Raw genomic sequence first — 57,671 nt, forward strand, 5'->3', positions numbered from 1 at the left:
TGGTCTTAATGATTCCTGAAGATACAATGAGGCTGATACTCATCCCCATGGCCAGCATTTCGGTAAAACGCCTTCCCTCGAGGTAACTAAAAATAATGCCCCAGACCATCCCCAAAGGCAGTCCATTCAGAAACAAAAAGAAAAAGTTATAAGGATAAGGCACCAGCCCGAAGAGGAGCAAAGACACTTCGGCAAAAAGGATCAGACAAATGATGAGCTTTTTTCTTCCCGAAGCTTTAAGCTCTGAAATCACCTTTATTCCCATAAATTTAGAGACCATATATCCAAACACCTGAGCAATGATCAGTACCGCTTTATAATCCAGGCCCCACAAACTCATACCGGAATAGGTACCACTGGTAAAGGGCTTCCTAAAGGCATACATACAGAAATAAGTACCAAAAGCAGCAATCATACACCAGATCACAAAGCATACTTTGGAATGGCTAAGTAAATGTTTAAGTCGGTTCATCCTGATGATTTATCTATCCACTTACTTTTGTTGATCTTGCACGGGCGCATCTTTCCAGCCATTCGGGACTAAAGGGATCAACCGCTCCGAACCGCTGAAGGTTAAATGCAGAGAAGTCGTACGGATTTTCCTTACCCGCAGCCAGTTCTGCAAAAGCAAGCCCTACTCCACCGCTGACCGAAATTCCTGCCCCCACGCAACCTGTAGCCATCAACAGGTGATTTACACCCGGAGCGACTCCCATTGAGAGGTTATTGTCCGGAGTATATCCTGAAAAACCCGCCACATAATACTTCATTCCGATATCGTAAACTTTCGGAAAGAAGCGGGCAAGCCGGTCGATCACTTCCGAAAGATCCTGGACTCCCTTATCCGGACTAAAAGAAAAGTCTTTTACATCCGAGGGAATGACATCTGCGGAGACACTTAAAGAGTTTCGCTCTCTGATTCCAAAGAGCAAACTCCCCCCTTCCGGGCGTGCATAAGCCTGTGCATCCGGCAGCAATACGATCGGCGAATTTACCGGAAAAATCGCATCCTTCTCCGTGATCCAGTATTGGCTTCTGGTGGGTGCCATCGGCAGACTAACCCCTGCCTCACGCGCAAATTTTGGTGCCCAGGCACCGGAGGCTACAATCGTTGTTCCTGCGATGATCTCTCCCTCTTTCGTATGAACACCAAGGATATCATTACCCTCCATAATCAGATTCGTTGCTTCAAGCCCCTGGATAAATTCTGCCCCCTGCATTTTTGCGCACCTGGAGAAAAAGGTTCCCAACAGATATGGATCGCAATAGGCTTCATCAGGCATGTAGCCAATGGCCAAAGCCTCATCTGTCTTTAACCATGGCGACATTTGATGTGCTTCTTCCGCAGATATATAATGGGCCGGCTGATTAAATTCAGCCGCAATTTCCATCAATTCCTTCAGTTCAGCCAGCCTTGCTTCAGAAGCCGCCAGGTGAATCACACCACTAAACTTCATGTCCATAGATTCGCCAAGGATTTTTTCCATTTCAGTAACTACCTGATAGGTTTCAAGGGAAAGTGGGATAAAGGATTTTTTCGCCCGGATTTTGGTCACCAATGCTGCGGCATGGCTCGTAGCCGCATTACAAAGTTCGTTTCGGTCAAGAACGATAATTTTTTTGCCGGGGTTATTGCGGGTATAATAATAGGCGATGGCACAACCAAAGACACCTCCCCCAATGATGACCACGTCGGCTTTCTTATATTGTTTGTTCATACTCAAATTGGTTAGTAAAGGTCTTGTTGGTTAATGGTATATTTTTTTAATGCTGGCTTCGGCATAACCGGCAGCAGAGGTCATCCCCTTTCCACCTATAGCTGTCCGAATGTGTATCCGGTCGTCGATATCATATTCAACGATTGGTTTTGTCTTGTGCTGAGGATAAAAACCGGCCCAGGTTTCCGAAATTTTACGGACATCAAAATTGACTATCCGCTGTGCTTCGGTCATCATCAGTTCATTAACCTGATGATTGATTTTGAAGCCAAGGTCATCACTTTCGTTTACCCCCGCGTATTCATGCGAATCCCCGATAATAATGGATCCGTCTATTCCTTTTTTAAACAAGATATGAATGCCCCATTTTTTAAGTTTCTGCTGATCTTCCGGATTGGATAACTTCTTAAAAGAAAGACATTCCTGAAAAGACTCATATCTTCTGATGGACAAACCTGTCAGGATGTTTCCCTCCAGCTGCACCTCCGGCATGGGCAGCGTTTTCATCATCTGGAGTTTGCAAAGAGTAATTCCGCTTTCCTTAAACAGGGAGGCAAAGAGCAGCTTGAATTCCCCGCCATTACAGATCACCGCTTTCTCTGCATGGAACATTTCTCCTGCAGCACTGACCATATTTACCCGATCGCCGGAAACCTGGCATTCTATCATTGCAGTAGCCGGTTTATAGCTAAGATTGGAGTATTTCCCTATCGCATAACTGATCAGCTTACGGATCATCTGATCAGGCTCCACACTAACCTCCTGAGGGAAGAAAAGTCCTCCTTTACAATATTCCTTTTTCAAAGAAGGATACCTGGCTAAACAATCTGTAGCAGATAACAATACCGACTCGTATCCTGAATCGTCCATCTTTGATTTTAATTCCAGGATCAATTGCAACTCTTCTTTATCTGAAGGGATATAAAGTGTCCCGTTATTGCGGACACTGATATCGGATTCCCGCTGAATTTCTTTATACAGCTCAGTGGCACGTAAAGCATAGGGAAACCAATCGGAGGCCATCCCTGAAGGAACCACCTGACCAAAATTTCTGACCGTAGCGTTTACAGGATACTGATCTTTCTCCGTCAGCAGCACCTTCTTTCCCATGCGCGCGGCATGTATCGCATGAAAGGTTCCGAGAACTCCGGAGCCTACTACTATTAAATCGTATATCGGTGTTTTCATCATCTTATCTACCAGGGCATAGAAAATGTTTTCACGTAGGAGAAGCATTTGATTGCTTCCACCACTCCTTCTTTAATACCCAGCCCTGAATCCTTGATTCCACCAAAAGGAGAGTTTTCTATCCGATAACCCGGGACTTCATTAATATTTACCGTTCCTACTTTTAATTCTTTAACAAAGCGGATGGCATGATCCATATTGTTGGTTACGACACCGGAAGACAGGCCAAAAGCAGTGGAATTAGACAGCGCGATGGCATCATCGATATCTTTGAAGGTCATGATCGGTGCTAAAGGTCCAAAGGATTCCTGAACTACCATTTGTGCATCTCTTGGTACATTGACAATAACTGTAGGCTCCAGCAAGGCGCCCTGGCGTTTCCCGCCAAACAGGACTTTTGCACCTTGTGCAACTGCCTTGGCAACGACTTCCTCCAGGTAAATAGCCGACTGTTCGTCGATCACAGTTCCCACCCTGGTTTCCGGATCTGCCGGGTCACCGGACAAGTATTCTTTTGTTTTTTCTACAAAGCGTTCTGTAAACGCTTCAGCAATACGCTCCTGCACCAGAATTCGTTTCACCGCCGTACAGCGTTGTCCCGAATTGCGAAAAGCTCCCTCTGCAGCCAGGTTCACTGCAAGATCAAGGTCCGCATCTTCCAGGACAATCAGGGGATCATTACCGCCGAGTTCCAGGATCACCTTTTTATAACCTGCAGTAGCTGCGATTTTCTTTCCTACCGCAACACTCCCCGTAAAGGATACCAAATCCACCTCCGGAGCCTGGATCAGGACTTCCGCAACTTCCTTTGTCTCCCCAAGCAGTACACTCAGCATGTATTCCGGCAGACCTGCTTCATATAATAACTCCACAAAACGAATCGCCGTTAATGGTGTCTTTTCTGAAGGTTTCAGGATCACCGGTGTTCCCGCTGCTAAAGCCGGTGCAATTTTATGTGCCACCTGATTTAGCGGATGATTGAAGGGGGTAATCGCTACTGCAAGTTTCAGCGGCTCACGAAGCGTGAATATCTTACGTTGTTTTCCATTTGGAGAGATGTCACAGGAGTAAATCTGTCCATCATCTTTCAGACATTCTATTGCCGCGAATAACAATACATCATGCGCTCTTCCAATCTCATAATCGGCTTCCCGGATACATAAACCGGATTCTGCAGTAATCAGCCGGGCGAATGCCTCCTTTCTCTCCAGCAGCAACATCCTTGCTCCATCTAAAATGCGGTATCTTTCATAACGGCTCAATACCGTCCCTCCCTTAAGCGCTGTAGCAATCGCATTCCGGGTATCAGATTGATCAGCCATTTCTACGGTTCCCACCAATCGTCCGTCATAAGGGCTGTACACCGCTAATTGTTTTCCTGAAGAAACTGGTTTGGCCGCAACAAGCGAGGCTAGTCTAAGTATATTTTCAGTGGCAGTTAATTCTTCTTTCATATGCTTAATTTAAAAATAGATGCAGATCCCCCTGCAACCGGTATCTGCTAAAAACTAATGGGTACCATTCACAGTGAAGTCAAATACATCGAAATTACGCGGATCGCCCTGGGCTCTCATTTTGTAGGTTGCATTGAGGCGATGAGAAATCACCAGGGGGACCATCTCTTCATACCTGCCACCATGAGAACGTAATGTTCCATCCAACGCTTTCAGGTCGTGATCTGCAGCCGTTTTTCCAACCACTACATCACGTGCCGATAACACGAAAAGATCCCCGGTCCTATCGGCAGGCTGTTCCAGTAAACGGCAACCTTTTTCTTTATTATACACCTCAGTAATGCCGGGTTGTGCCGCCAGCCATTGTTCTACTTCGTCAATATTTGAATTGTTATTTACATATACCAATACATAAGAGCCCAATGCGCCATGGTGTTTCACATAAGGATCTGTAATTGGGCAAATCACCCGGAAACCAGGACCAAACTGTTCGGTCAGCATCGTCTCGATAAACAAGACATTTGGAGATCCGTCGGCTTTTACTTTTGCATTCATGCCATGATCCGCTGTTGCACCAATTATGGCTCCCATGTCCAGCATTTTCCCTAATTCCACGTCCTGCGCTTCGTAAAAAGCCAATGACTCTTCCGTATCCGGCGCATAAGTATGTTGCATATAATCGGTCAGCGACAGGTATAAAAAGTCGGCCATACCATTTTTAATCAATGCCACACCTGCACGCAGAACGAATAAACTGGCTTCAGCGCTGTAAATGGCCGGAGTTTTATGACCAATTACAGCTTCTGCATTTTCAATGCCATGCGTTTCCAGTTTAGCCTGATCGGCTTTTTCTGCCGAGAAGGCGATCCCTTTTAACCGATAAGAAAGGATGTCACGTAATTTTTCTTTTGCGGTCACTACTGCTACTTTACGACCTGCATTTGCCGCTGCCGCCAATAAGGTTTCTGCTCTGAGGTATTCCGAGGAGTTCATCATCACTTCCTGGTCCTTTTTCACATCATAAAAGAAATTACCACAAATACCGTGAACCGCAGGGCTGACACCAGTAACTATCGAAGAATTGTTTACATTGGTAAAAGAAGGTAAGGCACCACGCACCATGCCTCTGTAACCTTGAAGTACCATTTTTTTAAGGTTCGGCATCCGGTCGCAGGCCATAGTCATATCCAGATATTCATCTGCAGAACCATCCATACAAATCACCACGATTGGTTTTGCAGGAGGGGTATAATCTATGCCGTTAGCGGAAAAAGGGGTTATTGAGATATTATTCATTTCTGTTCTATTTTATACTGATGATTATGTTCTAATATACTATTGTCATTTCATTAAATAAGGGCAGGACCGCGACCAACGGCCCTAACCCTAAACGTACTAACCTAACTTATCTTCTATTTCAGAAGCCACATGATCTGGTCTCTATCGTCCACTTCAGTTCCAAACTGGGCACGCAATGCGGCTCTGTAATTCTCCGTGTTATCTGTATTTTCACTGGATGGGTAAGCCCATCTTACCGGAAGTTTCGTTACACTGTTAACCCCGGAAAACTTAAATTCCGGCACTCCGGTACGACGGTTCAGGAACCAGGCTTCTGATCCGGAGTTTTCAGCCAAAGAAAGATACATTTGTTCATGAATCCTTTTTAAACCCGCAGCACCTCCGATATACGGCGCTTTAGTGGTCAGATAATCTCCAATTGGAGCATTGTAAAAGGACATAGAAGCAGCTACGCCCTTATCATAATGCGTTTTCGCATCTTCAGTTATCCAGCCTCTGTTTGCCGCTTCAGCAATATTTAATTCCTGCTCTGAATAGCCCAATAAGATAGAGGGTTGTCCGACGAAATTCCAGAATCTTTTTTCATTGGGTTTAGAAAGTTCTCCATTATTTTTCCTTTGATTATTGGCGATGGCAGTAACCGCTGCGCTTGCTCCGGTATAAGAAGCAAAGTCTGCTCTGACCGCCGTTTCATTTGTCGGATTTGCTGCCAATGCCTTTGGTGTAGGGTCTGCAACAATCTGTAGTCTTGGGTCCTGATATTTTTTAAGCAGATCAATATAAGTGTCCACATACAAAACCCCTTCTCTTAAGATACCCGTATTCGGATTGTAGGTTCCTCTAAAACCATCTTCATCCCTATGGCTAAGCTGCATGTTGTCATTTATACTACTAAACAAAGGATACTTTGCCGGATTTTGAATCATATTCTGAAAGCGGCCTTTAACGTTAAGCTGAGCATCTCCTTCCTTTTTACTCAAAAGAATCAACATCCTGATGGTGTAAGCATTGATTGCTTTTTGCCATTTTTTAAGGTCTCCGCTATAATAAATATCACCATCCAGCGTAGCTCCGGGGTTGGCTGAAATATAAGCGGCAAGTTCGTTATTTGATTCGTCCAGCCAGTTTAAACATTGGATAAATACAGATTTTTGGGTATCGTATTTAGGTTTTGGAAATTTCGCCCCCTGCAAGGCTTCAGACAAAGGAATATCGCCCATTTGCCTCGTCATGATGCTATAGTAATAGGCTTTTAAAAATTTGGCAAGAATGACATATACCGGTGTTTTCGCGGTTTCTGCTTCCTGAATCATTTTCTCTATGTTCCTCAGGGTGCTATTTCCCGCAGAAGAACCTCCGTAGTAAAAAGTCCCTCCTCCATATTTATAGCTTAAGGGCCCCGAATCCGCAGTAGCAAAAGTATGGTATTGCGGATCCTGATAAGAATCTGAAAACGAACTGACCGGTCCTGGAGTGACCGCAGTAAACAATAAACTTGGTGGTACAGAAGCCGGATTATTCGGATTCTCCCTTAATTCATCATATTTTAAACAGCTGCTTGTCGTTACCATCAGTAACCCTATTCCAAGCATTTTATGTATGGTTTTCATTAGATTATATTAAAATTTAAGATTGATATTGAATCCGTATGTTCTTTGCGAAGGTTGTTGCAAATCCGTATCACCGGTACTCATGCTATAGGTATCCAGGTCGCCAAAAGTTTTATCTTTAGTCCAGTAATACAAATTGCGTCCAACAAAAGACAATGAAGCACCTTTCAGAAACTTGTTCTTCAAAAAGGAAGCAGGTACGTTATAGGTTAACACCACCTCCCTTAACTTGATAAAGGTTTTGTCAATCACATTGTTCTGCCAGGCAGCTTTATATTGTTTTGCCCAGGTTTGGTAATCCACTTTATAATCATTCGGTGCAAAAACCCTTGTATCTGAGAGCACATTACCATCCGGATCATATTTCGCTTCCCCACTTACAATTTTCAGTCCCGGGATGAGCATTGTTCTGGGATCAGTACCATTCGCATAGGCAATATTTGAAAGTTCCCTTTCCGGTGCAATGGCATCCGGATGAGAACCAGACCGCCAAAGGTCTCTTTCAAACCGATCATAGGTAATTCCACCAAATCTACCATCCACTAAAAAGGAAAGGGAGATGTTTTTATAGCTGAAGGTATTGTTCATACTGATGGAGAAGCTGGTTTTCTGATTTCCTATATTTACATCATAGTCTGTAATTCTGGGTAATCCATCCTCATTCATAATCAGTTGTCCGTCAGGAGATTTTTCCCAGTCCGAATACCAGTAATCATCTAAGCGTCCGCCAACGGGTGTTCTTCCTTCCTTTAACTGCGGGCTTCCATCAGCAAGCGCCGGCAGTGATTTCAGGTAATCTTTTCCACCATCTACATTAACCAGGGCCATCCAGGAGAAGTTCTCCGTCTTAACCGGAGTGGCATTGAAAGAGAAATCATATCCCCTTCTTTGTGTTGTCCTTCCATTCAATCTGATCCCTGTATAACCTGAAGTCTGCGAGAATACCTGTGTAAAAATCTGAGGTCCATAATCGTTTCTATAATAAGAGAAGTCAAATCCCAGTCTATCATTCAGGAATCTGGCTTCTAAACCATACTCATAGGTGGTATTGAATTCTGGTTTCAGGTTGGGATTATCTATAATAGACGGATAAGCTGCAATCGGAAGATTTCTATTCCGGCTACCTGTAGTATAAGAGTTCACTGCATTATAAATATCCTCGTCCTCGCCAATCCCGTCACTACCTACTTTTGCATAAGCAGCCCTTACTTTTAAGAAATTAATTGCCTTAGGCAAATGAACCATATCGCTAACCACCGCGCTTAACGATAAGGATGGATAAAAGAAGGTAGAATTGTTTACAGGTAAGGTCGAAGACTTATCTACCCTGCCGGTCATCCCCAGAAAGATTTGATTCTTATAAGCCAGATCGATTGACGAATACGCGCTATAAATTCCTTTTTTATCCTTATAACTCGTAGGTAAAACTTTATCTGTCGAATTATTCAGTTTAAAGATTCCCGGAACAATCAGTTTGGTGGTACTGGCATGTGCTTCATTATTGCTTTTATAGAGTTGATTCCCTCCTAAGGTTGCATTCACACTGAAGACCTCATTGAAAAAGCTATCATGGTATTTGACTAAGAAGTCTGTGTTTGATTCCAGCATTCCATACTCGTTATGTCTGTATCTGCCACCACGATCGGAAATATCATAATCGTAGATATCCATGGAGATCTCCTCATCTTTTGTTAAAGAATAGGTATTTAAACTGGTCCTGACATGTGCATCCAGTTTATCACTGATTTTATAATTCAGTTTTAAGAAACCCAGGACATCATTTTTAGTATACGGTCTTTTCCATTCATGGGCCAGCATGTAAGGGTTATTATATCTCCAGTTTTCAACGAAGCGTTGTTTGATGCCCTCCTTACCCGGAACCCAATAATCTTTAAGGTCTCTGATGTCAAAATGAGCTCCGCCCCAGATACTCAGGTTATATATTGGCGAATGAGGTCCATAATTATTCCTCGGTAAATTACTGGCATACTCATAGGTATGTTGTAATGAACCATCAACTGACAGCTTATCTGACAGGTTTAAATTTCCATTTATGCGGAAAGTATTGATGTTTAATTTAGCTCCCGGAACCGATGCTTTTGAATATTTATAGGTATCGGAAAGTGTTACACCACCGCTTTCCCCTTTACTCTGTACCGAGAAGTTAGTCGAAGTTACCAATCCGGTTTCCATGAAATTACCCAGGTTATCCGCTCCTCTGGAAAGCCATGGCGTAGGGATTCTTTTTCCAGTAGCAGCATCAATAGGGGAATCATACTGAGGCAACAGGCGTCCGTCAAATTTGGGTCCCCATACCGAGTAATCAAAATCATTGATACCGCCGCCTCCCGGGCCGCCGGTACCGAAAGCATATTCACCTGCATCTCCAGGCCCATATTGGGTTTGTGCTTTTGGAATCCGGATAAACCCGCCCTGAAAAGTAGTAGAAGAATTGACGGACATGGTGGTTCCTTTCGCTGCATTGCTGCTACTTTTCAGACTGATTTGCACCGCGCCATTCAAGCCTAAAGAGCCGTATAATGCAGAAGCAGCAGCCCCTTTTAATACCGAGATATTTTCGATATCATCAGAACTGATATTCCACATATCCGTAGTGGTACTTGGCACACCATCAATCACAATTAGGGGTTTTTTACCTCTTAAATACAGTTTGGGATCAGAAAAGAAATCGCTGCTATTGGTTACCGTAAGCCCTGCGACTTTCCCTGTCAGGGATTCCACCACATTGGGAGAAATTGCTTTTTGCAGGGCATCTCCTTTTACCTCCTGAACCGCATAACCAAGACGTTTTTTCTCTTTTTTTATCCCTAAGGCTGTGACCACCACCTCATTTAAATCCGCCTGGTTCGGATCAAGTTTTACATTGATTTCGGATGGTGCCCCCACTGCGACTTCCTTTGACAGGTAGCCAATAAAACTAAATACTAAAGTCGAATTGGGAGGTACAGATAAACTGAATTTTCCGTTGGTATTGGTTAAGCCACCTCCGGTCTTTCCCTTAAGCCTGATGGATACGCCAGGCATGGGTTGATTGTTTTCATCGGTAACCGTTCCGGTAACCGTACTTTGCGCGTAAGTCGCATTTAAAGCCAGCAGCCAGACCAACATCGTCAGCAGGCACGCTCTTTTTACTGTGTAGAAAGATTTCATATGTTCAAAAGTTTAATTTGGCTAGACTTATGTTTAGTATTTATACAAATATAAAATACTTATTGTAAAAACAATGTTAAGCAATGCTAAACTTTTAAAATATAATTTAGAGCAATCATTTACACAGAAACGCCTCAAACAACTGTACAATAATTAAATAGAATATTAAAAATAAAATAATTGAGATAACAAAAAAGAAACAACAATTTAATATTTAGTATTTATAAACATAAAATACATTTATAGGTTTAGAACAAAGCCCGGTCATTTAGTCTTCTCTTTAAGACTAAATGACCGGGCTTTACCTAATATCTGGAAATAAGATCTTATAATCGGGCGGCCAGTTTCATTGTCCAGGAATTGTTTACCCGTGCCACGCCTATTTCTTTTGCGCTCGCATTCATGATATTTTTACAATGTCCTTTGCTGCTTAGCCAATAGGCAACAACACCTTTTTCATCAGTACTGATAATGGCCAGGTTTTCGGCATAAAACCGGAAATTATAACCAGCCGCCTTTATCCGGTCGCCGGGCGATTGCCCATCCTTATTAACGTGGTCAAAGAAATTATTCTTTACCATATCTTCGGTATGCAGTTTTGCAGCAAGTGCCAACTGATCATTCCAGGTCAAAGCAGGAACCGGAGGCATTTTTTCGCCATCACAATTGCAGCCTGCAGCTCTAACTGTATTTACCGCCTGTAACATCAGTGCATTGTTCAGATTGGTCCCAACCTTATCCTTTCCAGGATTAGAATGATCTATTTCCTCAGATAAGTCATTAGATTTTTTGCAGTCTGACAGGAAGCAAACCAAGATTAACAGCGGAATAAACAATAATTTTTTCATGGCATCCATAGTCCCACAAAAACGCTGCCTCTTATTTTTAATTGTATGGATCAGTTAAAAAGTTCCTGTTCCTCCGTATAATAGGTCTTCCGCGCTCCTGATTTTTGAATAATGATCTCCCCTCCTGTCGGGCTTTTAGGATATTTCTGGGTATGCACTTTCAGAAAGTCACGGAATTCACCGGTAATACTGCCAGGGTGTGCCTTTCTGATTTGCACGATCGCATCCTTCAGTACCTCATTTATCGCCCGATGTAAGTCTTTCAGTTTTTCTTCCGGAATCTTCCCGGCGATTGAATAGGGAGAAATCCCGGCTTTCCACAAAATCTCATCCGCATAGGCATTTCCAATTCCGCGGATCTTATTCTGATCCAGCAGAATCGCCTTTATCGCCGCCTTTTTACCTTTGAATTCCTTGATCAGAAAATCAACATTCACGCTTTTATCCAGCGCATCAGGAGCTTCGGCAGCCGGAGGATTTAAAGTTGGCGTTGCCATCTTTTGAAAATCAGACATCACCAGTCCTGTTCCACCTTCGAAAAAGAGCTCTATAACGGGAGATTTTATCACATGGCTTTCTTCAAAAAAATGAAGCTGCCCCCTTAACATCAGGTGCAAAGCAAGTACATCTCCTTTTTCAAAATTGAGATGCAATTCCTTGCCCGACCGGCTCAGGGACTTGAGTTCCTGTCCGGAGAGCACGGCCCTTAACTGATCGCCACTGACATTTAATTTCTTATCGTAAGGTACTTGTACTGTAGTCAGTTTTTTTCCTGCAAGGCGTTCATTCAGGTTTTCCCTGAAAACTTCTAAATCTGGTAATTCCGGCATAATTAATAGTTATAGGGGTAAGTCCTGAATTTTAACAATCGGCACTTTTAAAAGTTTTATTTCATATAAATCATTTCTGTTTTTCCGGAGCTACTCCGGTTATTCCAAAATGATCGGTAAGTCTTTTAAACTGATTCATTGCTTTTCCTCCTACAGTTCTCGACAATCCCAGACTTCTGTTCCAAAACCCATCCGGACTATACGGCAACGGTGTTTGTTCTCTTCCATAACCACTATAATAAGTATCATGTACACTTCGCAATTCACCGTGCGTGCTACCTGATATCGAGCCAACTTCCGCTTCAATGGAAATCAAGCTCATATCATAACCTGCCTGATTTGCACCATCTCTTAGGGCCACCAGCCTTCCTACCCCTTCCAACGTAACCATCTGACCATCATCCTGATTTCTACCTACCTGTATCGGATCTTTGGATTGCATAATGACGTCCTGTATTCCTTTTGTAATGGTTACAGGCTTGTCTACTCTTCCGCGCATTCTTCCAATCATCGTCATCGTAAAGAGGGCAGTTACGAGCACCATCGGGCCACTTTTTGGCCTCAAATACTTCAACATACCCGCAGCCGTGGCACCTGCAAGACCTCCATACATCATCCCTTGCTGTTCAGAAGCCTGCCGCTGTTGAATCAGCCATTCTTTCGTCTGAATTGTTCGTGAATTTGTTTTTGATCCCGGCGACTTATCCACATCATGCAACAGATCAATCTTCTCTAAAGGGACTGTTTCTGTTGAATAAGGGCCCACCAATGCCTTGGCGCGTTCACTTGTATTCTGCATATGAACTCTTCTCGGATCAGTAAGTGCATCCAATAACTCGGCCCTTTTACTCCCTGAAACATACTCCATTGTCCTTTCATAAATGGTAGGTGGCTTTTTTGCATTTCCGTTATGATCCACCATATTTACGGGGTTACCTCCAACAAAAGCGAACAGGTTCATACCATCTATCGTACCTGCCGGATCGGGGTTGAGCCATCTGCCCAGCCAGGATACATAATACCGGGCGCCGTAATAATAAAGGCCGGTACTGTCATCGCATTCCTTCCCTGAATACCTGTAGGTCTTGAGCGATACTTCAACCTGGTTCGGCCCGGCTATAAAAGAAGTCCCGCCATAAGGAAAATATTCCTCGTAGCTCAGCAAGAGCCCCTGCTCATCCAGTTCAACAGAAACAGAGCCCAGGTTATTTGTCATCTGATACCTCAGCTGATCTGGAGCCGGTTTTCCCGCAGTGCTGTCAGGGCCGCCTGTGATCCAGTGATAAATTACTGCCACACATGTCGACCCATCCATGATACGCAAGGTCTGCCGGTCTGTCGTGATTGTACGCGTACCATCGTTTGCCTGAACACCCTTACGCAATACTTCATAATTGCCATAATAGATCGTATCACTGTAATTTAAAGAACTGACATTCACATATTGCTCCGTTACTTTTCTGGTTCTTTGCTCCCCGGCATCATATACATAATAATCGGAATCGCTGGCTTCATCAGGCCGCTCTATACCAATTGCTGAAACTAAATTTTCACAGCAATTATAATTCAGCGCAACCATATTATTAATGGCCAGTTGCCGCTGGTTACCGGATTCATCATATTCCAGTCCCTGCAGACGGTTACAGTTTTCCAGTACCGGTGTTTCTACAGTCCATGAAGATGAAACAGCCAGGTGTTGTTTTTTTATAAGATTTCCAGAATCATCATAAAAATAGTTTTCCTTATAATTTTCTATGGCCTGACCATCGCTGAGCGGTGTCTGGCTAAATATAGATTGCATAAAACTCCCCTCAGCACTGTTGTTTTTATAAGTATTGCTACTGATGCCGGGGTGTTGCCGCCCACTGGCCTGTCTGAGGCGGTACAGGGAATCATATTGATATTCAAAAACAGGATCTACTTTCTGGTTATTGTTAAACACCGCATCAATGGAAGCATCCCGGGTGCAGGTGATATTGCCAACAGGATCGTAAGTATAACTGATGTCCTGTACCACATTCAACTGCGGCAGCGTACCTGAAACACTGAGGAGCCCTATCAGGCGAAGCGTAGAAGCCTCGTAACGATAGCTGGTAGTTACGCCATTGCCATACACCACCTCTGTGCGCTGACGATTGGCATCATAAGCAATGCTTTCAATAATCATTTTGGTATCTCCCTCAGCAGTTAAGGAAATGGAGCTGAGCAGGCCTTCCAGGTTATAGGTATTCGTTGTCGTACTCCAGGTAACCGCATTATCCTGAACCGCATCTGTCAATAAAAGATTCAGGGCATTGTAGGTATAAATCCTGTCAACGCTTCCGGCATCCATCGGAACCTGATCATGCCAGTTAATGGCCGTCTTATACACAGAAGTCATTTGTTTTTTGGCCTGTAAAATACTACCCAACATGCTGTAAGAAGAATTGGTTGCGATGCCCGACAGGTCTTTCAGTATATAAATTTGTCCACGCAGGTTAGAGCCTGTGGGGGCTGCGGCATCCTCCCCATACGTAAAGAGCTCTACCAGGTTAAAGCCGTCGAAGCCGGTAATTGGCGCTGTCCCCGGAACTTTTTTTACCAGAAGTTGTGTCTGTCTTTGTAAGCCATCGTAATAGATCACCTGACAATAATCTCTTGCGCTTAAAGACCAGACCAGTTTGTCAAAAATAGTACTGAAATGTTTCTGAACCCCGGCGTCTGCACTATCCGTGATCATGGGTTGCTGCCCGCTCATACAATATTGATACTTAAAATTATAATAAGCAGTCCCCGTATTTAAATTGCTGGCATAGAGACGCGGATCTATTTCAACGATTTTTCTTCCCTGTATATCCAGGGCATAAAAGCTGATCAGTTCAACAGCAGGACTTACATCGTTGAGCAATTGAATACTCCTGATCACATTTCCCATATTGTCCATCACCGATCTTACCGGGGTATTGTAAAATGCTGCTGCGGCCTCCAGTGCATTTTTCTCATCTATCTCTTCCTGCGTTGGGTTCGCAGGATAACTGGCCATGAAGTTCTGATAATAGATCGACTCTTTTACTGTATTATCCTGATCAAGATGAACCTGTTCCCAGGGTCCGAATTCAACTTTTGAGAAAAATCCTTTAGGTGTATCAATCCTGATCACCCGTAATAAGGGATCATAATGCGTAATCGTAGGTGGTGGAACCTGATAAAGACTGGTTATTTCTTCCTGCGTCTCATAAAAAGGGGTTTTACTGAAATAAGGCAGGTAGCTTTCGCAAACTTTACCCTTGTTATTGTATACACTCCTGCCGGAGACCAGCCATTGCGGCAGGGATTGGTCAGGCTCAACCTCAGTTTTCGAGGCAAGCAGGCGAGACAGGCCATCGGTATAGGCAATCGATGTCTGGCAGGAGAAGGCAGTTGTCCCTCCAGGATTGGTGGCGTAATTCCCGCGCTGAAGATCAACAGCACCTGCAGGTTGCTTACTGTTGATATAGGCATTTAAGTTATAATAAAAGTAGTTTGAAGCCCCCTGAAGATAATATTCCTTATTGGACTCATCTTTTATAACAGACTCAAAATCAATCGGATTTCCATCCGGAGCAGTGGTTCTCAAAATGTATCCGGCAGGACTTCCATTATATGGATACAGGAGCATGCCACCTACCGGAAGCCCGTTTTCTATTCCAAATAAAGAGCTGACAATCACCTGGCCCAGCGCGTCGAAAATAACCTGGCTCACATTCCCGTTAATGTCCACCTGCTGCTTAGGCTGCATCACCTGGTAATCTATTGTCGCCGTCACCACATTACTTACAGGCGGTGCAATGGAGATATAACTGGTAGTAGTCAATGCTGCCAGGTAATACGCATCGTAGGTTACCTTACTCAGTGTCCCTAATACGGAGCTTGTGCTGGAAGGCAGGTAAAATCCCGATGCTTCATGATAGTCCTGAATAAGCCCCCGGTTCTCCCAGTAACCACTCGCTGAATCATATACATAACCACCAAGCTGTTCGATGGCCTCTTTTGTAAGCCTTTCCCCAAACATGGCGGTAATGTTATCGTTTGTAAATTCAGCAGTGGAAACATACTGTAGCAGGACTTGCGGTGATACCACACCAAAAGGCAGTACCCCACTCTGCGGATCACAGAAAAAAGAACACAACCGGCTAAACTGCTGTGCCTGAATGGCCTCAGCAGGGCTTGCCATATAAGGAATGATATTCTGCAGCGCCGCCTTAACATTCAGATCGATGTCGTCAAATGAATAATAACCGGACACAGGATTCGCCATCCCCAACAGGTTAAATTGCTGCTCTTCAAATTTCACTCCGCGCAGGCGAAGGGAAAAATCTTCAACAGGGCTGTTGTAATACCTGTTGGTCGATATCAGGCCCTTTACACTATACTGCTCTTCATAGCCGGAAGATGCTGAGCCTCGTCTCGGTAAATATACCGAGCAGGATTGCGTAGGCTGGCCACAAAGCAGATCAGTTTGCAGCACAAAATGCTGTTCCACTCTGGGATCTTCCTCATCACGTTCATAATGATAGGTAATTTGCTCACGTGGATTGACCATAAATACTGCATGGCGGTCTTCTGCAGCAGGCTGGATCAGAACCACATTATAATTTGATTCTTCAACAGTATAGGGTTTGTCGGCATCCGGAGATCCATCCAGGGCATATATTTCTGTACGCAAAACCCTTGATGAAAGCGCCTTATAGGCTTCCACAAAAGTTTTTTCATTACTGATATAAATGTCTGCTGAAAAATGACTTTGCGGGAAGTCATACGCATTGACATCCTTACTAAAAAATTCGCTTTTGTATTGCCTCAACAATTTTTCATACTCCTGATTGGGTGCACCATTCAGGTACCAGGTTTTGGTGTAAACCGGAGGGACAAATAACTCCTCATTTAACTCATTCGCCGGATAATCAGGATTGTTATAGCTGGCCTGAAATTCTTCATAGATTTCGGTATCCCAGGATTCAATAAAGCCAAAGCCCATGAATTGCCGTTGATCAGGATCATAATAGCCATCGTGGTATTTGTATTTCGTCAGGTAACGCGATGAGGTCAGTTGTTCATAATGGATGATTTCTTCTACAACCTGCACCGGGAATGGCAATTTGGTTACCCAGGGTTTACCTGTCAGTTTATCTTCAAGCAGAAATTTGGTTGAGCTGGAATAATTGATATAACTTACCACTCCCTGATTGTTATTGATCTGGTTTAACAAATATGGTTTTAGCGAGTATTTCAGGCTTCCGTCAGGCAAGGTGGACTCACCGGAAAAATTATAGTAATAATGTTTTGGACAAGGGGCTATTTTTGTGAAGACCAGACAGGCGGTGCCATTTCCAAGCAGGTCTGTAAAACTGATCTGATCCATTGCCCCAAAGGATTCAGGCAGAAAAACTACAACAGCATCTGAAAAGGAATTGCCGGATTGGTTCAAAAATAATTCAACCCGGTCGGGATACACATAAGCCAGGTCGGCCGTACCGGAACCATCTACATCCACTAAGAAAAGCTGACTTGTACTAAAGGTTTCATCAAATACGGGGGCATTGGCAAAGGTTACCTTTTTTCCAAATTGTCCGTATCCCAGGCAAGGCCAGCATTCTACCGAACCGCTACTGATCTTAACCCGGTGCGACAGTCCATCACCAAACATATCGGCAAAGCTGACCAGCTCCTGTTGATCGCCCTGTTTTATCAGTGGGAAATTATTTGGATTGGCAACTGCACGTACCGCACTGTATCCGTTTTTTCCTTCGGAAGGATAGTACAGCAACTGGTCCGCTTCAGCCAGCATTAAATCTGATTTGCCGTTTGCCGACAGATCAGACAGCTCCATTTCCGGATCGGAAATAGTGATTGGATATTTTTCAAAGGGAATAAAATTATTCCATCCTCCTTCCAGTGTACGTTCATAAAAACCCGAAGCACCATTTGCGTTAACCACCAACTCCAATTGTCCGTTCCCATCAACATCTGTAAGTATAGCCTCGCCTTGCTGTAAATTTTGATTGGTAGGAAAGCTGGAATTGGCCATAGGAAGCCTGTATTTTCCCTCACCAAGTGGTTCGAGATAAAGACTTGTCGTGTCATTACTGAACAAAAATCCAGGAAGGCCTTCCCCATTCAGGTCGACCGGTAAAAACTGCGTTGCATTAAGATAACCAGGGATGGTCACTTCTCCCATAGAAAGCATTTTAAATTCGGGACTGGCCGGTGGCTGAAAGGCAGAATAGCCAAATTCCAGGGGCGGTAAAACCTGCGGATCAGCCAGCTCTTTTCTAAATCCGGTAAGTGTTGCTTTGGTTAGCATGGACATCCCCTGAAAATGCAGTGGTGTATATTGCTGGATATTTTCATAGGCAAATGCCAGTTCCTTTACCATAAGCGGATCGCCCAACTCATCCGGAAAATGATGCACCATCTGGATGGACTGGCATAAACGATAGGTACGTATTTCAAAACCACTGTTGTATAAAGAGAACGGATCTTGTCTGCATATCCATCCGGTTTGAGGAGGCTGCATAAAGGGTTGTCCGTAATTAAACACCACCTCAAACGCAAATTTAACCTGTTTATCCGCATCCAGATAATTACCATACTGGATGGTATCAATATAACGGTTGGCAGTATTGCTGCGGTTTAATTCATAGATATTGCCCGGGACATTCAATGAATTTTCGGCAACATAAGTGTAAACAATCAGGTTCCCTTTATTGTCTGCGGACTTGTCAATGAGCCATTCAAATACCTGACTGTGATCATCCGGGTTTGCGATCTGCGCAGTAATGCCGTAATAGTTACTGGTATTATCAGCAGTAATCACCTTCCAGAAGGAAAGGCCAGCACCCACATTCTGCCAGTGCTCTATCTGTGAAAACGAATTTTCAATCCTCGGGAGATAACTTGTTACCTGGCAGGTTTGTCCTTCATACTGATCACTGCGTGGATTTGGGAGCGTCGGGGTACTGTTCTGCACCACCAATATATCGCCATCCAGTACATACTGATCGGTCCCATCGTACTTAGGAATCCGCAGACTGGTGTTGATGGAGACTTTTGATAATGGCAAAGAAAAGCCCTGACCAAAAACACCATTTCCCGAACCTGAACTGTAATTGAGGGCCAGCTGCGGATCAAATCCCCTGGCAGCTGTAACCGGAATAGGAATGGAATACATCCCTGCACCTGAAAACAAATTTACATTTAAAGAATCGCCAATGCCTTTTACCGCACCACCGCCTTTAGGAAACGTAATCTCTTTTGCGGAGATTTTTGTAGCCTCCGGAGTATTTTTATCTGACGCTAACATATTAGTATGATATAAGTATCCAGATAACTGAATACAGTTTCTATTTTATGATTAGAGCTGTGCCGGAAATTATAGGGAACGCACAGCCATTATCATACTTAATTAAGATGATTTATTTGCCGGGCAACAGCCAGGTTATCGGAAAACCGGAGGTGGGTCTGAATCCAGACCATCCTGTCTGTCAGGAATGGGGTAATTCAGTTTTTTAATCCAGTCAGAAAATGGATTGCCATAAAATAAGGTGCAATTGAGCGTTGCCGTAGATTCTACAAAAAAATGATTTAAATCTAAGGCTTGAGAGAGCGTTATATTTAGCATATCAAAATTATTATCTACATCCAATTTACAATTATTATTTCACAGTTAGTATAAAAATAAATTTAAAATTAGAATTAAGATCTTAATAATCAACCCAATGAGGATTGAACCTGTTATTATTCGGGCTTCAGCATAGCCTGTTTAAAATAGATAAGGTGATGTTCAATCGATTTGCTCCAATACTCGGTATTGTGGTCGCCGGGACCGGAAATAAAAGTGGCAGGGATCTTTAGGCTATCGACGACAGACTTTAACTGAATGGTATTCCGATATAAAATATCCTCCGTACCACAATCAAAAATGAATGCCCGTTTAAAGGTCGGATGCTTCTGCAACAGGTTCACAATACCATAAGCTGTCCAGCTGTTCTTTTCCGGATCTCCAATCACATTTCTGAGGTCATTTATCAATCGGTCCGTTCCCCAGAATTGCTGGCTGACCTGCCGGTAATAAGCGAAATCCGGAAATAACGCCCCACTGGTTGAACCGGCAGTATTAAAATACTCCGGATGCAGGATAAAATAGCGGAGTGCCCCGTAACCACCCATACTCAATCCACTGATAAAGATATTTTTCCGGTCTATATTAAAAGAACGGTGAATCAGTGGCACCAGGTCTTTAAAGAAAAAGTCTTCATATTGAGATCTGACATCATTGGGACTATTCAAATAGTAAGAAACAAAACCATCCGGACAAACCACAATCATCTGGTATTTATTGGCCATCGCCTGCACATCGGTTGTTTTTGACCATTGCTGATAATTCTCGCTATAACCATGCAGCAAATAAACCAGAGGATAGGATTTTTCAGCATGGTAACCATCAGGCTTAAATACCAATACAGGATCGGATTGAGCTAAATAATTTGTTTTGACCATCAGTTGTTGCTGGGCAGTTACTTCAATAGAAATCATCAGGAAAAAGGATAGGTTTATCAGTAGACTCTTCATTTTTAGTATTTTTACCACACAAAGGTCCATAACGATTCCAGCTGCTGCAATAACGCACAAAATTGTGAGTCATCAACGATACTGCTATGAGGAAAGAACAATCGACAAATGCCATCAATGAAAAATTCCTGTTTCAGACCTGTGAATTAAACTCTGCTTTAAATGTGATTAGCGGTCGTTGGAAGGCGCAGATCATTTATTCCATTTCCCAGGGAAATAACCGGTTTAACCTGATCAGAAAAGAGTTGCCCAATCTATCAGAACAGGTACTCAGCAGACAGTTGAAAGAGCTGGAAACACATGCTATCCTTGTCAGGAAAGTGATCCCGGAAACTGTTCCCAGCGGGATTGAGTACATCCTGACCAGCAAAGGATCAGACCTGATTCCGATCTTAAGCAGCCTTTGTGATTGGGGTAAAACTTATGAAGAAGGTAAAGAGATTTACCATATCTAAATTTTAAGTAAATTAGATCGAAAAAAATCCCCCCATGAAAACTAAAAAAATATTATTTACTGTTTGTGCCTTATTTCTTTTCGCCACAAGCTATGCGCAGCAGCCCGCAAAATCGGCTGACCTAATTCTTAAAGAAGCCTATAAACAAGCAGCAAAAGAAAAGAAAAAGGTATTTGTGATCTTCCATGCCTCCTGGTGTGGCTGGTGCCATAAACTGGATACCGCAATGAATGATGTCAGTTGCAAGAAATTATTCGACGACAATTACGTCACCACACACCTGACCGTAATGGAGAATGATAAAAATAAACACCTAGAAAACCCGGGTGCAATAGAACTCATGAAAACTTACCGTGGAGATAAAAGCGGAATTCCATTCTTTTTGATCATGGACGAAAAAGGAAAACTGCTGGCTGATTCCCAGATCAGACCGGAAGGAGCATCTTTAGACAGCCCCGGAGAGAATATGGGTTGCCCTGCTTCAAAAGAAGAAATCATTGCTTTTCAAAAAGTATTGAAAAAGACGTCAAAATTAACCGAGACAGAACTCGGTACGATTACCAGGCGTTTCTCCGCTATAAAGGGAATGTAAAAACCAGGATTCCTGGAATCATTTCAGCATAAAAAAATCCACTGATTTTATCAGTGGTTTTTTTTATTGGTTAAAACGACCAGTCGATCTGGTCTTTTACCACTTTATCCTCTTTTCCGGCTACTGCTTCAATATGGTTTTTTCCTTTTTGAAGTTTCACATTTTCAAAGACATAATGAACGTCTGTAGTCCCTTTTTTAACGCCATTGATCTTCTTACCATTGAGTGTTAATACCGGTACACCCACATTCGAGTATACCGTTACCGTAGTCAGGGCATTGGTTCTTTTTGTATGTCGCCTTCCGGTGAGGTATACCATAGGTTCCGGGTTCCAGTTCGCTTTATACCAGTAAAAAGCATCCTTTTTCACCTTACGGTCATAAGTAATCAGTCCTTTCATATTTCTGGCAGGTACCCCGCCACCATTTGCAGGAGGCACCGCAAAATCAAACATATTCCAGATATAGGAAGCTGCGATATAAGGATGTTTTTCAATGATTCCCCATTGAATTTCATGGAACTTCTGCTGATAAGCTTCCGGCCAGAACTGCCCCGAAGGGTTGCCGGTATCTCTTTTGACTTCTTCCTGCTGATCAATATTCGCTTCTACACCATACTCTGAGAGTACCAGCCTGTTGTCCGGGTATTTCTTTTCCAATCCGGATACCCATTGTTCCAGATCTCCGATACGTCCTTCATACCAACCGTAATAACGGTTCATTCCCTGAATGTCCGCATTCAGATTGGTAGGCCTATCCATTTCTCCATAACCACTTACACTGACCGTATAACGGTCAGGATCTTCCGTTTTCGAAATATCATCCAGGTCCCGCGTCAAAACAGCCGTATAGTCATCGGGAGTTTTTCCGTACACTTCATTATGAAGTCCCCACACATAGATAGAAGGATGGTTATAGTTCTGACGGATCAGTTCTCTCAGCTGATGCTGGGCATTTGCAGCCTCTTTGCCGGAAACGGCATTCACAAAAGGAATTTCCGCCCAGATCACAAAGCCCAGGCTATCGCATTTGGAATAAAGGTATTCCGATTGCTGATAGTGGGCAAAACGGATCGATGTTGCCCCCATTTCCTGAATATCCTTTAAATCGGCCAGATGTTGCTCATTTGATAAAGCATTTCCTTCGTCCTGTTTATCCTGATGGCGACATACCCCCAGCAACCGATAAGGCTGATCGTTCAAAAAGAAGCCTTTGCCTGGCTTCATCTCAAATTTCCGAAGCCCTAAAGGCTGGGAAACTTCATCCAGCACCTTGTCCCCATCTAAAATACTTGCCACCAACCTGTAGAGGTATGGATCTTTAATTCCATTCCAAAGGTGTGGATTAGTCAGATCCAGGTTTTTGGTAAAGATCTGTTCTCCCTGTGTAGATACGCTGATCGGACCATCTTCCTGTTTTACGATTTTGCCACTGGCATCATAGATTTTTGCAGATAAGGTCAGATTCGCCGCCTTATCCAGTTTATTCTCCAGTTTCACTTTTACCTGCACTTCCGCAGACTTTGCCGATACATTTTTCTGACTGATATAAATTCCCGGCGAGGCAAAATCCGTTACTACAATGTTCAGCTTATTGGTAATGATCAGCGATACCGGCCGGTAAATCCCGCCGTATATTGGGAATAAACGGTTGTTCACCGGAATCACATCCTCGCGTTCCTGATTGTTTACCCGAACTTCAATTTTATTTTTCTGTCCGTATTTCAATGCATAGGAAATATCAAATGCAAAAGCAGAATAAGAACCTTTATGTTCACCAATGAGCCGGTCATTAACATATAAACGGGATTCCGAACCTACTCCTTCAAAACGGATAAATACTCTTTTACCCTCCCATCCCGCATCTGCAAGCAGTTCCTTTTTATAAGTCGCATCACCTGCATAAAAACCATTACCAGACTGGATGTCCTTATCATTCCAGGTATGGGGAATGGTAACATTTTTCCATTTCAGGTCTGTTAAAGCTGCATCCCTCCGGTTGGCATCTTTTTTAAACTGCCAGTCGTTATTTATTGCAATTACTGTTCTTGCCCCTTCTTTTAACTTCGTTTGCGACCTTACTGCCAGGTTAAGCAGCAGCATAAATGCAGCAAACATCAAAAAAGATCTCTCCCCTTTTATCATCATATCCGTATTTCGTTTTTAAATTTTAGCTTTCTCGTATTTAACCCCATTGCTTTGTTGTCCCGGAGCGGTTTCCAGCACAATGACAAATGGTTGCGGGTGTGTTCCTTTTTTCAGGTGCAGAAAATATTCATCCCCACTGATCTGCTCCGGAGTAAATGTTTCTGTTGCATCTGCCAGCAGACTGGCTTTTTTGATCACCGTTTTAGCTGGTGTTTTAATTCTTAAGGCACCGGAAACCGGAACATTGAACACCAGCATATAGATTTTATCCGTTCCGGTCTTTTTGCTGAAATAACCCCAGTCCTGTTTATCATAACCGGCATAACCACAATTGTAAATGGCTTGCTGATTAATCTTCATCCAGTCGCCGATTTCTGCCGCCAGCTTCAGCTCTTCCTGACGAATGGAGCCATCCCCTTTCGGGCCAAAATTGAGCACAAAATTACCGCCCAGCGAAACACAGCGGGCTGTCATTTCGATCAGCTCAAGACCAGTTTTAATGTGCCCGTTCCAGGCTGCATTATAGCCCCACTGATTTTCAGGAACCGTCATTACACAGTCCCAGTCATTACCATGTACATCTTCGATCCGGGAGGGGATTTTTCTTTCCCAACCCTGTTCATAATCTCCCATCAATACTCCGTTGGAATCAAAATGACGTTTTCCATTTTCATCTGCCCTGAACCGGCTGCCAATTATCAGTCCCGGACGCAGCTTGCGCATTTCCGTCTCCAGTTCATCTGCAAAAGCAGCTTGTTTCACCCATGATGTATCCCATGTTCCATCAAACCAAAGTCCCTTAACTGTAGGATAATTCGTCAGCAATTCGATCAGCTGATTGCGGGTAAATTTCTTAAAGCGCTCAAAGGCAATGCTGTCTTCTTTGCTTTTAATGTCATAACGCCAGTCGGGATGATTCCAATCCATGACAGAAAAATACAGGATCACATCAATTCCTTCCTGGTCATAAGCATCGACTACCGCTTTTACAATATCTTTTTTATAAGGAGAATTCGCCACGGTATACTTCGTGTATTTACTGGGCCACAGGCAAAATCCATCATGATGTTTAGTCGTAAATGTGACATATTTAGCCCCCATCTGTTTCGCTGTTTTCGCCCATGACTTCGCGTCAAAAGCAGTCGGGTTAAAACTATAATTCAGGGAATCGTAGGTAGATTTCGGAATCCCGTTCCAGGACCTGATCCATTCTGCCGCTCCGTTATATTGTTTTCCATTCCAGGCCCCGCCTGGAATGGCATATAAGCCCCAATGTATAAACTGACCAAGACCATGGCCCCTCCACTTTTCCATGGCGGCATCTGTTCTTTTTCCTGTCCGGTGTGAACCATGCAACAGCGTCACTTTTTCTTTAACCGGGGCCTGCTGAGCAGCTACCGGTTGCAAATTAATCAGGCTTGCAAAACCCAATGCTGCAATAATTAGTCTTTTCATTATTTCTTTTGTGTGTTGGTATAAGATGATTATTTTTTATAAAACTTAAGGACCACCCTATCCTTAAGTAATTTGCTTTTAGAGATTAACCGTACCCGATATACTTTTTCGGCCCAACTTTTCTTCAGCCTCGGATCTTCCAATGGCTGCTCTTCAACTTTTGTCTCAAATTTCGAAGGATCATATTTTAAGGCTAGTCCTGTTTTACCGAAAATCAATTCTCCCGGCTGTTGTTCTACAGGTTCAGCTGTCATAAAGTTCAATACCGACGGAGCAAGGAATTCCCTCAGCTCATACTGCTCTTCCAGTGTCAACACTTCTTTCCGGGGATAAAAATCCAGCCGGCGTGTCCATTTATTTACCGCAGCCTCGGCTGGATAGGCATTGGCCAGATCCAGTTGCAGACTTTCCTGATCAGACCGATGTGTGTACGCAAAATTCCGTGCCGCATATTTCTTTCCATCCGACTGCTGAACTCCATTTATTTCCGGGCAATTGTGCCATTGCGATTGCAGGTTCCACAATTCATAACGTTGTTTACTAAAGGTCTTGCTCGTATAAGTCCCCACGCCAACATCGATGATGGCCGGTTTGCCATCCATATAGATGATAAAATTACCAATGTCATTATGGTTATGACTTTCGGCATTGTGCCCTCCTTTTACCGCTACAAACATCCCCTTAGTACTCCCTTCAACGGAACGCATGGTCAGTACCTGCAGTTGCTGAAGTAAGGAAACCTTCGGATAAGGTGCAACAGCCGGGACCTTCAACAAGTCTGAATAAATTCCCAGCGATTGGACAAAAGAAGTCACATCAGAAGAAGGAATTTCCTGCCCTTCCTGCTTAAACTGAAAGGCAGCAAACTGTTTCAGAACCGGATCATCGAAAAGTGATCCATATTGATAGATGCTCTCAAAATCCGGAGTCGAACGTGCCGTGGCATCCGCAAAATTCACCATATAATCATCGGCAATGTGCATCTTGTAAATGTATTTGCCCATTTCATGAATGAGCGGTTTATCTTTCCAGTCTAGCTGACCCTGAGTAGCACTGTTTAATAAGGTCAATAAGCGGATCAGCTTTCCTCCTGCTTCGCCCCAATAACTCGGGCCTTCATCACAGCCACCATCCAAGGGATATTGGTTGATAAAATGATCCGTACTGCGCATTACTTTTTCAGTAAATACGGATAAGGAATCCGGACTTTTCATCGTCAGCAATGCAGCATGCATACAATTGGTATTCACCCAGGCGTTCCAGTTGTTCACCGGGTTACCCCTAAAGCCCATCCACCAGAAGTTACTGTACTTCCGGTAAGGCTGAAAAATCCTTCTGTCCAGTTCCGACAGGATCCTTTTATTGATCACTTTTGAATAAGCACCTAATTCGGGGGCAAGCAAGTGTTGAATCATGGCTACCGTTACTCCGGTACGGCCCGCATTCAGGTCAATATATGGTTCTTCAGGATCCGGTAAATCAGCGCCCAGTTTTTGCACTACCACATGTGCCGGAGCCACCCAGGTACTCTCTTCCAGCACCAGCCAAAGGCCATTTACCAGTTGAGGAATAAAGCGGCCTTTTTTTTCTATCAGCTCAGCAATGGCCAGGTTAGACAGTTTTCTTCTTCTTTCAGACTGCAACTGCTCATAATTTGTCCTCGTCCCGGTATGTTTATAATCCAGATACAAGCTGGCAGGCAAAGAAGGCCAGGTATAAGCATTGGCCTGCTCAGCCCGTTTGATGAAAGTTAGTTTTAAGTGCTCAGGAAGGGCATCAATCTTTTTAAAGGTTTCTTCGCGCTGTTGCCTTCTCCAGGTTTCGATCTGACTAAAATCAGCACCTTTGCTAAATTCGGCCATCAGCCAGTTCCTGGGCGCAGCCTCTTGTCCGGATGCAGACCCGAATACCAGAATCAGAATAAAAAACAACCAACTTTTTCTCATTTTTTTCCTTTTATAAGCTTAAGCAGCCTTCGTTCCTGCATTAAACAGAAACGAAGGCCGAACCCTTAAGTTAATTATTATTACCACTCTTTACCAGCCCGGGTTTTGAATAAACAGGTTGTTTTTATTCATTTCTCTGAGCGGGATCGGGTGATAATACATTTGAGGACTGTTAAACTTCCTCGTTTCAAATGTAGTCCTGGCTCCGGTAAAGGTATTTCCAGTTTTTGTCCAGCGCATTCCTTCCATAGGTCCATTTAAAAGTGTTTCCGCAGTTTTCCATCTAAAGATATCAAACAGACGATGTCCTTCTTCGGCAGCAAATTCAATGCGTCTTTCATGGCGGATCACCGCACGCATCTGCTCTTTGTTCATGCCTGGAGCAATCTCAAAAGGCATTAAACCAGCACGTTTACGTATCGATTCAACCGCCTGATAAACCTCCGCATTTGGTCCCTGAAACTCATTTGTTGCTTCTGCAAATTCCAGCAGGATATCTGCATATCGGGAAACCACCAGGCCAATCTGACTGGTTACCCCATAATTTCCACCCGCATTTTCATTACAGAACCTTCTCCAAAGGTATCCGGTTACCGTATTATAAGGTGCCGTTCCCATTCCATCGCCGGGAGCCAATGCATACAGGTCAACCGGTTTTTTGGTCTGACTTGTACGGTCCAGCCAGGGTGCCTGGTTATAAATCACTGTATAATAAAACCTGGGATCCCGGTTGAGGTATGGTGTGGTTGCCACATATCCTGAACCTGGTTCAGTAATGAGCTTGCCGTTGCTCATGGCATAATCATCTACCAGTTGCTGCGTAGGATTTCCATAGTTCTGGCCTCCACGTGATGCAGGCAGCAGGTATTGCTCGTAAAAGCGTCCGGTATTCATCATGATCTGGAAGATATATTCTGAATTTTTACGCTGGATGCCCATATCATAATATCCATAACCAGGAGCAGTTGCATTGTCTTCCACCAGGCGGTAAAGGCCAAGGTTCATTACGTCTTTTGCCGCATCAGCAGCTTTTTTCCAGCGACTGGCATCATAGCTTTCATAGCCGAGAATTGCTTTCAGCGGTCCGGAGTTCGGGTTGTTTTCATTGTAAAGCGGACTTGCGGCCATCAGCAATAATTTTGCTTTCACCGCCAGTGCAGCCCCCTTCGTTGGCCGGCCAAAATCTTCAGGTAAATGTTCCAGTGGCAATATCGCAGCCACTTCATTCAGTTCCTTCTCGATATAGCTCATGTTCTCAGCGAAGCTGTTTCTAGGCAATAAAAAATCATCGCTAAGGCTGTATTTCTTATCCCCAAGTAATGGAACACCACCAAAAGTTCTCAATAAATGATAGTAAGCATAAGCCCTTAAAAATCGGGACTCCGCTTTTAATCGTGTCTTTTTTAAGGTAGAAAGCGGCGCACGGTCAATGTTATCCAGGAATACATTGACCCTTCTCACCATCGCATAAGTATTGTTCCAGGTGGCCAGACTAAAACTATTGTCTGCACCCCCCGCCACATTTGCCAGGTTAAAACCCTGGGAGAAACCGCTTGACCAGCGGGCTTCTCCATCATCAGAAGCATCAGAAAAAGCCCATATCCCCCCGCCTGTGGTTCCATTCTGCATAAAATAGGTTCTGTGGAGTTCTCCATATACAGAATTCAAAAACTGAATACTTAAGGCGCTATCTGCAAAAACAGTCTGTTCATTGATCTGCCCGATATCCGTAGGATCCAGGAAACTTTTATCGGTTGCTTTTTTACATCCGGCACTCCATACTGCCAGACCTAAACCAGCAGCGATCATAGTATATTTAAATAATCTTTTCATGGTTTCTTCTTAAAATGTTACTTGTAATCCAAAGTTGACAATCTTCATCTGAGGATAATTCTGATAAGCCTCTACACTTCCTCTTTTGGACTCCGGGTCTACATCATAGATTTTCAGCTTATTAAAAGTGAGCAGATTAAGCCCGTTCGCGTAAAAACGAACGTCTTTTAAGTGCAGGCGGTCCGTAAGAGATTTCGGTAAATGATACCCTAGCTCAATATTTTTTAAGCGGAGGTAATCGGCAGGCCTCAACCAGAATGTGGAAGCATCAAAACTTACCCCTCCTAGTCTTGGGTATTCAGCAGTTTCTCTGGTTTCCGGTGTCCAGCGTTTCAGGTGAATCGCTGCCGGTATTCCGTTTACGTTTCCAATCTGTAACAAGGTATTGGAGCTGATGCTGCTCAACCCCGCCCCCTGTAAGAGGAAAGAAAAGTCAAAATTCCGATAACTGAACCCAGCAGAAAAACCATAAGTCAGTTCCGGAGTCTCCGGTTTTCCGATCGCGGTGATGTCATTTCCATCAATAATCCCGTCGCCGTTTACGTCTTTGTATTTCAGGTCTCCAGGTTTTACGATTTTTCCCAATACCTGTGGGCTATTGGCCACATCGGCATCATCGTAATAAAACCCTTCTGAAATATAGCCATACAACTGACCTACCGGACGTCCTGTTCTTTTCAGGTTCGGCGCTACCGCAGCAGGCTCATCTCTGAAGAGAATTTTATTTCTTGCAAAAGAAGCGTTGGCACGGATGAAATACTGAAAATGATCATTTATCGCATTCCTATGGTTCAGTTCTACCTCAAAGCCTTTATTACTTACTTTTCCCAGGTTAACTGGTGGCAGGGATAGGCCGGTATATCCGGGAACAGTCTCCCTTGCGGTCAGGATATCATACCTGAGGTGGTCAAAATAATCGGCGGTAACTTCCAGTTTGCTGTTAAACAACTTCATGTCTATCCCGATATTTGCTTTACGTTCCTTTTCCCAGCGTACATCATCATTGCCCAATGTTCCCGGTGTTACCCTTGGTTGTCCGGTTGGACTTTCCCCAAAATAATAACCGCCACTGGCAACTGTATAGACCTCATTATACAGGTAGCGATTGCCCGTTACCTCGTCACTTCCTACTGTTCCATAAGAACCTCTGAATTTCAGGTAATTGATTACTTTGATGTTGTCTTTAAAGAAGGGTTCTTCGCTAATGTTCCATCCACCGGATATGGCAGGGAAAAATCCGAACCTGTTTTTAGATTTGAAACGGTCTGAGCCATTGTATCCGGCATTAAACTCAATCAGGTAACGCGATTTAAAATTATAGCCCAATCTACCTGCATATCCCTGGAAGTTGCCAGGTGCATCAGAGCCCTTAATGTCTCCTGTCCGGTTGGTCAACACCAAACCATATACATTGTGTTGTCCGAATTGTCTGTTGTAATTCAGGATCGCCTGAAAGTTTAACCTGCGGAAAGGCATTTCATAATCACCACCCGAACGCACCAATGGTTCAATTCTCAATAACTCCGGATAAATCGGGTCCAGGGTATCCGTTCCCGGGATCAGGGAATACACCGGAAAACGTCCGCGGGTGAGCTGCCTGTTGAATTCTGATTTATTGGTATAGGCCACGACTCCTTTCAGGGATAAACCCTCTGTGATGAAGCCCAGCTTATGTTCAGCACTTAGGTTCACATTCAGGTCATTGCTGTAATTCCTTTTATATCCTCCATATTCCAGGGCACCTACCGGATTGAGCGATCCGCCTTTTACCCCGCCATAACTTCCATCTGCATTGCGCACCGGATACACCCATGGGCCAAGTAATCCACTGGAAATCCTACGCCAGAAAGGAAGTGCACCTCCTGCCATCGGATCAGGCAGATTCGGTTCATTCACCTCACTGAAACGGGTAGAAAGATCCAGTTTCAAACTTAGATTTTTGTTGACATCCAGGTCAACGTTAGAGCGGATATTGTATCTTTTTAAATAATAATTGTTGTCAAAATCTTCTTTTCTGTCGATATCCTTCAGGATTCCGTTCTGGTATAAGGAACCGGCGGAAATAAAATACCTGAGGCTATTTGTTCCCCCATTGATGTCGATGTTATTGCGCAATTGTACGGCACTATTTTTCATCACTTCATCGTACCAGTTTACATTTGGATAGCGGAAGGGATCATCGCCAAGGCGGAAATGTTCCAGCGCCTCATCACTTACCAGACCAGGATAAGCAATTTCAGGATCCAATCCTGAATTGATGGCCTGCTCTTTAAGCAATTGCAGGGATTGATAGGAATCCAGTGACTTTCTCAGGATGGTAGGCATCTGAAGACCTGCTTCTGTACGAAAAGTAATTACTGCAGGTCCTTCTTTTCCCCTGCGGGTCGTGATCACAATTACTCCGTTCGCACCTTTAATCCCATAAATCGCGGTAGTTGCAGCATCTTTAAGGATAGAGATGCTTTCCACCTCATTCGGATCCAGCTGGTTCAGTTGCGCATATTGATACTCCACATCATCCACGATTACCAAAGGGCTATTGCTGTTACCTGCAAATGAGCTGATCCCACGGATGTAAATATTGGCTGCATCTTTTCCCGGTTGTCCGCTGGTTTGTTGCTGGAACAATCCCGGCAACCTTCCTGCCAGTGAGTTCTGGATACTTGCCGCCGGACTTTGACGCAGTTCCTTTCCGGTAATGGTAGCGATGGAACCCGTATTTGTAATTTTCTTTTGTTTCGCAAAACCAACTACAACCACCTCATTCATCTGAGAATTGTTGTCGAGCAATTTTACACTGATGGCGTGGTCATTTCCTACAGTAATCGTTTGTGTATCATAACCAATACTGCTTATGGTGACTTGTTTTGTGGCAATCTTCAGGCTGAAATTACCGTTACTATTGCTGAATGTTCCGTTTTTGCGGTTTGCCGTTTCAAAAATGGTTGCGCCGGGAATGGGAGCACCATCTTTATCAGTCACCTTACCGCTCAATACCAATTGTTGAGCGAATGCCATAGTGCCCAGGCACAGCATAAAGCATATAAGAATTATCTTTCTCATTATTTCTGTGTTTGTTTGGGGGAATTAATACGTATATCCTGGATTTTGAGTCATGTTTGGATTGGTCTGGATTTCCGAATAAGGAATCGGGAAAAGGTAGTTTTTCGACGCATCGAAAACGGCGGGTGCAATATCCAATATGGTATAGCTAAAAGTCCCGTCTACATTTTTAACAATATTCATCCCTTTCAGCGGGCTATTCAACACCTGTTCCGCGATTTTCCATCTCCTGATGTCCCAGAACCTTTGCTCCTCGAAAGCCATTTCTATGCGGCGTTCATTGATGATAAGCTTGCGCATCTGGTCTTTTGTGATGCCTGCGGCAATTCCATACCTGTCGTCGGTTCCGGCAGTAATCCCTGCCCTTTTGCGGATCGCTTTTATGGCATCCAGTACTTCGTTAACCGGGCCATTGAGCTCGTTCATTGCTTCTGCATAATTCAATAAGATTTCTGCATAACGGAACAGAATTACATGGTGATTCTGGTTGCTATAGGTACCTGAATTTTCGAACTTACCCATAAATTTACGCAGGTAATAACCTGTTTTTGTTTGCGTTCTGCTTCCTCCCGGGCGGTCCAGACCACCATTAAAAGTCTCTAGAGGTCTGCTCAGCCACTGGGTCGTGTTGAACATAATCGTTGCTCCAAATCTTGGATCTCTGTTTTTATAAGGATCAGCGGCATCATATCCTGAACCTGATTCCTGTGGCATTTTGCCGTTTTTCATCGGGAATGCATCTACCAGGTTTTGCGTAGGACTGGTGGTTCCATTCCCCTCCGTATACCCGATTGGCCCATTACTGAGCTCAACACTCTGGTTCTGCGCCTGTTCTTTCATGAAAATGATTTCCTTATTCTTCACCGCATTGAACAAGGCTATAAAATCTGTTCCCAGTCCATAGCTGCCCAATTCCATCACGTCCTTTGCAGCATTTGCGGCAGCTGTCCATTTTTGCGGATCAGCGTTGTGATTTAATAAAGGGCTTGCACGATACAAAAGAATGCGTGATTTTAAAGCCAGTGCCGCTCCTTTATTTGCTCTTCCGATGTTCTGGTCTGTGACTGTTTCCGGTAATAAAAGATTTTTTACCGCCTCAATTTCTGAAAGGATATAATCATAACATTCATCCGCTGTATTTCTCTTCAGGTTGACGTTATCATTAAGACCAAATATTTTATCACCGACCAATGGCACACCAGCCCATCTTTTCACCAGTTCAAAATAAAAGTAAGCACGAAGGAAACGCGCTTCTGCTTTCCATTGTATTTTCAGTTCAGGTGTAGTAGGTACCAGGTCTATTTTACTCAGGAACATGTTTGCCCTGCGGATACCAGTATAATTTCTTGCCCAGGTATTGTCAGGCACATTCTGTCCCGAAACCAGTCCGGTTCTGAAGCCCTCCACGATACTCCCATTCTCTGAGGATACCGCATCATCGGTACCTACATCCAGAAAGTTCCCAAATACCCTGTTGTATCCATCAGGCAATTGCAGATAGGTACCATTGAGAAACTGCTTGGCATAATCTGCATTCTTATCTATTTGATCAAAAACCAGATCTTCTCCTATTCTTTCCAGGGGTTCGGTTTCGATTGATTTGGAACAGGAAGCTATGATGACAACCAAGCTCAGCCCTGTAATTATATTTTTTATACGCTTCATCGCTTTAATTTTCAGGTTTAAAATTGTAGGTTGATTCCAAAATTGAAGACACGCTGATTTGGATAATCCCAGCTCACTACTTCCGGATCTACCCTTTCCAATGGTGTAATGGTCAGCAGGTTGCTGCCATTGACGAAGATCCTTGCCCTGTCCAGTTTAATGAAGCTGATCCAGCGCTGCGGTAAAGAGTAGGCCACTTCCACATTCTTCAGGCGCAGGTAACTTCCATTCTTTAACCAGAAAGAAGATGCACGCTGGTTATTGATGTTATTTCCTACTGTCAGACGCGGATAAGTAGCTGTACTGGCGGTTGCAGGAGTCCAGCGGTCCAGGTGATGAGCAAATGCCTGTCCGGAACCACCTAAGCCAAAAGATTGAAACTCGTAGGTACCCGCGCCATTTACAAATACATTTCTATTGCTTACGCCATTCCAGACCATAGAAAATTCAAAGCCTTTGTAATTAAGTCCGGCAGTAAGTCCATAAAAAACCATTGGTTTTGTGCTTCCCAGCGCCTGTTCATCAAAAACATTGATTACTCCATCCCCATTCAGGTCTTTATACCTGATGTCGCCCGGTACCGCTTTATACCCATCTATTTTAGCACTGTTGTCAATTTCTGCCTGATTTTGAAAGAATCCATCGGCCACCACTCCGAAAGGCTGGCCTGCCGGAAGTCCGGTTCTTTTCATCCAGTCGTAAGGTCTGATGACTTCATCCATGTAGTCTACCTTACTTTTGCTGATGGAGGCGTTTGCATTTACAAACCAGTTGACCTGACCAGTCTGGCCATGATAACCTGCTGTCAGTTCTACCCCGCTATAAGTTCTTTTTCCGATATTCTCATTCGGTCTTTCGTTTCCGATAATGGCACTGGCATTGGTTCCCCTTTGTTGTAAAAGACCACTGTAAGCATTGTGATAATACTCGGCCGAAAATTGAAGTCTGTTTTGAAATAAGGCGATATCCAGGCCAACATTCAGCTTATCGGTAGTTTCCCAGGTCAGGTTAGGGTTGGCCAGAACCGCTTCAATGATAGAACCATTTCCAGTTGCCGGGCTGCCAAAATATACGCTGGAAGAAGCATTATAAAACTGATCGTATACAAAATATCCGGCTCCGTTATTGTCTGCACTACGTCCATAACTTCCCCTTAATTTCAAGGTATTTAAGTTTTTGAAAGATTGCATAAAATCTTCTTTTGAAAGGTCCCATCCCAATCCTGCAGCCGGAAAAAATCCCCATTGATGATTTTTTTGATAGCGGTTCATTCCCATATAAGAAGAGACCAGCTCGATGAAATATTTTTTGCTGTAATTGTATTGAAACCTTGCTGCCAGTGCAGAGTTGTCGATACTCATATCAGCACCGTTGACAAAAGTATCCATGTTATAATTCAGGGAAGCATTGATTTCATGGTTTCCGAAAACCCGGTCATAGCCTGCTAAAAATTCCGCATAAATCTGCCTGTTGGCTACATTTTGTGTGGAGCTGTTGTTTTGGGAGCCATCTGTACCATATTTGATGATATCAGGGTTTCCTCCCGGAATAGGTGTATATTGATAAACAGCAAAGGATTTACTGCGGTTGATCAGTTCTGAATAATAGGTATTGAACGATCCTTTACCTTTTACATACAATCCATCCAGCAATGCATCCAGTTTTTGTTTCAGGCTGAAATCAACGCCCAGATTGCGGTTATAGGCAGGTCTGTAACCTGAGCCAACCACCTGTGCATATAAGTTATTGGTAAATTGCTGGTTTCCTCCAAAGCTGCCATCCGGATTGAGCATCGGATAAGCATTATTAGGCGTCCTTAACAGGTTGTTATAAATCAGGTCAGTTCCGGTAAGGCCCAATAAAGTAGCATCTATAGCTCCCGGTTCATTCCCATTCCGGATTCTTCCAAAAATGTTCAGGGAAAGCAATAGATTTTTAGTCAGGTCTGCATCTATATTCGTTCTGAAACCATATCGTTTAAAGGAATTGTTCGTCTCATAGCTATTTCTTTTGGCATCCGAGACAAAAAAACCATCCTGACTCAGGTAATCCAGGTCTACAAAATAACGTGCTTTCTCATTACCTCCGGAAAAGTTCAGGTTATAACGTTGCTGAGTTGCCTTTTTCTTCAGGATGCTATTGTACCAGTCTACATTAGGGTACAATACCGGATCAGAACCATCTCTGTATTTTTGTATCGCATCAGGAGTATAAATCGGTTGTTTTCCATCATTTACCAGTGCTTCATTAAAAAGCGTGGAGTAGTCTGCCGCATTTAAAAAAGAAGGCAGGTTCAATTGTTTCTGGATACCTGTTTGTGCGGTGAAAGAGATTTTACGGGGCGCTACACTTCCTCTTTTAGTCTCAATCAGGATTACACCATTGCCACCCCTCATACCATAAATAGAGGTTGCCAATGCATCTTTTAATACCGAAACTGAGGCAATCTGCTCCGGGTTAATGCTGTTTAAATTTCTTGGTACCCCATCGACAAGGACCAATGGATTTCTTCCCCTTAAAGAAACCGAGGCCGCATCTTCCCCGGGTTTGGCCGAAGGCTGCAGCAGGTACAAACCTGCGAATTTCCCGTATAGGGCTGCTTCGATCTGTGCTACCGGAAAGCTAAGCAGCTCATTTCCGCTCAGAACCCCCTGAGATTGCAGCAGCTGTTCTCTGCGTTGCGTACCGAACAGTACCGGAACGACACTGGCTGGTTGTTGAAAGGAATAAGAACTCCTGACTGCTTTCCTTGCAGAATCGTTCAGTGCTTTCTTATGGAAAGTACTATCCTGGGATTGGGCAAAAGCACCCTGTTGAGCTGCTGCCAAACAGAGCATCCCCAGTCCCAAATTTCTAAATGAATAGCGTAGTTTTTCTCTCATATATCTGGTTTTAAGTTTTGGTTGATATCGGTGATATCAGATATTGCTGAGTTGAAAACCAACCCCTCGCTGTTGCGACCAAACAACAGACAAGGGGAATTTCCAACTTAACCTAATTGTTGTTGATTGTTATTACAGCAGGCATTTTGTCGTTATGCCCCTGCTCAGGAAATCTGCATCTATAAAAGGTCCTCAATGCCGGCATAGCCTTGCATCAGGAAGAGGATGGGTTACTGCGCCCGTGTATGAGGGAATTGAATTTGTTTCATGGTTTGGAGGTTTGGTTAGTTGATTGATTGGTTGGTTAGTTGATGGCAATTGGTAATTTTCGCCGTACCAAAGCTGTAGGATTATTTCTTTGAAAAAGATGAATATTCTAAAAGAAAAGGTAGAAAAATCAAAAAAAAGGCCCTTTAGCAACAATTCAACAATATTTCGTAGATAATAAGGATGAATAATCGGATATTCATGGCTCAGCTAAACCAATATTAAAATCCTGTAGGGGGGGAACAAAATATGAGATTCATTAAAAGGAGCTTTAGTTTACCATTGCTTTCCTTTCTTATTTTTTTACAGGTCATCACCTACGCGCAGCAGGACATTCGTTTCAGCAACCTATCGCTGGAAAACGGACTCTCGCAAAACTCCGTCATGGCCATTACGCAGGACCATCAGCAATTTGTATGGTTTGGTACCAAACATGGATTAAACAGGTATGACGGATACGAGTTTAAGGTTTATAAAAATAATCCCAACGACCCTAAAAGTATTTCCAGCGATGAGATTACATCCATACTGACCGATCATGAAGGTGTACTCTGGGTAGGAACAGTTAAGGGGCTGAACAGATACGATTCAAAAAATGATGCCTTTATACAGATCACGGCCAATCCTAAAGTTAAAAACAGCATCAGCAGCAATGCCATTGAGCACATTTATCAGGATACGCAAAAAAACTTATGGATTGGTACTTTACGTGGTGTCAACCTGCTCAGTGACCGTAAAAAGAATGAATTCAAAACTTTCCTGTTTAAAGATGTCTCTACAAACCGGGGAATCAATAGCATTTACGCTACCTTAAGCGATAACAATAATCATATCTGGTTGGCAACCAGCGATGGCCTGATCAGGATGAATATCAAAAATGGCCATTATCATATCTACCGGCATGACCAGCGAAAAACGGGAAGCCTGAGTTCAAACTATATCACCAGTCTGGCCAGGGACGCCGAACAGAACCTATGGATCGGAACCGACAATGGGCTCAACCTCTTCCATCCTGCCGACACTTCGTTTTCCGTCTATCAGCATAGTAAAAACAGTAATTCGCTGGTTCATAACGATATTCGTGAGGTTATGCCGGATCGGAAAGGGATGTTGTGGATCGGTACACAGGAGGGATTGAGTATTTTTGATCCCAGAACCAGGAAATTCATCAATTACCGGCATGATCCGGAATTAAAAGAAAGCCTGAGCCATAATTCCATACACAGCATTTTTCAGGACCGGAACAACAGCATCTGGATTGGAACTTTTTATGGGGGCGTGAATATCGTGCATCCCTTCCCCACTGCATTTCATGCTTATAAAAACAGCAAATTGCGGCCCAGCATCAGCAGTAATATTGTCAGCTCTATTGTCGAAGATCAGCGGAACAATTTGTGGATTGGTACCGAAGGCGGTGGCCTGAATTATTACAACAGGAACGACCATACCTATACCTATTATAAGATCAGCCTGAACCATAAACAGGGACTGACTTCCAACCTGATCAAGACCATTTGCAAAGACAGAAACGGGAACCTGCTAATAGGTACACACCATGGCGGATTAAACCTTTTCAACCCCACAACAGGAACATTCAGGTCTGTAGTTAATGTGAAGGACGATAACCAGACCATCAGTACCGCAGAGATCATTGCCATTTGTGAAGATCGTGCCCGCAACATCTGGGTTGGTTCTTACTCCGGGCTGAACCTCCTGAAGATGACAGACGGGGTACCCGCAGCAACAACGGTTAAAAGTCCTCTTGAAAAGAAGCTGCAGAACAAACGCATCCAGTTTCTGTTTGAAGACCGGGAGCAGAATCTTTGGATTGGTACACAGGGAGGACTGCATGTGTACAATCCTGACACAAAGGAGTTTCGTTATTTCCTGAAAGACAAGAACAACCGGGATAAACTTCAATCCGATTACATCAATTGCATCATTCAGACCGCAGCAGGAGATTTAGGTATAGGAACATATTTCGGCGGACTGAGCATATATAATCCCCGAACTAAAAAGTTTAAAACCTATACCGAAAAAGAAGGTTTATCCAATAATAATGTGCTCGGGATCATTGAAGACGATGCCCATAACTTATGGATCAGCACTGATAATGGCTTATCAAAGCTAGATCCCCGGACCGGAAAATTCCAGATTTATACCAAGAGCGACGGGCTTGCCGGAAATGATTTTAATGTCAGGTCCTATTTCAAAGACAGTAAGGGAGAACTTTTCTTTGGCGGTTATAACGGCCTGACCTCCTTTTATGCGGAACAGATAGCGGTTAACCGCAACCCAAGTCCGGTTGTTTTTACCGGATTAAAACTATTTAATCGTCCGGTAGCCGTAAATGGCCCTGATCAGCTGTTGAAAGAAGATCTGATCAGCAGTAAAAGAATCACCTTTGCTTATGATCAGAATCACTTCACCATTGGTTTTGCTCTTTTAAATTATATCAAATCGGACAAAAACAGGTACGCTTATAAACTAAGTGATTATGACAAAGACTGGAACTATACCAACGAACCCAGTGCGACTTATTCCAACCTACCTTCCGGTCAATATACCTTCCTGGTCAAAGGGGTCAATAACGATGGCATTGCTGGTGCGGCACCCGTAAAGATAGAAATCAGGATCAAGCCTCCGATCTGGGCCAGTTGGTGGGCATATTGCATATATCTGCTGATATTCGCGGCAATCCTCTTCCTTACCATCCGTTATCTGGTTATCCGTGCAGTCCTGAAACGTTCCGTAGACCTACAACAGATGAAGCTCAGCTTTTTTACCAATATCTCTCATGAAATCCGCACTCCTTTAACCCTTATACTGGGGCCGCTGGAAAATCTGCTGAAGAGCACTCAGGATAATATAGAACTCAACAGACAGGTGATTCCCATAAAGAACAATGCAGACCGTTTAATGCGGCTGATTACCGAATTGATGGATTTCAGGAAGATGGAAGCCGGTCATATGAAATTAAACGTTCATGAAGGTGATATCGTGACTTTCAGCAAAGAAATTTTTCTCGCTTTCAGTCAGATGGCTTTACACCGGAATATCCATTACAATTTTGAATGCCAGCAAGAATCCATCACCCTGTATTTTGATAAGGACCAACTGGAAAAGGTATTGTTTAATCTACTGAGCAATGCCTTTAAATTCACCCCTGACGAAGGAAAAATCACACTTTCCATCCAGGAATTCACTGATTTTGCAGAGATTAAAGTGCTGGATAACGGAAAAGGCATCCCCTATGAAAGTCAGAATAAACTGTTTAGTGACTTCTTTCAGGTTGATGAACATGGATCCAGTCATATCGGTTCCGGAATAGGCCTCGCACTTTCCAAAAGTATCGTCAGCTCGCACTATGGAAAAATCGAAATCCAAAGCCATCCCGCCACCGCCGAAAAGGCGGGTGATACCTGTTTCACCGTTACCCTTAAGAAAGGAAAGGCGCATTTTAAACCCGCCGAACTGATGGAAGCCATAGCTTATGAACTCCCTTCAGAAAACCATTTCCCGGCTCCGGTGAGGTTACCTTCAGCCGCGGTTGAAACCTCAACACCAAACACGCCTTCTGAAACCATCCTGATTGTAGAAGATAACCCGGAGATCAGAACGCTCATTTCCTCCCTGTTGAACAATCAATATCAGATAGAAGAAAGTGAAGATGGATTAAAAGGCTGGGAAAAGGCCATAGAAACCCTTCCGGATCTGGTGATATGTGACATCATGATGCCGGTAATGGATGGACTGGAATTGTGTAGAAAATTAAAAGAGGACGAGCGGACCAGTCATATTCCGGTGATCTTGCTAACTGCCAGATCTACCCACATTCATCAGGTAAGCGGCATGGAAACCGGAGCTGATGCCTATATTACGAAGCCATTCAGTACCGCACTGCTGGAACTTAACATCAGGAATCTGATCAACTCCAGAGCAGCAATGCGCCGCAGATATGGGCAACAGGTTACCCTTCAACCACAAAATGTAGTGATCGGTTCAACCGACCAGGCTTTCATTTCCAGGGTACTGAAATATATAGAGGAAAACATGGCTGATCAAAGCTTTGGGGTTCCGGATCTGGCTTCGGAAATCGGAATGAGTCAGCCTGTCCTGTACAAAAAAATCAGGGCGATAACCGACCTTTCTGTAAACGATTTTATCAAGTCCATCCGTTTAAAAAAGGCAGCCCAGCTTTTAGAGCAAAATGTATATACCATATCCGAGATTTCTTACCTGATTGGATTTAATGATCCCAAATACTTCAGCAGGGAATTCAGAAAACAATATGGGGAAACCCCAAGAGGTTTTATCAATAAGCTCAAAGAAAATCATTCTTAAAAAGCTGAAGGAACAGCGTTCCTTCAGCTAAGATTAAAAGTCCTTAAGAATAGTGATAAGAAACAGAATGCGCTTCCCATGCTGCAGGAATCTCCAGTTTATTGATGAGCTTCTCCAGTACCTGCCCCGGAACAACAGCCTCACGTCCGCTGTTCTGACGGTATAAATTATCATAGGGCGTTTCTATATAAACGATCCTTACCCTGGCTTTATAGGTACTGAAAAGATCAATCAACTGCATTCTCATCTGACTGGTTGTATTTGTGGCATTCCAGACAAAAGCTTTTTGCTTACGCAATAATATTCTTGCCCTCTCTTTAGCTTCCTGGATGACGCGGCCATTCCCCGCTTTATCCGTTGGTTTGATTCCCCATTCCTGGCGAATGGCATCCAATGAGATCACTTCCATCTCCGGAAAATTCTTTTTAATAAAAGTATCCTTTCCAGCTCCGGGTAGTCCACTCATCAGTACAACTTCCGCCAATGGCTCATCAAAAGGGACATAATCCGGATAGGCATTTTCCTTTTGTAAATAATACATCCGGGCTTCATCAGAAACAAAGGACCTTGCGGTTCCCCAGCATCCCTGCTCCCTGCAAAATTCTTCAAAGCAATCAATCCGGTAAAGCATTGCCTCCTGATCTTTACAAATACGTCCTAGCATATCGGCTCTGGCCAACAATGCCAGCCACTCGGTATTGACTTCCATACTTGCCATGATCAATGCTTTTAGCGGATCTGGTTTTTCAAAAAGCCATATAGGCAATCCATGATACCTGACCAGCGCCACAATCTGCTCCCGGATATTAAAAGGAGTGGAAAGTGTCCGGTAGAGCAATTGCCTGGCTGTCATCGCCCCCTTTCGGGCATGCCCTTTTGAGCTGATGCTGCCATCTGCTTCAATTACGGTCGTGCTGTATTTCTCTACATCATGCAGCAATGCCGATGCCCACAGGATCTCTTTTTCCTGATCTCCTAGTTGCTGATACCCGGCTTCATTTTCCAGGGCAGCCAATACCATTTGTGTATGTATGGCCACATTACCTTCGGCATGATAGATTTCATCCTGAGGAACTTCTTCCATAGCTCTCACCCAGTCGAACTGTTTTTCCAATTCCGGCCAGGACTTGTTCTTACTGATGGTCCACATAGATACCTCCTTCATTATTCAGTGGGGCACGTTTCCAGCTGCGTGTCCAGTGCTGGTCCGTTTTAACATGCCCCTTTCTTACATATTTAAATACATTGTTTGAAAATTCTGCTACCGGGTAACTTCCCGAATTCCGGGTAACAATACCTTCCATTGTAGCCAAGCCACCGCTACAGGTATCATACGGGTCAAATTGCCCCCTTCCTGATGCCAGCTGCAAAACTTCCTTTTCAAAGGAAGACTGGTCTGTAGCAGGTTTAAAAGTCCCGATTACCGGTACAGTGGGTAAGTCCAGCATACCGGCATAAAACTTCGTTTCCTCCCAGCTGAGCCATTGATCCTCCTGTCTGATGCCAAAAACATAAAAATGATGATCCAGCGCCCGGTATTCCAGAGAATGGATGGCATATAAATTCTCCAGAAAAATTTCTAAGGTTCCCAGGTCATTCCTGATCAGCTGCCAGAACCTCCGCAGACTTTCTGTCCAGGGGGAGGTTGTTGCTGCGGCGTGAGAGCGGGCAAAGACGCCATATCTGGAAAGACAGTTGTTTTCACCATCCAGCTTCTCCGTATGTATCAGTGCAGGAATTTTTTCCAGTTGCTCCCAATATTGATGTTGTATTCTGTCGTCACTGGTAGTTCCCGGAGAAAAGGGATAGTGATAAGTACGACCATATTTTTGTGAAATACTCATGATATGAAAATTAAAATAATAGATAAGACCTGCCCCTTCGCCATAAAATGAGGAAGAGGATTCGTTATTTATTTTAATCGTATTACATGACTATGGTCTTTATAGAATTAGCTTTTTTTGACAAAAGTAATAAAATTCTTCCATTGCAGAAATCAGGCTACCTCATTATGACATTACCGGATTGTCTGCAATAGGCAGTTTGGCAAAACGAATCACTTCTACACCTGGAAAGCCAAAATCTTCCACCACCTTTCCAAGAATCAGGTAACAGCCTGTTCCTCTGAACGGATAAACCGGAGTAGAATCAGGAAAATGAGTAGTATCAAAAAAGTTTCCTTCTGCATCGATGAATGTGCCAAACCACATCTTCTTATTATTTTTTGTACGTACCGTTTTTTCACAGACGTAATGGCCTACCATTTTTACTGTTTTTCCTACATGACTGATCAGTTCTGAGCTATATACATCGCCCCTATACCCGGTCTTCAGCAGGTCAAACATAGAAAGACTGAGGGGGAAACCCAATAACTCCAGCTCATGATAAGCATCTTCCAGTCTGGTATTGATGAGCTCCGGCAATTTATAATGTTTTGCTTCCACCTTAAATAATTCCGTATCATTCAGGGGTTTGTTTTTTTTGCCTAATAACATGTGCACATCCCAGAGCAGTTCTTTTTTACTTCTCCCCGTAAACCGCAATGCGCCCACACGAATCAGGATGATGACCTGTTCCAGTCCCATTCCGGTACGTCTGATCAGATCTTCCAGGCTACGGTATTCCCCATTCCTTTTCCGTTCTTCAGGAATCAGTTCTATAAATTTAGACTCCAGTCCCTGGATGCCAATCAGGCCAAGATGTGCGGTTATTCCTTGGATAGAAACCACCTGTTTACTGCTGTTCACACAGGGAAGCTGAACCTCCGCCCCTGCCTTTTTCAATTCATGCACATATAACCAGCGGGAATAAAAACCTCCGTAATTGTTGAGTACAGCCACCATAAATTCTCGTGGGAAATAGGTTTTCAGGTACAGGCTCTGGTAGCTTTCTACTGCAAAACTTGCCGAATGTGCTTTGGAGAAACTATATCCGGCAAAAGAAGATACCTGTCGCCAGACCTCCCTGGTTGTTTCTTCCGCCCTACCCAATGCTTTTGCACCTTCAAAGAATTTCTCTATCAGCCGGTCGAATTCCACACTGGAACGATATTTCCCACTCATCCCTCTTCTCAGAATATCTGCATCAGTGCCGTCCATACCTGCATAATGAATACAGACCTTAATCACATCTTCCTGATAAACCATCACGCCAAAAGTATCTTCCAGCATTTCTTTCATTACCGGATGTAAATATTTTACATTTTCAGGGTCATGATAACTCTGAATATAAGCTTTCATCATTCCCGACTGTGCCACTCCCGGACGTATGATAGAACTCGCTGCCACCAGCGTCAGGTAATTATCGCAACCCAGTTTGGTCAGCAACTGGCGCATTGCCGGCGATTCGATATAAAAACAACCAATGGTATTTCCGGAATGCAGCCTGGCATTCAGTGTCGGGTCTTTCATCAGTTCCCCTACCTGATGCACATCCACCTTTCGTTGCAGGTTTTCCTCTACCAACCGTACTGCTTCTTTAATGTGTCCGATTCCCCGCTGACTTAAAATATCGTATTTATCGAATCCGATTTTCTCCGCCTCATACATATCCCATTGTACTGTAGGCATCCCTTTTGGCGGCAAGTCCAAAGCCGTATAATAGGTAATCGGTTCTTCAGAGATCAGCACCCCTCCGGCATGAATGGAGCGCTGATTTGGCCTATCCTCCATCAATGCATAAGCGGCCATAATTTTCTTAAAAGTGGGATTATTTTTATTTTCAACCTCCTTTGTCCGGTCGGTAAAGCTGTCTATTTCTGACTTAGGCAGCCCCATCACTTTACCGATTTCCCGGATCACACTCCGGTCTTTGAAGGTCGACATGGTTCCCAGTAAAGCAGTATGTGCTTTGCCGTAACGTTCAAATATATAACGCTGCACATCTTCCCTTTCATCCCAGGAATAATCGATATCAAAATCCGGTGCTGAAGTCCGCTGTTCATTGAGGAAACGTTCAAAGTAGAGGTTCAGTTCGATGGGATCTACATCAGTAATCCGCAGACAATAAGCGACGGTACTGTTCGCTCCCGATCCTCTTCCAACATGATAGTATCCTTTTTTCATCGAATAGCTGATGATGTCCCAGGTGATCAGAAAGTACGCACAGAAGTTCAGCTCGTCAATGACCCTAAGCTCCTCCTTCACCCGCTTTAAAGCAATCTTATGATCCTTTCCATAACGCTCTGTCAGGCCCTTCATCGCCAGCTGGTATAATAACTCCTTGTCTTCGTCCCTGTTTCCGGTAAAAGTTTGCCGGTTTCGCTTAACCTTTCCTTTCTGATAATCCATCACACAGGTATTCATCAGGTTCCGGGTATTGTCCAGGATAAACGCATATTTATCAAAGCGGCGTTCCAGCTCTCCCTGAGGCAGGAAGCTATCGGTGTCTTTACATTTATCCTCCGGACCAACCATCGTCAACAAGGTATTCAGATCAATTCCCCTCAGGTATTCATGTAAACGATAGCCAAGTTTATCCGCTACAAATACCGGTTGCAGCACCAGAAGTTTGTCCTTTATTGCTTTCAGGTCCCGATGGTACAACTGAGAAAGTTCATCAAAGCGAATCCCCAGGTATTCATTGTCTTTCAGTGCTCCGGAATACCCAAAGGGATATACCAGATAAGCGTGTTGCATCGCCGGAGCGATATCCGGCAATTTTGTTTGCGACAGGTTATGCAGGGTAAGAAAATCATTCAGTTCCTTCATCCCTTCCTTATTTCTGGCGATACCGATATACAATAACTTTTTATTCCGCCTGAATTCTATTCCACCGATAGGCTTGATCCCTTTCGCATCACAGGCCCTCATAAATTCCATCACTCCTGTAGAATTGTTGATGTCTGTGAGTACCATTTGGGTAATTCCCAGGTCCAGGGCTTTTCCAATCAGTTCGGGAATGGACATCGTACCATAGCGCAGGCTATATTGAGAATGAACATTGAGGTACATGAGCTATAAGTCTAAGTTCATGGTGGAAGCCAGCTTAATTGCCTGATCCCCGAAACGGTTACGAATCTTATCCAGGGCCTGGTACAAGCTGTATTGTTCCTGAGATTCACTATATAAATCGATCTGCTCATGTCCTGCCACCAGATTGGAAAACCGTACCCCAACCAGGCGCAGCAGCATCCGTTTCTGATACACCTGACGGAATAGTTCTTTTGTTTTAAGAATCAGCGTCCGATCGAGAGCGGTATAAGCAATCGCCACCTGTTTGGTTACATCTTCAAAATTGGAATAACGGATGGTAATCGTGATGCAGGCAGTCAGCTTCTTTTTCTGCCGGAGGTCAAAGGCCAGATCCATAACCATAGAGGTGAGCAGGTTATTGATCGTCTCCACATCGATACTATCCGCTTTAAAAGTACACTGGGTACCGATACTTTTTTGTTCCTGATAAGGAATTACCGGAGAATGGTCAATGCCCTTCGCCTTTTGCAGCAATGACAAACCGTTTTTACCAAGGATACTGTTCATCTGATCAGGATGAATCTGCGCGAGGGTGTATATTTTCTTAATTCCCATATCACTGAGCTTGATAAAGGTTTTCTCGCCCAGGCCTGGAATTTTCCGGATGGACAGCGGGTTCAGGAAGTCGCGGACTTCGGGTTGTTCTATATTCGACTCCCCGTTTGGCTTGCATTCATTTGTTGCCATTTTAGAAACCGTCTTGTTAACAGACAGACCGAAAGAAATCGGCAATCCTGTTTCTTTAATCACCGTGGCCCGTAATTCCTTCACATATTGTAAGGTATTGTGAAAACGGTCCATCCCCGTCATGTCGATATAATGTTCATCTATGCTTGCTTTTTCCAGTAAGGGCACCCTTTCTTTCAAAATCGCAGTAACTTCAAAAGAAGCTTCCGAATAGGCGTCCATATTGCCTTTAATGAATACCGCATGAGGGCAAAGCATTTTCGCCATCCGGGAGCTCATTGCGGAATGGATGCCATACTGCCGCGCTTCATAGCTGCAGGATGCGACTACACCCCGATCGGAAGTTCCGCCAATAATTACCGGTTTTCCAATTAAACTGGAATCCTTCCGAACCTCTACAGATACAAAAAAAGCATCCTGGTCCATGTGAATGATGTGTTTATCAGCAGACATTTTTTTTAGACGACTACAAAGTTATGCTAATATTATTAACAACAAAGCTAAAATACTAAATATTTTAGCTAAACAAAAAACATAACCGATCGGCTCATCAAAATTTATTTTCAGCTGACGTAGGGGTAAGGTCAAATCAGGTTGTCACAGTGTAAAGATCTTTATCCCTGTATGATGAAAAACAAGTCCGGCTAAGTCCTGCCAAACCACCCATTCGTGGACAGATTTCCACTGCTGGTCAATTTCTTTTCTGTAACCAGCATCGCCAGGTTAATTTGGCGCCTGTTCTTTCTTATGGAAGAAAACAAAAGCCTTCTTATATCAAAACCCCATGGTACGATTAAAAATTATGACTACACTTACTTCAAATCCATATTTCTGGTTGATCAGCGTCCTGCTGATTGCAACCGTTCTCCTTATTGTTTTAATCGCTTACTTCCTGAAAATCATTCATGAACCCTGTGAAGAATAATCCCCTGAAAAAAGTCATATATGACTTCTCCTTTCTATCCGTTTATTTTCCCGTTTACCTGCTTGGATTGCTTCCCTTATCGGTTTCAAATGGCACCATAGGCAAAGTACTTTATTTCTTTTCCTACCGTGTTTTCAGATACCGGTATAGTGTGGTCCTGCAAAATCTGTCGCGGGCATTACCTACAAAATCATATGGAGAGATTCAACAGATCTCAAAAGAATTTTACCGGCATTTATCTGCTATGGTTATAGAAACCACTAAACTATTTTCCATCAGCAGCACACAGCTGCTTAAGAAAGTAGAAGTGACCAATGTAGAAATGATCCTGGAGTACTATCAGCAAAAGCGGAATATTGTTGCCGTTCTGGGGCATTATGGAAATTGGGAATACCTGAATATCCTGCCAGCTTATCTGCCTTTTCCTGTCAATGCCATTTATAAGCCGCTCAGTAACCCTGTGATGGGCAAGCTTATTCATCACATCAGAACCCGGTTTGGGATGCGGCTAATCCCGGCAAATCAGGCATTGAGGCATCTGTTGAAACAGAAAGGTCAGCCCCAAATGTCCATTTTTATTGCAGACCAGTTTCCCGGAATAAATGAAGAAACCAAATTCGATTTCCTTCATCAGTCGACCAACATGTTCAACGGAGCCGAGAAACTCTCTATAGCTACCGATGCAGTGGTGGTTTATATTGATATAAAAAGAAAACCGGATAGCTGCTGGGAAGTAGGCTTTTCTCTCATTACGGATTCCGCCAGACAAACCCGGGAACAGCAGATTACCAGGTGTTTTGCCGATAAGCTTCAGGAAACCATTACCGCACAACCCGCCTATTGGCTGTGGTCGCACAAAAGGTGGAAAATTGCGCGTTAAATAGAAAGAAAATCTATACACACAAAAGGCAGCCTGATGAATAACAGGCTGCCTTTTGTCTTAAAGTTTTTATTAGAATTACGGGTTTTGTCCGCCCGGACCTATTGCCGGATTGGAATCAATTTCCGCCTGTGGAATAGACCATTGCCATTCCAGTCCGCCTGCAGGAACAGATAAAACTCCCGACAAGGCAAGTGTTGCATTTCCTCCCGTTCTGTCGACCGGCAAATTCAAACGCTTCAAATCAAAGAAACCAAAACCTTCTCCCCAGAGTTCAACTCTTCTCTGGATCAGGATTTCTTCCAGTAATGCCGTACCTGTATTTGTTGACAACACATAAGATGGGTTGCGGTTTTTTGCCAGTGTAAACAATGCATTCTGTGCATTTATATTCTCAGCGGCGTTTCCTTCTACCGCCAGATGCGCTTTTGCTTCCGCTTCAATCAGGTACATTTCAGCTACCCTCATGTTCACTACATCTCCGATACTGGTCGTACCCGCATTAGTGAATTTACGTTGCATGTAGGTTGATCTGCTACCCCCACTCGGCACAGGGAAGTCTTTATTGTTTCCTGTTGGATCCCAGAGTAGTTTACGCACATCCGTGTCCTCAATTTTATTGTACAATGCAGAGTTGATTCGTTTTGGGTTTGTCCTGTTTGCGCTGGAGCTATAAGTTCCCATATATGCAAAGAAGGAATAAAAATAAGTAGTCTGATCTTCTACCTGTTTGCTGCCCCACATCCACTCTGTATTCTCAATATTATTGAAACCAGCCCGGTAATCCGCGTTACTCATCAGGTTTAATCCTGTTCTGGCCTCAGTAGCATGCTGCGCTGCAACGGCCCATAGCCCTTGAGTTAACGCAACCCTTGCTTTAATTCCCTTAGCGACATTAAGATTTATGTGTGATTTTGTAGGCCTGGCACTTGCACCTGCAAGCAAGCCAATTGCCGCATCAAGGTCTTTATTCACCTGTGCGTAGATCTCTTCCACAGACGCTCTTGGTTTTCCTCCGTCAAGTACAGAATTGATCATCAGGGGCACTCCAGCCTGGGTGTTGGAAGCACCTTTATCATAACGCTTTCCAAAAACCTGTACCAGTACAAAGTGTGCCCAGGCACGATAAGTCAAAGCTTCTCCTTTAATCAGTTTCTTATCCGCATCAGGCCCTTCCGCAGCATCAATATTGTCAATAATCATATTGGCATTCTGGACGATTCTATAATAGAAAGTATAGATATAAGCGTTATTCAGCGTATTTGCACTTCTGTGAGTGATCCACTTATGAACACCGTAAGCGGTTGTACTTACCGTATTGATCAGGTCATTACCCATATAATCCATGCTCAGGTTCACAGAACCTTGTCCACCTTCCTCCTGTCTGGAGTATTGCATGTACAGAGATCTGTGGATTCCATTTAGCGCAGTCATTGCATTTGTTGTGGTGGTAAATACAGCACTATTGTCGACCAGATTGGTTGGATCTGTACTCAGATATTCTTTTTTACAAGCGCCCATTGACAAAACGAGCACTACCAATGGTAAATATATTTTGTGTAGCTTTTTCATAATTGTCTTATTTTAAAATGTTGCGTTAACGCCTAAACTCACAATTCTTGATGGCGTGTAATTATTTGAATTCGTACCATTGAAGTTTTGTCTTGGATCAAATCCTTTACGTTTAGAGATCAGGAACAGGTTTTCGCCCGTAGCAAAAACATTGACTTTACTCAGACCAATACTTTTAATCCATACCGGTGGTACCGCATAAGACAAGTTAACAGAACGCAAATCAATATAAGATGCGTCAATCAGAAAGCGGGTTGAAGTCACGTTATTTACCGTAGATCTGCCTACATCAAGTCTTGGGATGCCAGAAGGGTCCCCGATTTGCTGCCAGCTTTTCAATGCATCCACATGTAAAGAGCCACCATAAGCGCTATAAGACATCAGGCTCTGATAATTAGAATCCATTGATTTTCCTCCGACACCATAATTCATTTGCACCGCCAGTGTCAGGTTCTTGTACCTGAACGTATTGGTAAAACTTCCATCAAACTTCGGCAATGAAGTACCGGAATAAGCAAAAAGCGCGTTGTTGACATTTGTGGTATAATCCTGTCCGTTGATGGATCTTGTATCTGCCGGAATAGAAGGGTTCAATGGGTTGATCTGGAATAAGCCAGCGCCATCAACAGGATCTACCCCTGCCCATTGGCGTAACCAGAATTCATAACGGGAATAACCTACAGATAACTGTTTGGTCCCATCAATCAGCGTTGGCGTTTCATTTGGCATTTTGGTCACCTTGTTTCGGATCAGTGTCCAGTTTACATTGATATCCCAATTAAAGCCAGTGCTCTTTATAATGTCTCCACCAAGCTGAATCTCTATACCTCTATTGCTCATTTTCCCGATATTTCTGGAAATATAACTTCCATAGGTCGCTCCGTTTCCGATACCTATACCATTAGACAATGGCAAAGGAACTTCAAAAAGCAAATCTGTAGAACGTCTGTCAAACAGTTCGAATGAACCGCGTAACCTGTTTCCGAACAAGCCAAACTCCACTGCAAGATCTATCTGGGTATTGGTTTCCCAGGTCAGGTTCGGATCCGCAACATTGGCTAATAATATCCCAGGTTCTGAGGCATTATTATATCCTAATCTGTAGAACGGACGATCCGGGTAATAAGAAGCCAGACCGTCATTACCCAATGAACCGTAAGAAGACCTGAGCTTCAAATGACTTAGCCATTTGATATCTTTCATAAATTCCTCCTGACTGGCAATCCAGGCACCACCAACTGCATAGAAATTCCCCCACTTATTGCCGGGTCCCCATTTAGAAGAACCATCTCTTCTATAAGAGGCAGAGAAGAAATACTTTGAGTCGAAATCATAGTTGAATCTTCCGAATACCGCTTCTTTTTTATAATCATCGGTATAAGAAGAAAGATCTGTTGTTGTGGCAAAATTGACCAGTTCATCATTCCCATCCAGAATCTGAGTATTTCTGGCACCGGTCAGGTACTTATATCCGAAATCATAATTGTTATGTCCCAACAACACACCGATATTGTGTTTATCAAACTTCTTCGAGTAATTTAACAACTGCTCAAAAGTATAGGATGTTGTGGTTGTAGAGGTATTTCTGGCTCTTCCGTTCGGCGCGCCATCTCCGACAATTTTATTCTGATAATCTGAGAAAAAATAATTCGTCACATCAACACCTAAGTTCGTCGTAAATTTGAAATCTTTAAGGAAGGTCACTTCGCCATAAGCTCTTGCTCCAAGGACGTTTCTTTTAATCTGATTTTTATTCAACAAGGTCTCCTGAAGGATATGACGTCCCACACTTGCTCCTGAAGGTCTGTTAGGAATACCCAAAGAAGAAAACAGGTTTCCAGTATCATAGATTTTGGCTCCTTTTTCATCATAAAGAAGTTCCCCTGTTGTTGGATCATGCGCATATACGGGATAAATTGGCCCCATATTTCTGGAGAAATAGAAAGGATTTACGAAATTAGTGGTACCATCTCCATCTGACTGATTGGATTTCGTCATATTCCCTGTAATATTCAAGCCGGTTTTAAACCAGCTGAGTGGTTTTGAATTCACATTGATCCTTCCATTAATCCGGTTGTAATCAGAGCGGATGATGTATCCTTTTTCATCCAGATAGCCCAGGGAAACATAATAATCAGATTTCTCAGAACCTCCGCTAACCGCCATTGTATAATCGCCTCTTGAACCCACTCTTTTAAGTTCATCAAGCCAGTTCAGATCATCCGCATATTTTAGTTGTGCATTTGGGTTGAGTAAACCATCCGTACCAACGATAGATTTATCGTCCACATTGAAAGGATTATTACCTAATAAACTTTTGATTTCATTACTCGCCATGGTATTGGCCGCATCTAAAGAAAGACCCGGAGTAGTTCCTGTAGGATACACCAGACTGTTTCTGAAGGCCTGCCAGGCCAGAGGGTAGTATTGAGCTGCATTTACAGTTTCATATTCCGGTACTCCTCTTGAAGTTACCCCCTGCATTGCCCGTATGGTTAATTGTTCTTTATTTGCTCTCCCTTTTTTGGTAGTGATCAGAATCACCCCATTCGCAGCACTCGAACCGTATAAGGCCGAGGAAGCCGCATCTTTCAAGACACTGATACTTTCGATGTCTTCTGTGTTCAGGTTACCAATATTTCCGTCATACTGAACTCCATCAACCACATACAAAGGATCGTTAGAGGCATTGATCGAACCGGAACCACGTAGCCTGATTGAAGGACCGGCTCCCGGCTGTCCACTTCCCGCATTCACCTGGATTCCAGGAGCAGCACCCGCAAGGGCAGTAAGCACATTAGTCATCGGTCTTTTTGCCAGGTCTTCAGAACCTACTCTTGCAAGGGCACCTGTATATGCTGCCTTTGTAGAAGTTCCATAAGCTACAGTAATCAACACATCTCCAAGCACTTTTGCATCCTGTTCCAGTTGAATATCCCCAAGGTTCTCTGCTGCTTTTACTTCTTTTGGAAGGTAACCGATATAAGAGATCACCAGAACAGCTCCTTTTTCTACATTTTTAATCAGGAAATTTCCTGAGGCATCTGTCCCTACAGCTTTGGTTCCGGATTTTAACTTAACCGAAGCTCCGCCCAAAGGAAGGCCTGTTTCATCAATCACACGGCCACGAACATCAATGGCAGCAACTGCAGCTAAAGAAATCCTTGCACGTTCCTCTTCCGTTTTTCTTCTGATCACCACAATGTTATTATTCACAGAATAGGTCAGCTCCTGGTCTGCAAAACAGATTTGCAGCACTTCCTCGATGGTAGAGCCTTTCACATTGATGTTAATTGGCTTAGCATTGCGGATTAAGCTGGTATTACCCAAAAAATCATAACCGCTTTGAGTTCTTATTTTATTAATAATTTTTTCGAGTGAGGCGTTCTTCTCCGTCAGCGTAATGCGCTGAGCATATCCATTAGCACTTACATGAAGTATTCCTATGGACATCAGTATTAGAATTAGCTTCATAATCCTTAAGAATTGAATAGGTATCCACGCCAAAGGCCTGCACCTAAAAAGATGGTAAATAATCATATATTTGATTGTTTGGGTTCAATTGATTGAGTTGTTTAGTCGCAATAAGAATGGGTTGTCCCGAACAAGAGATAATTAAATATCAGGGCCGTTCGTGTTGGTAGCACAACGGCTCTTTGTCAGGCACCCTACATGGTATGTAGAATTATTTCGTCACAATGATCCTCCTTCCTTCGATTTTGAAATGTGCCTGATCTGTTTGTTCGATGGCATGGAGTATGGCAGAGATGTTTTTTGAACGGGAAACCTTACCCAGAAGAGAGCTTTCTGATGGTTCCATCTCGTAAACAATTTCCACATCATACCATCTGGCCACCTTTCTTAAAATACTTTCCAGGTTTTCGTCGTTGAAGACAAAGTTTCCATATTTCCAGTCCAACACATCTTCTGCGTTCACTTGTGTAACCTGAATATTTTTTCCTCTAAGGTTGCTTTGTTCTCCCGGACTAAGCACAATTGCCTGACCTTTTCCGGAAGAAACCCGAACGGAACCTTCCATTAGGGTAGTCCTTACCGTAGCTTCATCTTTATAAGAATTCACGTTAAAATGGGTACCTAGAACTTCTATTTCCTGGCCGGAGCTCTTCACCCGGAAGGGATGAGCTTCATCCTTGGCCACCTCGAAATAAGCCTCTCCGTTCAGCTCTACAGTCCGGTCTCTGTGCACAAAGGAAACCGGATAAGTTAGCCTGGAAGCTGCGTTTAGCCAGACCTTTGTTCCATCAGGCAACAAAACCTGATACTGTCCGCCTCTGGGCGTTTCAATGGTATTGACGGCCGTAAGGCTGGCCAGAGCATCGCTTTTCGTATTTTCTATGGTATAGATAATCTGTCCTTCTGCATTCTTGTTGATTTTCACTCCTGATTCATCCGCCAGCTGTCCCGTCCCTGCATCGGTCAGGGCAATCCTTTTTCCATTGGCGAGTGTCAGATAGGCCTTATTGCCTCCCGGGCTGATGTCATTTTTTGCGAACTTATCCTGATTGCCCTCAGCGTTGGCTTTCGTATGATCTTTAAAATAAAATAAGATTCCGACAGATAAACTAATCAGTACCACTGCTGCTGCAGAGATCCGGGTCCACAAACGACGACTTTGATGAAGAGAACGATCAGGTCTTAAATTTTCCCAGACCTCATATTTCGCTTTTAAAATCTGCTGCTCACTAATTTCATGCTCAGGCTGCCTATTCTGTACATACCAGGTTTCCAGCAATGCCAGCTCTTCAGCACTACAATTGCCCTGATGGTATTTATTCAGCAGATCATCTAAATCAATTTTTCGCATGGAATCCAAAAAACCCGTTAGGGGCTTTCTAAAAGAACAGACCCTTAAGTCCTATGGCATGGGGGTAAAATATTTTTATTTTTTTTCAAAAAAAATGAAAACTATCCAAAGAACATCAGAAAATAAAAGATCAGTCCAAACTTAATTTTAAGGATTTTAAGGGCATTTTTAACATGGCTACGCACCGATTGTTCGGTAATATCCATCTGTTCGGCAATTTCTTTGTAGGTATAGTGATGTTTCCTGCTCAGCTCAAATACTGCTTTCATCTTTGGCGGTAGAGACTGGACTTCTTTTTCAATGATTGCCGCCAGTTGCCGTTCTCTGACCCGATGGTCGGTAAGCCCCTCCTCTGATTGAAGATAGACACTTTGTTTTGCCGCATAGGCTGCGACTACATGCTGATGGGCAATCACCTTCAATACTTTATTTCGTACTGCTGTGTAGAGGTAATTCGACAAATTGTTTTGAATCAGAAGGGTTGCTTTCTTATTCCATAAATCTTCAAATAGCTCCTGAACCACATCTTTTGCCTGGTCCTCATCTCGCAATCGGTTTAAGGCATGTTTATACAATACTCCAAAGAAACGTTCATACAATTCCGCAAACGCACGATCGTCTCCTGAATGGAGCCGTTCCGTCAGTTCACTGTCGGGAAGATCGCCGTAAGAGATCATGAAATTGATTAATAAATAAGTTTAGGAGAAGATGTTCCCAATATTAATTATTTATAATCTAATTGTATTGTTTTTTTTACACAATTAATTGTCATTATTTACTTCCAGCCAATGCCCATCAGGGTCCTGGAAATAAATCTGCTTGATCCCATCCACTCTTAAAGTCACGCTTTGAGCAGCACCAGCCCAGTTTTCATAGGGGATATCTTTGGCTTTAAGTTTTGTGATAAAGGTTTCAATGGAATCCACGCTAAAACACAAATGCTCATTTTTATCGAAGTTTCCTTTGCCTTTTGCGCCCTGAATCAAATGAAGCTGCCCTGCAGGCCCCAGGCTAAACCAGGTGTGGCGGCCATCATGAAAAGGTTCCGGGATCTGCGTAAATTCAAAAACGCTTTTATAAAACTCAGTGGATTTCTCCAGGTCAGTTACGTATACTGCAATGTGGTTCAGCACAGCGGCATGTTGTTTTTTTTCAGTTTGTGCCATAGATTTATGGAAGGAGCTCAGGCTGAGCACAGCCGTAATGAGCAGGATTGATATTTTCATAATATGTTTATTAAATCAAATTGACATCGCGGTCTAAACGGTAGAGATCAAAACCTTTATCCCAATAATCCTTTACAATTTCTCTAAGCTCAAGACCAAATTTCGCATAGAACTCATGTGCCAACTGAGAGGTACGTACCGACACTGTCTTTATCCCTTCTATTTCTTTAATTTTTTGAATCCTGAATTTCGTTAATGCAGATCCAAGGCCTTTACCCTGACTTTCCGGATGAAAGAAATCCCAGGATAACTTTCCTGTTTCTCCATCTTCTGACAAGTTAAAACCGCCACAACCAAAAATAACGCCATCCAGTTCCACCACATAGTAATTGTCTGCATGGTGATCCAGATAGTCGATGAGATCGGCTTCTTCATTTGGAGAAAAATATTCGGGTATGTTCAGCTTCAACAGTTCAACGATACGGCTGCGGTCCCTGGCTTCGTGTTTTCTTATGATCATGTCGTTCATCTTAGGTATTCTCCATTTCGTTATTGGCCGCGCAGCATAAGTTTTTCCGTTACGAGCCCATTTCACAAATAAAGGAAAAATAAAAATAGCATTCCTGAAATCAAAACAAACGTTACCAAAAACAAAAGATCTCCTTTCACCGAAGCCTTATTTCCAACTGAAATATTCCAGGAGAATATATGGAGTTAGACAGGCCCGAAGCCGAAGCAAGCCCTATTAACCCCTATGGTCGGCCGATACTTGTCTATGCTAAACTAAACTCGTATATCCATATTTCAAAGGATAAGGATGATGAAATCAGATAAACATGATGAGGTTTTTTGAACATTTACAGCTGATATTGAAAACTTTCAACTAATTTGTGGCCTGGAGACAACTTCAGACTTGAATGACAGGAGCCAAAGAAATCATAAAGGAACATATTGCCAAAACCGTCACATTAACTGATGAGCAGTACGACTATGTCTTCTCCCATTTCAAATTAAAATCGTACAAAAAAGGACAGGCAATTATCACAGCCGGCGATCAGGTAGACTGCGAGTACTTTGTATTGGATGGCTGCCTGAAAGCATTTTATATCAATGATGACCTGAAAATGTTTATCCTTCAATTTGCTATGCCAACCTGGTGGGCCTCGGACTATAATGCTTTGTACAGCGGAGCAAAAGCCACCATAAATGTAGATTGTATTACCGATGCGGAGGTGCTTTGCCTATCCAGTGCCGACCGGGAAAAATTGTGCAGCGAGCTTCATCAGGT

At 43.4% G+C, this 57,671-nt stretch carries 35 protein-coding genes (2 of these 35 cut by a window edge); 6 read left to right on the forward strand and 29 right to left on the reverse strand.

What is annotated here, in order from left to right; translation table 11 throughout:
• From BFS30_RS02910 to BFS30_RS02965, 12 genes are all read right to left on the reverse strand, one after another.
• A protein-coding gene (locus tag BFS30_RS02910) for a DUF5690 family protein (RefSeq protein WP_069377902.1) crosses the window boundary here: on the reverse strand, positions 1-472 show its 5' end (the start). It extends 839 nt beyond the left edge of the window; the window shows 472 of its 1,311 coding nt (coding positions 1-472); it begins with the start codon at positions 470-472; its stop codon lies beyond the left edge, outside the window.
• A gap of 13 nt (positions 473-485) precedes the next feature.
• The gene (locus BFS30_RS02915) at positions 486-1,718 is read right to left on the reverse strand and encodes an NAD(P)/FAD-dependent oxidoreductase (RefSeq protein ID WP_069377903.1); all 1,233 of its coding nucleotides are present in this window, start codon (positions 1,716-1,718) and stop codon (positions 486-488) included.
• Positions 1,719-1,748: 30 nt separating this feature from the next.
• The gene (locus BFS30_RS02920; protein ID WP_237028701.1) at positions 1,749-2,954 is read right to left on the reverse strand and encodes a TIGR03364 family FAD-dependent oxidoreductase; all 1,206 of its coding nucleotides are present in this window, start codon (positions 2,952-2,954) and stop codon (positions 1,749-1,751) included.
• A complete protein-coding gene (phnY, locus tag BFS30_RS02925; RefSeq protein ID WP_069377904.1) occupies positions 2,915-4,360 on the reverse strand; it encodes a phosphonoacetaldehyde dehydrogenase in 1,446 nt (481 codons plus the stop codon). The genes BFS30_RS02920 and phnY overlap by 40 nt, the downstream gene beginning before the upstream one ends.
• 54 nt (positions 4,361-4,414) lie before the next feature.
• On the reverse strand, positions 4,415-5,656 hold the full coding sequence (phnA, locus tag BFS30_RS02930; protein WP_083251923.1) for a phosphonoacetate hydrolase: 1,242 nt from the start codon (positions 5,654-5,656) through the stop codon (positions 4,415-4,417).
• A gap of 116 nt (positions 5,657-5,772) precedes the next feature.
• Entirely contained in the window at positions 5,773-7,269 is a 1,497-nt protein-coding gene (locus tag BFS30_RS02935; protein WP_069377905.1) for a SusD/RagB family nutrient-binding outer membrane lipoprotein, read from the reverse strand.
• 9 nt (positions 7,270-7,278) lie between these two features.
• Positions 7,279-10,440, reverse strand: a complete 3,162-nt coding sequence (locus BFS30_RS02940) for a SusC/RagA family TonB-linked outer membrane protein (protein WP_083251924.1) — start codon at positions 10,438-10,440, stop codon at positions 7,279-7,281.
• A 326-nt stretch (positions 10,441-10,766) separates the two neighbouring features.
• Entirely contained in the window at positions 10,767-11,288 is a 522-nt protein-coding gene (locus BFS30_RS02945) for a CAP domain-containing protein (RefSeq protein ID WP_069382263.1), read from the reverse strand.
• Between the two features lie 50 nt (positions 11,289-11,338).
• Positions 11,339-12,118 (reverse strand): Fpg/Nei family DNA glycosylase, encoded by a 780-nt coding sequence (locus tag BFS30_RS02950; protein WP_069377906.1) that lies wholly within the window; start codon positions 12,116-12,118, stop codon positions 11,339-11,341.
• A 70-nt stretch (positions 12,119-12,188) separates the two neighbouring features.
• Complete coding sequence (locus BFS30_RS02955; protein WP_069377907.1) at positions 12,189-19,439, reverse strand: SpvB/TcaC N-terminal domain-containing protein; 7,251 nt, start codon at positions 19,437-19,439, stop codon at positions 12,189-12,191.
• Positions 19,440-19,574: 135 nt separating this feature from the next.
• The gene (locus tag BFS30_RS02960) at positions 19,575-19,757 is read right to left on the reverse strand and encodes a hypothetical protein (protein WP_157262865.1); all 183 of its coding nucleotides are present in this window, start codon (positions 19,755-19,757) and stop codon (positions 19,575-19,577) included.
• A 116-nt stretch (positions 19,758-19,873) separates the two neighbouring features.
• Positions 19,874-20,707: an alpha/beta hydrolase gene (locus tag BFS30_RS02965; protein WP_069377909.1), complete on the reverse strand. Its 834-nt coding sequence runs from the start codon at positions 20,705-20,707 to the stop codon at positions 19,874-19,876.
• 86 nt (positions 20,708-20,793) lie between these two features.
• On the opposite strand from BFS30_RS02965, the gene BFS30_RS02970 reads away from it, so the two are divergent.
• Together BFS30_RS02970 and BFS30_RS02975 are read left to right on the forward strand one after the other, a co-directional pair.
• Positions 20,794-21,162, forward strand: coding sequence for a winged helix-turn-helix transcriptional regulator (locus BFS30_RS02970; protein WP_069377910.1), 369 nt, complete (start codon positions 20,794-20,796; stop codon positions 21,160-21,162).
• Positions 21,163-21,196: 34 nt separating this feature from the next.
• Positions 21,197-21,754, forward strand: coding sequence for a thioredoxin family protein (locus BFS30_RS02975; protein WP_069377911.1), 558 nt, complete (start codon positions 21,197-21,199; stop codon positions 21,752-21,754).
• Between the two features lie 70 nt (positions 21,755-21,824).
• On the opposite strand, the gene BFS30_RS02980 is transcribed toward BFS30_RS02975, so the two are convergent.
• The 7 genes from BFS30_RS02980 to BFS30_RS03010 all read right to left on the reverse strand — a co-directional run bounded on the left by BFS30_RS02980 (position 21,825) and on the right by BFS30_RS03010 (position 36,744).
• Positions 21,825-23,900, reverse strand: coding sequence for a glycoside hydrolase family 2 protein (locus tag BFS30_RS02980; RefSeq protein WP_208603025.1), 2,076 nt, complete (start codon positions 23,898-23,900; stop codon positions 21,825-21,827).
• Between the two features lie 15 nt (positions 23,901-23,915).
• Positions 23,916-25,355 carry an alpha-L-fucosidase gene (locus BFS30_RS02985; RefSeq protein ID WP_069377912.1) on the reverse strand — a complete coding sequence of 480 codons (1,440 nt, stop codon included), beginning with the start codon at positions 25,353-25,355 and terminating at the stop codon, positions 23,916-23,918.
• Between the two features lie 29 nt (positions 25,356-25,384).
• A complete protein-coding gene (locus BFS30_RS02990) occupies positions 25,385-27,301 on the reverse strand; it encodes a heparinase II/III domain-containing protein (protein ID WP_069377913.1) in 1,917 nt (638 codons plus the stop codon).
• Between the two features lie 90 nt (positions 27,302-27,391).
• The gene (locus BFS30_RS02995) at positions 27,392-29,134 is read right to left on the reverse strand and encodes a RagB/SusD family nutrient uptake outer membrane protein (RefSeq protein ID WP_083251927.1); all 1,743 of its coding nucleotides are present in this window, start codon (positions 29,132-29,134) and stop codon (positions 27,392-27,394) included.
• 9 nt (positions 29,135-29,143) lie between these two features.
• Positions 29,144-32,197, reverse strand: a complete 3,054-nt coding sequence (locus tag BFS30_RS03000) for a SusC/RagA family TonB-linked outer membrane protein (protein WP_069377914.1) — start codon at positions 32,195-32,197, stop codon at positions 29,144-29,146.
• 24 nt (positions 32,198-32,221) lie between these two features.
• A complete protein-coding gene (locus BFS30_RS03005; RefSeq protein WP_069377915.1) occupies positions 32,222-33,862 on the reverse strand; it encodes a RagB/SusD family nutrient uptake outer membrane protein in 1,641 nt (546 codons plus the stop codon).
• Between the two features lie 17 nt (positions 33,863-33,879).
• On the reverse strand, positions 33,880-36,744 hold the full coding sequence (locus BFS30_RS03010) for a SusC/RagA family TonB-linked outer membrane protein (RefSeq protein ID WP_083251928.1): 2,865 nt from the start codon (positions 36,742-36,744) through the stop codon (positions 33,880-33,882).
• A 516-nt stretch (positions 36,745-37,260) separates the two neighbouring features.
• On the opposite strand from BFS30_RS03010, the gene BFS30_RS03015 reads away from it, so the two are divergent.
• The gene (locus BFS30_RS03015) at positions 37,261-41,355 is read left to right on the forward strand and encodes a hybrid sensor histidine kinase/response regulator transcription factor (protein ID WP_069377917.1); all 4,095 of its coding nucleotides are present in this window, start codon (positions 37,261-37,263) and stop codon (positions 41,353-41,355) included.
• Positions 41,356-41,398: 43 nt separating this feature from the next.
• Here the strand turns inward: BFS30_RS03015 and BFS30_RS03020 are convergent, their stop codons facing one another.
• From BFS30_RS03020 to dinB, 4 genes are all read right to left on the reverse strand, one after another.
• Positions 41,399-42,520 carry an AAA family ATPase gene (locus BFS30_RS03020; RefSeq protein ID WP_237028702.1) on the reverse strand — a complete coding sequence of 374 codons (1,122 nt, stop codon included), beginning with the start codon at positions 42,518-42,520 and terminating at the stop codon, positions 41,399-41,401.
• Complete coding sequence (locus BFS30_RS03025) at positions 42,489-43,199, reverse strand: RNA ligase family protein (protein WP_069377919.1); 711 nt, start codon at positions 43,197-43,199, stop codon at positions 42,489-42,491. Before BFS30_RS03025 ends, BFS30_RS03020 begins: the two co-directional genes overlap by 32 nt.
• 165 nt (positions 43,200-43,364) lie before the next feature.
• Positions 43,365-46,307 carry a DNA polymerase III subunit alpha gene (locus BFS30_RS03030; RefSeq protein WP_069377920.1) on the reverse strand — a complete coding sequence of 981 codons (2,943 nt, stop codon included), beginning with the start codon at positions 46,305-46,307 and terminating at the stop codon, positions 43,365-43,367.
• Positions 46,308-46,310: 3 nt separating this feature from the next.
• On the reverse strand, positions 46,311-47,468 hold the full coding sequence (gene dinB, locus BFS30_RS03035) for a DNA polymerase IV (protein ID WP_069377921.1): 1,158 nt from the start codon (positions 47,466-47,468) through the stop codon (positions 46,311-46,313).
• Between the two features lie 331 nt (positions 47,469-47,799).
• Here dinB and BFS30_RS27680 point away from each other — a divergent pair, with 331 nt between their 5' ends.
• Complete coding sequence (locus BFS30_RS27680; protein WP_157262866.1) at positions 47,800-47,940, forward strand: hypothetical protein; 141 nt, start codon at positions 47,800-47,802, stop codon at positions 47,938-47,940.
• The gene (locus tag BFS30_RS03040; protein ID WP_167353122.1) at positions 47,930-48,820 is read left to right on the forward strand and encodes a lysophospholipid acyltransferase family protein; all 891 of its coding nucleotides are present in this window, start codon (positions 47,930-47,932) and stop codon (positions 48,818-48,820) included. Before BFS30_RS27680 ends, BFS30_RS03040 begins: the two co-directional genes overlap by 11 nt.
• 78 nt (positions 48,821-48,898) lie before the next feature.
• On the opposite strand, the gene BFS30_RS03045 is transcribed toward BFS30_RS03040, so the two are convergent.
• The 6 genes from BFS30_RS03045 to BFS30_RS03070 all read right to left on the reverse strand — a co-directional run bounded on the left by BFS30_RS03045 (position 48,899) and on the right by BFS30_RS03070 (position 56,903).
• Positions 48,899-50,392 (reverse strand): RagB/SusD family nutrient uptake outer membrane protein, encoded by a 1,494-nt coding sequence (locus BFS30_RS03045; protein ID WP_069377922.1) that lies wholly within the window; start codon positions 50,390-50,392, stop codon positions 48,899-48,901.
• 12 nt (positions 50,393-50,404) lie between these two features.
• Complete coding sequence (locus BFS30_RS03050) at positions 50,405-53,866, reverse strand: TonB-dependent receptor (RefSeq protein WP_208603026.1); 3,462 nt, start codon at positions 53,864-53,866, stop codon at positions 50,405-50,407.
• Positions 53,867-54,077: 211 nt separating this feature from the next.
• Positions 54,078-55,217, reverse strand: a complete 1,140-nt coding sequence (locus BFS30_RS03055) for a FecR family protein (RefSeq protein ID WP_069377923.1) — start codon at positions 55,215-55,217, stop codon at positions 54,078-54,080.
• Positions 55,218-55,318: 101 nt separating this feature from the next.
• Complete coding sequence (locus tag BFS30_RS03060) at positions 55,319-55,894, reverse strand: RNA polymerase sigma factor (RefSeq protein WP_069377924.1); 576 nt, start codon at positions 55,892-55,894, stop codon at positions 55,319-55,321.
• An 84-nt stretch (positions 55,895-55,978) separates the two neighbouring features.
• On the reverse strand, positions 55,979-56,443 hold the full coding sequence (locus tag BFS30_RS03065) for a VOC family protein (protein ID WP_069377925.1): 465 nt from the start codon (positions 56,441-56,443) through the stop codon (positions 55,979-55,981).
• Between the two features lie 10 nt (positions 56,444-56,453).
• Positions 56,454-56,903 carry a GNAT family N-acetyltransferase gene (locus BFS30_RS03070; protein WP_083252278.1) on the reverse strand — a complete coding sequence of 150 codons (450 nt, stop codon included), beginning with the start codon at positions 56,901-56,903 and terminating at the stop codon, positions 56,454-56,456.
• A 397-nt stretch (positions 56,904-57,300) separates the two neighbouring features.
• Between BFS30_RS03070 and BFS30_RS03075 the strand changes: the two genes are divergently transcribed.
• Positions 57,301-57,671 carry the 5' portion of a Crp/Fnr family transcriptional regulator gene (locus tag BFS30_RS03075; protein WP_069377926.1) on the forward strand. The gene runs 211 nt beyond the window's last position, so 371 of the gene's 582 nt are visible here — the first part of the coding sequence; its start codon is at positions 57,301-57,303; its stop codon lies beyond the right edge, outside the window.

Origin of the sequence: Pedobacter steynii, assembly GCF_001721645.1 — a bacterium.
Taxonomy (GTDB): domain Bacteria; phylum Bacteroidota; class Bacteroidia; order Sphingobacteriales; family Sphingobacteriaceae; genus Pedobacter; species Pedobacter steynii_A.

Excerpts from the sequence above, each read along its gene's own strand:
- BFS30_RS03015 (WP_069377917.1), top strand. The coding sequence starts at position 37,261 with ATGAGATTCATTAAAAGGAGCTTTAGTTTACCATTGCTTTCCTTTCTT.
- BFS30_RS03010 (WP_083251928.1), bottom strand. The coding sequence starts at position 36,744 with ATGAGAGAAAAACTACGCTATTCATTTAGAAATTTGGGACTGGGGATG.
- phnY (WP_069377904.1), bottom strand. The coding sequence starts at position 4,360 with ATGAAAGAAGAATTAACTGCCACTGAAAATATACTTAGACTAGCCTCG.
- BFS30_RS02940 (WP_083251924.1), bottom strand. The coding sequence starts at position 10,440 with ATGAAATCTTTCTACACAGTAAAAAGAGCGTGCCTGCTGACGATGTTG.
- BFS30_RS03055 (WP_069377923.1), bottom strand. The coding sequence starts at position 55,217 with ATGCGAAAAATTGATTTAGATGATCTGCTGAATAAATACCATCAGGGC.
- BFS30_RS03000 (WP_069377914.1), bottom strand. The coding sequence starts at position 32,197 with ATGAGAAAGATAATTCTTATATGCTTTATGCTGTGCCTGGGCACTATG.
- BFS30_RS02990 (WP_069377913.1), bottom strand. The coding sequence starts at position 27,301 with ATGAGAAAAAGTTGGTTGTTTTTTATTCTGATTCTGGTATTCGGGTCT.
- BFS30_RS02970 (WP_069377910.1), top strand. The coding sequence starts at position 20,794 with ATGAGGAAAGAACAATCGACAAATGCCATCAATGAAAAATTCCTGTTT.
- BFS30_RS03060 (WP_069377924.1), bottom strand. The coding sequence starts at position 55,894 with ATGATCTCTTACGGCGATCTTCCCGACAGTGAACTGACGGAACGGCTC.
- phnA (WP_083251923.1), bottom strand. The coding sequence starts at position 5,656 with ATGAATAATATCTCAATAACCCCTTTTTCCGCTAACGGCATAGATTAT.
- BFS30_RS02985 (WP_069377912.1), bottom strand. The coding sequence starts at position 25,355 with ATGAAAAGACTAATTATTGCAGCATTGGGTTTTGCAAGCCTGATTAAT.
- BFS30_RS02920 (WP_237028701.1), bottom strand. The coding sequence starts at position 2,954 with ATGCTTCTCCTACGTGAAAACATTTTCTATGCCCTGGTAGATAAGATG.
- BFS30_RS03050 (WP_208603026.1), bottom strand. The coding sequence starts at position 53,866 with ATGAAGCTAATTCTAATACTGATGTCCATAGGAATACTTCATGTAAGT.
- BFS30_RS03065 (WP_069377925.1), bottom strand. The coding sequence starts at position 56,443 with ATGAAAATATCAATCCTGCTCATTACGGCTGTGCTCAGCCTGAGCTCC.
- BFS30_RS03005 (WP_069377915.1), bottom strand. The coding sequence starts at position 33,862 with ATGAAGCGTATAAAAAATATAATTACAGGGCTGAGCTTGGTTGTCATC.
- BFS30_RS03070 (WP_083252278.1), bottom strand. The coding sequence starts at position 56,903 with ATGATCATAAGAAAACACGAAGCCAGGGACCGCAGCCGTATCGTTGAA.
- BFS30_RS02945 (WP_069382263.1), bottom strand. The coding sequence starts at position 11,288 with ATGAAAAAATTATTGTTTATTCCGCTGTTAATCTTGGTTTGCTTCCTG.
- BFS30_RS02950 (WP_069377906.1), bottom strand. The coding sequence starts at position 12,118 with ATGCCGGAATTACCAGATTTAGAAGTTTTCAGGGAAAACCTGAATGAA.
- BFS30_RS02935 (WP_069377905.1), bottom strand. The coding sequence starts at position 7,269 with ATGAAAACCATACATAAAATGCTTGGAATAGGGTTACTGATGGTAACG.
- BFS30_RS03045 (WP_069377922.1), bottom strand. The coding sequence starts at position 50,392 with ATGAAAAAGCTACACAAAATATATTTACCATTGGTAGTGCTCGTTTTG.
- BFS30_RS02975 (WP_069377911.1), top strand. The coding sequence starts at position 21,197 with ATGAAAACTAAAAAAATATTATTTACTGTTTGTGCCTTATTTCTTTTC.
- BFS30_RS02995 (WP_083251927.1), bottom strand. The coding sequence starts at position 29,134 with ATGAAAAGATTATTTAAATATACTATGATCGCTGCTGGTTTAGGTCTG.
- BFS30_RS02980 (WP_208603025.1), bottom strand. The coding sequence starts at position 23,900 with ATGATGATAAAAGGGGAGAGATCTTTTTTGATGTTTGCTGCATTTATG.
- BFS30_RS02955 (WP_069377907.1), bottom strand. The coding sequence starts at position 19,439 with ATGTTAGCGTCAGATAAAAATACTCCGGAGGCTACAAAAATCTCCGCA.
- BFS30_RS02960 (WP_157262865.1), bottom strand. The coding sequence starts at position 19,757 with ATGCTAAATATAACGCTCTCTCAAGCCTTAGATTTAAATCATTTTTTT.
- BFS30_RS02915 (WP_069377903.1), bottom strand. The coding sequence starts at position 1,718 with ATGAACAAACAATATAAGAAAGCCGACGTGGTCATCATTGGGGGAGGT.
- BFS30_RS03030 (WP_069377920.1), bottom strand. The coding sequence starts at position 46,307 with ATGTACCTCAATGTTCATTCTCAATATAGCCTGCGCTATGGTACGATG.
- BFS30_RS27680 (WP_157262866.1), top strand. The coding sequence starts at position 47,800 with ATGGTACGATTAAAAATTATGACTACACTTACTTCAAATCCATATTTC.
- BFS30_RS03025 (WP_069377919.1), bottom strand. The coding sequence starts at position 43,199 with ATGAGTATTTCACAAAAATATGGTCGTACTTATCACTATCCCTTTTCT.
- BFS30_RS02965 (WP_069377909.1), bottom strand. The coding sequence starts at position 20,707 with ATGAAGAGTCTACTGATAAACCTATCCTTTTTCCTGATGATTTCTATT.
- BFS30_RS03020 (WP_237028702.1), bottom strand. The coding sequence starts at position 42,520 with ATGAAGGAGGTATCTATGTGGACCATCAGTAAGAACAAGTCCTGGCCG.
- dinB (WP_069377921.1), bottom strand. The coding sequence starts at position 47,468 with ATGTCTGCTGATAAACACATCATTCACATGGACCAGGATGCTTTTTTT.